33 protein-coding genes and 1 pseudogene are annotated in these 42,009 nt (G+C 71.9%); 24 read left to right on the forward strand and 10 right to left on the reverse strand.

Annotation, left to right across the window (positions count from 1 at the left end; translation table 11 throughout):
* Positions 1-352: 352 nt before the first annotated feature.
* The 3 genes from idi to galE form a co-directional block, all read right to left on the reverse strand.
* Positions 353-946, reverse strand: coding sequence for an isopentenyl-diphosphate Delta-isomerase (gene idi / locus ACZ5NH_RS06430; protein ID WP_468773236.1), 594 nt, complete (start codon positions 944-946; stop codon positions 353-355).
* A 178-nt stretch (positions 947-1,124) separates the two neighbouring features.
* Positions 1,125-2,066: a cation diffusion facilitator family transporter gene (locus ACZ5NH_RS06435; RefSeq protein WP_451551714.1), complete on the reverse strand. Its 942-nt coding sequence runs from the start codon at positions 2,064-2,066 to the stop codon at positions 1,125-1,127.
* A 135-nt stretch (positions 2,067-2,201) separates the two neighbouring features.
* A complete protein-coding gene (gene galE / locus ACZ5NH_RS06440; protein WP_468773237.1) occupies positions 2,202-3,206 on the reverse strand; it encodes a UDP-glucose 4-epimerase GalE in 1,005 nt (334 codons plus the stop codon).
* A 271-nt stretch (positions 3,207-3,477) separates the two neighbouring features.
* Between galE and ACZ5NH_RS06445 the strand changes: the two genes are divergently transcribed.
* From ACZ5NH_RS06445 to ACZ5NH_RS06525, 17 genes are all read left to right on the forward strand, one after another.
* A complete protein-coding gene (locus tag ACZ5NH_RS06445; protein WP_468773238.1) occupies positions 3,478-5,277 on the forward strand; it encodes a DUF5941 domain-containing protein in 1,800 nt (599 codons plus the stop codon).
* A complete protein-coding gene (locus ACZ5NH_RS06450; protein ID WP_468773239.1) occupies positions 5,274-6,026 on the forward strand; it encodes a phosphocholine cytidylyltransferase family protein in 753 nt (250 codons plus the stop codon). The genes ACZ5NH_RS06445 and ACZ5NH_RS06450 overlap by 4 nt, the downstream gene beginning before the upstream one ends.
* The gene (locus ACZ5NH_RS06455; protein WP_468773240.1) at positions 6,014-7,075 is read left to right on the forward strand and encodes an iron-containing alcohol dehydrogenase family protein; all 1,062 of its coding nucleotides are present in this window, start codon (positions 6,014-6,016) and stop codon (positions 7,073-7,075) included. Before ACZ5NH_RS06450 ends, ACZ5NH_RS06455 begins: the two co-directional genes overlap by 13 nt.
* Positions 7,053-7,832 (forward strand): CDP-alcohol phosphatidyltransferase family protein, encoded by a 780-nt coding sequence (locus tag ACZ5NH_RS06460; RefSeq protein WP_388626928.1) that lies wholly within the window; start codon positions 7,053-7,055, stop codon positions 7,830-7,832. Before ACZ5NH_RS06455 ends, ACZ5NH_RS06460 begins: the two co-directional genes overlap by 23 nt.
* 8 nt (positions 7,833-7,840) lie before the next feature.
* Positions 7,841-8,713, forward strand: a complete 873-nt coding sequence (locus ACZ5NH_RS06465) for a glycosyltransferase family 2 protein (protein ID WP_388627206.1) — start codon at positions 7,841-7,843, stop codon at positions 8,711-8,713.
* Positions 8,714-8,773: 60 nt separating this feature from the next.
* Positions 8,774-9,703 (forward strand): ABC transporter permease, encoded by a 930-nt coding sequence (locus tag ACZ5NH_RS06470; RefSeq protein WP_468773241.1) that lies wholly within the window; start codon positions 8,774-8,776, stop codon positions 9,701-9,703.
* A 79-nt stretch (positions 9,704-9,782) separates the two neighbouring features.
* The gene (locus tag ACZ5NH_RS06475; protein ID WP_468773510.1) at positions 9,783-10,523 is read left to right on the forward strand and encodes an ABC transporter ATP-binding protein; all 741 of its coding nucleotides are present in this window, start codon (positions 9,783-9,785) and stop codon (positions 10,521-10,523) included.
* 360 nt (positions 10,524-10,883) lie between these two features.
* The gene (hpnC, locus tag ACZ5NH_RS06480) at positions 10,884-11,780 is read left to right on the forward strand and encodes a squalene synthase HpnC (protein ID WP_468773242.1); all 897 of its coding nucleotides are present in this window, start codon (positions 10,884-10,886) and stop codon (positions 11,778-11,780) included.
* Positions 11,777-12,739, forward strand: a complete 963-nt coding sequence (gene hpnD / locus ACZ5NH_RS06485) for a presqualene diphosphate synthase HpnD (RefSeq protein WP_468773243.1) — start codon at positions 11,777-11,779, stop codon at positions 12,737-12,739. The genes hpnC and hpnD overlap by 4 nt, the downstream gene beginning before the upstream one ends.
* A 205-nt stretch (positions 12,740-12,944) precedes the next feature.
* Positions 12,945-14,378 (forward strand): hydroxysqualene dehydroxylase HpnE, encoded by a 1,434-nt coding sequence (gene hpnE / locus ACZ5NH_RS06490; protein WP_468773244.1) that lies wholly within the window; start codon positions 12,945-12,947, stop codon positions 14,376-14,378.
* Positions 14,378-15,514, forward strand: coding sequence for a polyprenyl synthetase family protein (locus ACZ5NH_RS06495; RefSeq protein WP_468773245.1), 1,137 nt, complete (start codon positions 14,378-14,380; stop codon positions 15,512-15,514). Before hpnE ends, ACZ5NH_RS06495 begins: the two co-directional genes overlap by 1 nt.
* Positions 15,515-15,635: 121 nt before the next feature.
* Positions 15,636-17,663 carry a squalene--hopene cyclase gene (gene shc, locus ACZ5NH_RS06500; RefSeq protein ID WP_468773246.1) on the forward strand — a complete coding sequence of 676 codons (2,028 nt, stop codon included), beginning with the start codon at positions 15,636-15,638 and terminating at the stop codon, positions 17,661-17,663.
* Position 17,664: 1 nt separating this feature from the next.
* A complete protein-coding gene (locus tag ACZ5NH_RS06505; RefSeq protein ID WP_468773247.1) occupies positions 17,665-18,306 on the forward strand; it encodes a phosphorylase family protein in 642 nt (213 codons plus the stop codon).
* A 5-nt stretch (positions 18,307-18,311) separates the two neighbouring features.
* Positions 18,312-19,337, forward strand: a complete 1,026-nt coding sequence (hpnH, locus tag ACZ5NH_RS06510; protein ID WP_388626915.1) for an adenosyl-hopene transferase HpnH — start codon at positions 18,312-18,314, stop codon at positions 19,335-19,337.
* A 4-nt stretch (positions 19,338-19,341) separates the two neighbouring features.
* Positions 19,342-20,469 carry a flavodoxin-dependent (E)-4-hydroxy-3-methylbut-2-enyl-diphosphate synthase gene (ispG, locus tag ACZ5NH_RS06515; RefSeq protein ID WP_388626913.1) on the forward strand — a complete coding sequence of 376 codons (1,128 nt, stop codon included), beginning with the start codon at positions 19,342-19,344 and terminating at the stop codon, positions 20,467-20,469.
* A 39-nt stretch (positions 20,470-20,508) separates the two neighbouring features.
* The gene (gene dxs / locus ACZ5NH_RS06520; RefSeq protein ID WP_468773248.1) at positions 20,509-22,407 is read left to right on the forward strand and encodes a 1-deoxy-D-xylulose-5-phosphate synthase; all 1,899 of its coding nucleotides are present in this window, start codon (positions 20,509-20,511) and stop codon (positions 22,405-22,407) included.
* Entirely contained in the window at positions 22,404-23,789 is a 1,386-nt protein-coding gene (locus ACZ5NH_RS06525; RefSeq protein WP_468773249.1) for an aspartate aminotransferase family protein, read from the forward strand. The genes dxs and ACZ5NH_RS06525 overlap by 4 nt, the downstream gene beginning before the upstream one ends.
* Positions 23,790-23,871: 82 nt before the next feature.
* Here ACZ5NH_RS06525 and ACZ5NH_RS06530 read toward each other — a convergent pair whose 3' ends face one another.
* Positions 23,872-25,470, reverse strand: a complete 1,599-nt coding sequence (locus ACZ5NH_RS06530) for an alpha/beta fold hydrolase (RefSeq protein ID WP_468773250.1) — start codon at positions 25,468-25,470, stop codon at positions 23,872-23,874.
* 221 nt (positions 25,471-25,691) lie between these two features.
* Between ACZ5NH_RS06530 and ACZ5NH_RS06535 the strand changes: the two genes are divergently transcribed.
* Together ACZ5NH_RS06535 and ACZ5NH_RS06540 are read left to right on the forward strand one after the other, a co-directional pair.
* Positions 25,692-26,318, forward strand: a complete 627-nt coding sequence (locus ACZ5NH_RS06535; RefSeq protein ID WP_468773251.1) for a helix-turn-helix domain-containing protein — start codon at positions 25,692-25,694, stop codon at positions 26,316-26,318.
* Entirely contained in the window at positions 26,315-26,437 is a 123-nt protein-coding gene (locus tag ACZ5NH_RS06540) for a DUF6126 family protein (protein WP_388626906.1), read from the forward strand. The genes ACZ5NH_RS06535 and ACZ5NH_RS06540 overlap by 4 nt, the downstream gene beginning before the upstream one ends.
* Positions 26,438-26,449: 12 nt before the next feature.
* Here ACZ5NH_RS06540 and ACZ5NH_RS06545 read toward each other — a convergent pair whose 3' ends face one another.
* Positions 26,450-27,247 carry a tyrosine-protein phosphatase gene (locus ACZ5NH_RS06545; RefSeq protein ID WP_468773252.1) on the reverse strand — a complete coding sequence of 266 codons (798 nt, stop codon included), beginning with the start codon at positions 27,245-27,247 and terminating at the stop codon, positions 26,450-26,452.
* A gap of 173 nt (positions 27,248-27,420) precedes the next feature.
* Here ACZ5NH_RS06545 and ACZ5NH_RS06550 point away from each other — a divergent pair, with 173 nt between their 5' ends.
* Positions 27,421-29,493 carry an alpha-galactosidase gene (locus ACZ5NH_RS06550; RefSeq protein WP_468773512.1) on the forward strand — a complete coding sequence of 691 codons (2,073 nt, stop codon included), beginning with the start codon at positions 27,421-27,423 and terminating at the stop codon, positions 29,491-29,493.
* 157 nt (positions 29,494-29,650) lie between these two features.
* Positions 29,651-30,436 (forward strand): SGNH/GDSL hydrolase family protein, encoded by a 786-nt coding sequence (locus tag ACZ5NH_RS06555; RefSeq protein ID WP_468773253.1) that lies wholly within the window; start codon positions 29,651-29,653, stop codon positions 30,434-30,436.
* A gap of 186 nt (positions 30,437-30,622) precedes the next feature.
* Here the strand turns inward: ACZ5NH_RS06555 and ACZ5NH_RS06560 are convergent, their stop codons facing one another.
* Positions 30,623-31,237: a TetR/AcrR family transcriptional regulator gene (locus ACZ5NH_RS06560; RefSeq protein ID WP_468773254.1), complete on the reverse strand. Its 615-nt coding sequence runs from the start codon at positions 31,235-31,237 to the stop codon at positions 30,623-30,625.
* 190 nt (positions 31,238-31,427) lie between these two features.
* Between ACZ5NH_RS06560 and ACZ5NH_RS06565 the strand changes: the two genes are divergently transcribed.
* The gene (locus tag ACZ5NH_RS06565; RefSeq protein ID WP_468773255.1) at positions 31,428-32,981 is read left to right on the forward strand and encodes an APC family permease; all 1,554 of its coding nucleotides are present in this window, start codon (positions 31,428-31,430) and stop codon (positions 32,979-32,981) included.
* Between the two features lie 196 nt (positions 32,982-33,177).
* On the opposite strand, the gene ACZ5NH_RS06570 is transcribed toward ACZ5NH_RS06565, so the two are convergent.
* Genes ACZ5NH_RS06570 through ACZ5NH_RS06585 form a run of 4 tightly spaced genes read right to left on the reverse strand, consistent with a single transcriptional unit; the run spans position 33,178 to position 39,495 of the window.
* Entirely contained in the window at positions 33,178-35,505 is a 2,328-nt protein-coding gene (locus ACZ5NH_RS06570; protein WP_468773256.1) for an acetate--CoA ligase family protein, read from the reverse strand.
* Complete coding sequence (locus ACZ5NH_RS06575; protein ID WP_468773257.1) at positions 35,502-36,686, reverse strand: glutamate dehydrogenase; 1,185 nt, start codon at positions 36,684-36,686, stop codon at positions 35,502-35,504. The genes ACZ5NH_RS06570 and ACZ5NH_RS06575 overlap by 4 nt, the downstream gene beginning before the upstream one ends.
* Entirely contained in the window at positions 36,683-38,338 is a 1,656-nt protein-coding gene (locus tag ACZ5NH_RS06580) for a thiamine pyrophosphate-binding protein (protein WP_468773258.1), read from the reverse strand. Before ACZ5NH_RS06580 ends, ACZ5NH_RS06575 begins: the two co-directional genes overlap by 4 nt.
* Complete coding sequence (locus tag ACZ5NH_RS06585; protein ID WP_468773259.1) at positions 38,338-39,495, reverse strand: acyl-CoA dehydrogenase family protein; 1,158 nt, start codon at positions 39,493-39,495, stop codon at positions 38,338-38,340. The genes ACZ5NH_RS06580 and ACZ5NH_RS06585 overlap by 1 nt, the downstream gene beginning before the upstream one ends.
* 231 nt (positions 39,496-39,726) lie before the next feature.
* On the opposite strand from ACZ5NH_RS06585, the gene ACZ5NH_RS06590 reads away from it, so the two are divergent.
* A complete protein-coding gene (locus tag ACZ5NH_RS06590) occupies positions 39,727-40,893 on the forward strand; it encodes an MBL fold metallo-hydrolase (protein ID WP_468773260.1) in 1,167 nt (388 codons plus the stop codon).
* A gap of 564 nt (positions 40,894-41,457) precedes the next feature.
* Positions 41,458-42,009, forward strand: a pseudogene (locus tag ACZ5NH_RS06595) (hypothetical protein); the annotation flags it as partial.

Raw genomic sequence — 42,009 nt, forward strand, 5'->3', positions numbered from 1 at the left:
GGCGCTGCAGGCCGGTGAGGCCGTGAGACCGCAGGTCGGTGTGTGTGACGACGTCGCGGGCAGCGGGGCTGCGTGGCCCCGAGGCCGGTGAGGCTGTGTGGCTTCGCCGGTCGGCGGGGCTGTCGTGGCGCTGCAGGCCGGTGAGGCCGTGAGACCGCAGGTCGGTGTGTGTGACGACGTCGCGGGCAGCGGGGCTGCGTGGCCCCGAGGCCGGTGAGGCTGTCGTGCCCCCGAGGCCGGCGGGCTACTGAGTCGCAGGCCGGTAAGGCTGCGTGGCTGGCGGGTCGGCGCGGGTGGTGCATCGCAGGCCCGCCGGCGCTGTCGCCGTGCCGCAGGCGTTGTCGTGGGTGGGTCACCAGCCCGTGGACGGGCCCGTCAGCTCTCTGATCGCCGGGCGAGCTGCGTCCAGGACCGTCATGAACCAGGCCGAGAAGGGATCGCGGGCGTGGCGCTCGGCCAGCTCGGCGGCCGTCACGAAGACGGTCTGGGCGACCTCCTCGGCGTCCGGTGCGGGCGGTGCCTGCACCAGGCCGACGAACAGGTGGTTGTACTCCTGCTCGACCAGGCCCGAGGCGGGGTCGGGGTGGTTGTAGCGGACCGTGCCCGCCTCCGCCAGCAGCGAGGGCGACACGCCGAGCTCCTCGTATGTGCGCCGGGCCGCCGCGGCGAACGGCGCCTCACCCGGGTACGGATGGCCGCAGCAGGTGTTGGACCACACACCGGGGGAGTGGTACTTGCCGAGCGCCCGCTGCTGGAGCAGCAGCCGGCCCTGTTCGTCGAAGAGGAACACCGAGAACGCGCGGTGCAACTGTCCCGGCGGCTGGTGCGCGGCGAGCTTCTCCGCCGTGCCGATCGTCACACCCTTCTCGTCGACCAGTTCCAGCAAAATCGCCTCTGCGGTGCCATTCGACGAGCTGTGCGTCGCGCTGGCAGGTGTGATCGGCATACCCATCCTTCGCCTCGGTCTTCGCACCCCAAGTCTGCCGTACGAATCCGGCACTCCCGGCACTTCCCGGCACGTCGGCGCGCGGCGCGGCACCGGAAGGCGGACCCGGTAGATCATCGTGCCCGGTCCGGAGATCACAGAACCGTCCGGGGCGGGTGCAGAACGCCCGTGCGTCCCGTCAGTGGCACAGCCGCGCCTCGTGCTCGGCGTGCCCGCTCGGCTCCAGCTGGAAGGTGCAGTGCGCCACGTCGAAGTGGTCGCCGAGGCAGCCCTGCAGCTCGTGCAGCAGCTTCTCGTGGCCGACGGCGCTCAGCACGTCCGAGCTGACCACCACATGCGCCGACAGCACCGGCATCCCGGAGGTGATCGTCCATGCGTGCAGGTCGTGTACGTCCTCCACGCCGTCCAGCGCCAGGATGTGCGCCCGCACCTCGGCCATGTCGACGTTCTTCGGTGCCGCCTCCAGCAGCACGTCCAGCGTCTCGCGCAGCAGTTTCAGCGTCCTGGGCACGATCATCACGCCGATGACCAGCGAGGCGACCGGGTCGGCGCCCTGCCACCCGGTGGTCAGGATCACCGCCGCCGACACCAGCACCGCGAACGAGCCCAGCGCGTCCGCGGCGACCTCCAGGAAGGCGCCGCGCACGTTCAGGCTCTCCTTCTGCCCGCGCATCAGCAGGGTCAGCGAGACCGAGTTCGCCAGCAGGCCGATCAGACCGAACACGATCATCAGGCCGCCACGGGTCTCCGCGGGCGTCACGAACCGCTGGATCGCCTCGTACAGGACGTATCCGCCGACCCCGAGCAGCAGCACGCAGTTGGCCAGGGCGGCGAGGATCTCGGCGCGGGCGTAGCCGAAGGTGCGGTTGGTGCTCGGCGGGCGGTTGGCGAAGTGGATCGCGAGCAGGGCCATGCCGAGACCCACCGCGTCGGTCGCCATGTGCGCCGCGTCCGCGATCAGCGCGAGCGAGTCCGCGACCAGACCGCCGACGATCTCCACCACCATGATCGTGAGCGTGATGCCCAGCGCGATCCGCAGCCGGCCCCGGTACGCGGCCGCTGCCGTCGCCGTGGGCGGCGCATGGCTGTGCGCGTGCCCGTGGTCGTGCCCTGCCCCCATGACATCCGCCCTTCCGTATCCGTCCGGCTCGGCCCAGTGAACTACGGGTGGGGGGTATGGGGCAACGCGGCACTGAACACCGTTGTCATGTGCCCTGACCTGCGGAAACGTTCCGCAGGTCAGGACGGGTGCGGCTCAGCCCCGGCGCACCCTCGGTGCATCCCCGGCCCGGCCGCCGTGATGCAGCCGCCAGCCCTGCCAGGCCGAGGCGACCATCTTCTGGACCCCGCGCCGGGCCCGCCAGCCAAGCTGCTCGGCGGCCCGCTCGGCCGACGCGACCGCGCGCGGCGCGTCCCCCGGCCTGCGCGCCTCCACCACCGGCTCCCGGCGGTCCCCGGAGACCTCCCCGATGACCGTGATCAGCTCGCGCACCGAGACGCCCTCGCCCCGCCCGATGTTGAGCGTCAGATCACCGGACAGGCCCCCGTCGGCGAGCCGGCGCGCCGCGGCGAGGTGGGCCTCGGCGAGATCGGACACGTGGATGTAGTCCCGGACGCAGGTGCCGTCCGGCGTCGGGTAGTCGGCACCGAAGATCCGCGGGGCCTCGTCGCGGGTGAGCCGGTCGAAGACCATCGGCACGATGTTGAACACGCCGGTGTCCGCGAGCTCCGGCGCCGCCGCGCCCGCCACGTTGAAATAGCGCAGGCACACCGTGGAGATTCCGTGCGCCTTTCCGGCCGCCCGCACCAGCCACTCACCGGCCAGCTTGGTCTCGCCGTAGGGGTTCACCGGCGCACACGGGGTGTCCTCGGTGATCAGGTCCACGTCCGGGTTGCCGTACACCGCCGCCGACGAGGAGAACACCAGGCGGTCGATCCCCGCCCCGGCGACCGCGTCCAGTAGCGTGGCCAGACCGCCGACGTTCTCCCGGTAGTACCGGATGGGCTGCGCCACCGACTCGGCGACCTGCTTGCGCGCCGCGAGGTGGACGACGCCCGTGACGTCGTACTCGGCGAAGACCCGCTTCAGCCGGGCCCCGTCCAGTGTCGAGCCCTCGACCAGCGGGACGTCCGCGGGCAGCCGGGCGGGCACCGCCGCCGACAGATCGTCCAGGGCCACGACGCTCTCCCCGGCGCCGGCCATGGCCCGTGCCACATGTGCCCCGATGTATCCGGCTCCGCCGGTGATCAGCCACGTCATGGTCGTTCACCCTATGCCGAGGTGCCGACGCGCCGGGTGTCCCGGTTGCCCGGGTCTGTGCCCATGGGTTTGTGGGGCGGGCCCCGGATCCCCGATGATGATCGCGGCAAAGGCCGGGGCAGGCCCCGTGGGCCGGGCCGTGAACGGCCGGTGAACAGGGGCTCCCGCCCATCGGATAGCCTCTGCCGACATGCCGCCCGGGTGCCGCTGACAGGGCGCCCCACCACGCAAGAGACCGGCGCTCGCGCCGGCACCCAGGGAGTGAGTTCGGTTGTCGACCGCCATCGTCACGGGTCAGCCGGTCCCGGGATCGTCCCTCGAGAACGATCTGCGGTCGCTCGGCTTCGACGTCCGGGTGGCAGCGGACGCCGCCGAGGCGGAGACCCTGCTCGCCGCAGCGCCCGCCGGCGACCGCGTGGCCCTGGTCGACGCCCGCTTCGTCGGTCACCGGCATACCCTGCGCCTCGGCCTGACCGACCCGCGCTTCGCGCTCTCCGCCATCCCCGGCGCCGTCACCGCCCAGCCCGCCGCCCGGCAGGAGCTGACCCGGGCCGTGGCCCGCGAGACCTCCGTCGGCGGAGGCACCGCGCTCGCCGTGGACCACCTCACCGACCGCGTCGTCACCGCCCTCGACGCCGACGGCCGCGAGGTGCACCGGCCGGAGCTCGGCAGCCTGGTCGCCGCCGTCCCCGCCGATCCGCAGGCCCGCAACGAGGCACGGCAGGCCGTAGCCGCCGTCGACGACGAGGCCGTACGCCTGAAGTCGGCGGTGAAGTCCCGAGACGGCTTCTTCACCACCTTCTTCATCAGCCCTTACTCGCGCTACATCGCCCGCTGGTGCGCCCGCCACGGTCTGACCCCGAACCAGGTCACCACCGCCTCGCTGCTCACCGCGCTCATCGCGGCGGGCTGCGCGGCCACGGGCACGCGCGTCGGCTTCATAGCGGCCGGCGTACTGCTGATCGCCTCCTTCGTGCTGGACTGCACCGACGGCCAGCTCGCCCGCTACGCCCTGAAGTACTCCACGCTCGGCGCCTGGCTCGACGCCACCTTCGACCGGGCCAAGGAGTACGCCTACTACGCCGGCCTCGCGCTGGGGGCGGCCCGGGGCGGCGACGACGTGTGGGCCCTCGCCCTCGGCGCGATGGTCCTGCAGACCTGCCGGCACGTGGTCGACTTCTCCTTCAACGAGGCCAACCACGACGCCGCCGCCAACACCAGCCCCACGGCCGCGCTCTCCGACAAGCTCGACAGCGTCGGCTGGACGGTGTGGATGCGGCGGATGATAGTGCTGCCGATCGGCGAGCGCTGGGCGATGATCGCGGTCCTCACCGCGGCCACCACCCCGCGGATCACCTTCTACGCGCTGCTCGTCGGCTGCGCCGTCGCCGCGACCTACACCACGGCAGGGCGCTTGCTGCGCTCCCTGACCCGCAAGGCCCGGCGCACCGACCGGGCCGCCCGGGCGCTGGCGGACCTCGCCGACTCCGGACCACTGGCGGACGCCCTCGGGCGGGTCGCACCGCGGGGCCTGCCCGGTCTCGCCGTGCCCGCCGCGGCGTTGCTGGGCGGTGCCGCGGTGGTCGTCTGCTCCGCCCTCTCCGGGTACGGCTCGGTGCTGCCGGTGATCGGCGCCCTGGCCTACGTCCTCACCTCGGCCCTCGCCGTGGCCCGCCCCCTCAAGGGCGCCCTCGACTGGCTGGTCCCGCCCTTCTTCCGGGCCGCCGAGTACGGCACCGTGCTCGCCCTCGCCGGTAAAGCGGGGGTGAACGGTGCTCTCCCTGCGGCTTTCGGCCTGGCGGCGGCCGTCGCCTACCATCACTACGACACGGTGTACCGCATCCGCGGCAACGCCGGAGCGCCCCCAGCCTGGCTGGTGCGCGTCATCGGGGGGCACGAGGGGCGGACGCTGCTCGTCACCGTCCTGGCCGCGGTGCTCACCGCCTCGCAGTTCACGGTCGCGCTCACGGTCCTCGCCGTGGCCGTCGCCCTCGTGGTGCTCGCCGAGAGCATCCGTTTCTGGGTCTCCGCAGGGGCCCCAGCCGTACACGACGAAGGAGAACCCGCATGATCGGCCTCGTGCTGGCGGCCGGCGCCGGCCGGCGTCTGCGCCCCTATACCGACACCCTGCCCAAGGCGTTGGTGCCGGTGGGGCCCGCGGGCATAGAGGGCGAACCCACGGTCCTCGACCTGACCCTCGCCAACTTCGCCGAGGTCGGTCTGACCGAGGTCGCGATCATCGTCGGCTACCGCAAGGAGGCCGTGTACGAGCGCAAGGCGGCCCTGGAGCAGAAGTACGGCCTCAAGCTCACCCTCATCGACAACGACAAGGCCGAGGAGTGGAACAACGCCTACTCCCTGTGGTGCGGCCGTGACGCCCTCAAGGACGGCGTGATCCTCGCCAACGGCGACACCGTGCACCCGGTCTCCGTCGAGAAGACACTGCTCGCGGCTCGCGGCGAGGGCAAGCGGATCATCCTCGCGCTGGACACCGTGAAGTCCCTCGCGGACGAGGAGATGAAGGTCGTCGTCGGCCCCGAGAAGGGCATGACGAAGATCACCAAGCTGATGGACCCGGCCGAGGCCACCGGCGAGTACATCGGCGTCACCCTGATCGAGGGCGACGCCGCCCCCGAGCTGGCCGACGCGCTGAAGACGGTCTGGGAGACGGACCCCCAGCAGTTCTACGAGCACGGGTACCAGGAGCTGGTCAATCGCGGCTTCCGGATCGACGTGGCACCGATCGGCGACGTCGAGTGGGTCGAGATCGACAACCACGACGACCTCGCCAAGGGACGGGAGATCGCGTGCCGCTACTGACCCGGCTGATTCCCTCGCCGGTCGTCGTGGACATCCGCCCGGGTGCCCTGGACGACCTGGCCGGTGTCCTCGCCGACGAGCGCATCGCGCAGTCCGGCCGGCTCGCCGTCGCCGTCAGCGGTGGCTCCGGCACCAAGCTGCGCGAGCGCATCGCCCCCTCGTTGCCCGGCGCCAGCTGGTACGAGGTCGACGGCGGCACCCTCGACGACGCGATCCGGCTGGCCGGCGAGATGAAGTCCGGCCACTACGACGCCGTGGTCGGCCTCGGCGGCGGCAAGATCATCGACTGCGCCAAGTTCGCCGCGGCCCGTGTCGGCCTGCCCTTGGTCGCCGTGCCGACGAACCTCGCGCACGACGGCCTGTGCTCACCGGTCGCCACGCTCGACAACGACGCGGGGCGCGGCTCCTACGGAGTGCCGAACCCCATCGCGGTGGTCATCGACCTGGACGTGATCCGCGAGGCCCCGGCCCGCTTCGTCCGGGCCGGCATCGGTGACGCGATCTCCAACATCAACGCGGTCGCGGACTGGGAGCTGTCGAACCGGGTCAACGGCGAGAAGATCGACGGTCTCGCCGCGGCCATGGCCCGGCAGGCCGGCGAGGCGGTCCTCAGGCACCCCGGCGGTATCGGCGAGAACGAGTTCCTGCAGGTGCTCGCCGAGGCGCTGGTGCTCAGCGGTATCTCGATGTCGATCTCCGGTGACTCCCGCCCGTCCTCCGGCTCCTGCCACGAGATCAACCACGCCTTCGACCTGCTGTTCCCCAAGCGCGCGGCCGCCCACGGCGAACAGTGCGGGCTGGGCGCGGCCTTCGCGATGTACCTGCGCGGCGCCCATGAGGAGTCGGCGTACATGGTCGACGTGCTGCGCCGGCACGGGCTTCCGGTGCTGCCGGAGGAGATCGGCTTCAGCGTGGACGAGTTCGTCCGCGTCGTGGAATTCGCCCCGGAGACCCGTCCCGGCCGTTACACGATCCTCGAACACCTCGACCTCAAGACGAACCAGATCAAGGACACCTACGCCGACTATGTCAAGGCCATCGGTAGCTGAACTCCGTCCGGTCGTCCACCCCGCGGGGGTGAAGGACCGCCGCAGCGGTGAGCACTGGATGGGACGCCTCTACATGCGAGAGGTCTCCCTGCGCGTCGACCGCTACCTGGTGAACACCAGGGTCACGCCCAACCAGCTCACGTACCTGATGACCGTCTTCGGCGTGCTCGCGGCCCCGGCACTTCTGCTGCCGGGGATCCCGGGCGCCGTGCTCGGCGTGGTGTGCGTCCAGATGTATCTGCTGCTGGACTGCGTCGACGGCGAGATCGCCCGCTGGAAGAAGCAGTACTCGCTGAACGGCGTCTACCTGGACCGGGTCGGCGCCTATCTGACCGACGCCGCGGTGCTCACCGGCTTCGGCCTGCGCGCCGCCGACCTGTGGGGCGGCGGCCGTATCGACTGGCTGTGGGCCTTCCTCGGCACCCTGGCCGCGCTCGGTGCCATTCTCATCAAGGCCGAGACCGACCTCGTCGGCGTCGCCCGCCACCAGGCGGGCAAGCCCCCGGTCAAGGAGGCCGCGTCCGAGATGCGGTCCTCCGGCATGGCACTGGCCCGCCGTGCCGCCGCCGCGTTCAAGTTCCACCGGCTGATCCTCGGCATCGAGGCGTCCCTGCTGATCCTGGTCCTGGCGATCGTCGACCAGGTGCGCGGCGACCTGTTCTTCTCCCGGCTGGGTGTGGCGGTCCTGGCCGGCATCGCCCTGCTGCAGACCCTGCTGCACCTGGTGTCCATCCTCGCCTCCAGCAGGCTGAAGTGAGCACGGCCATGCGGGTCGGGGCCGTCATCATCACCATGGGCAACCGGCCCGATGAGCTGCGGGCCCTGCTCGACTCGGTCGCCAAGCAGGACGGCGGGCCCGTCGAGGTGGTCGTCGTCGGCAACGGCTCGCCGGTCCCGGACGTGCCCGAAGGCGTACGCACGATCGAGCTGCCCGAGAACCTGGGTATCCCCGGCGGCCGCAATGTCGGCATAGCGGCCTTCGGCCCCGGCGGCCGAGATGTCGACATATTGCTGTTCCTCGACGACGACGGCTTGCTCGCCCGCCACGACACCGCCGAGCTGTGCCGCGAGGCCTTCGCCGCGGACCCGGAGCTCGGCATCATCAGCTTCCGCATCGCCGACCCCGAGACCGGCGAGACCCAGCGTCGCCATGTGCCCCGGCTGCGCGCCTCCGACCCGATGCGCTCCTCCCGGGTCACCACCTTCCTGGGCGGCGCCAACGCCGTCCGTACCCGGGTGTTCGCCGAGGTCGGCGGGCTGCCGGACGAGTTCTTCTACGCCCATGAGGAGACCGACCTGGCCTGGCGGGCGCTCGACGCCGGCTGGATGATCGACTACCGGTCGGACATGGTGCTGTACCACCCGACGACCGCGCCCTCGCGGCACGCGGTCTACCACCGCATGGTCGCCCGCAACCGCGTGTGGCTGGCCCGCCGCAACCTCCCCGCCCTGCTGATCCCCGTCTACCTCGGGGTCTGGATGCTGCTCACGCTGGTCCGCCGCCCCTCGCGTCCGGCCCTGCGGGCCTGGTTCGGCGGGTTCAGGGAGGGCTGGACCACTGCGTGCGGTCCTCGCCGCCCGATGAGCTGGCGCACGGTGTGGCGGCTGACCCGGCTGGGCCGGCCTCCGGTGATCTGAGAAGCTTCTCTTACCAGAAGAGAGCAAGCTTCTTACTCAAGAGAGTCCGGATTTCCACTCGTGAGTCACACAACCCATGACGGCGGTGTCGCGGTGAGCGCGGTACCGCCGCCCGACGGCGGGCTGACGGCGGCGCAGCTCGCCGCCAAGTACGGGCTCGCCGTGAGCGGCGCTCGGCCCTCGCTGCCCGAGTACGTCCGCCAGCTGTGGGGGCGGCGCCACTTCATCCTCGCCTTCTCCCAGGCGAAGCTGACGGCGCAGTACAGCCAGGCCAAGCTCGGCCAGCTGTGGCAGGTGGCGACGCCTCTGCTGAACGCGGGCGTGTACTACTTCATCTTCGGCGTGATCCTGCACGCGAGCCGCGGCCTGTCCCAGGACGTGTACATCCCGTTCCTGGTCACGGGCGTGTTCGTGTTCACCTTCACGCAGAGCTCGGTCATGTCGGGTGTCCGGGCGATCTCCGGCAACCTGGGCCTGGTGCGCGCCCTGCACTTCCCGCGCGCCTCGTTGCCCATCTCCTTCTCGCTGCAGCAGCTCCAGCAGCTGCTGTTCTCGATGATCGTGATGGTCGTCGTGGCGATCGGCTTCGGCAGCTACCCGAGCCCCGCCTGGCTGCTGATCGTGCCGGTCCTGCTGCTGCAGTTCCTCTTCAACACCGGGCTCGCGCTGATCGTGGCCCGCATGGGCGCCAAGACGCCGGACCTCGCCCAGCTGATGCCGTTCATCCTGCGCACCTGGATGTACACGTCCGGCGTGATGTTCTCCATCAACAAGATGATGGAGGGCCGCTCCGAGATCGCGGTCCGGCTGCTCCAGGTCAACCCGGCCGCGGTCTACATGGACCTGATGCGCTACGCACTGATCGATGGCTACGGCGCCTCGAACCTGCCCCCGCACGTGTGGGCCATCGCGCTGTTCTGGGCCGTGGTCGTGTTCGCCGGCGGTTTCGTGTACTTCTGGAAGGCGGAGGAGAGGTACGGCCGTGGCTGAGCAGAACGCCGGGCGGAGCACCGAGCGGAACGCCGACCAGCACACCGGCGAGCACACCGGGGAGCGTCGTCCCACTGTCATCGCGGACGACCTGCACATCGTCTACCGCGTCAACGGCGTTAGGACCGGCAAGGGCAGCGCGACGGCCGCCCTGAGCCGCATCGTCAAGCGCGGTGAGGGGCGCGGGGTGCGCAAGGTGCACGCCGTGCGCGGCGTGTCCTTCGTGGCCTACCGCGGCGAGGCCATCGGCCTGATCGGCTCCAACGGCTCCGGCAAGTCCACCCTGCTGCGTGCCATCGCCGGCCTGCTGCCCGCCGAGAAGGGCAAGGTCTACACCGACGGCCAGCCCTCGCTGCTCGGCGTCAACGCGGCCCTGATGAACGACCTGACCGGTGAGCGCAACGTCATCCTCGGCGGTCTCGCCATGGGGATGTCCCGGGAGCAGATCAAGGAGCGCTACCAGGAGATCGTCGACTTCTCGGGGATCAACGAGAAGGGCGACTTCATCACACTTCCGATGCGCACATACTCCTCCGGTATGGCAGCCCGGCTGCGGTTCTCCATCGCCGCCGCCAAGGACCACGACGTCCTCATGATCGACGAGGCGCTCGCCACCGGTGACCGCAAGTTCCAGAAGCGCTCCGAGGAACGCATCCGGGAACTGCGCAAGGAGGCCGGCACGGTGTTTCTGGTCAGTCACAACAACAAGTCCATCCGTGACACCTGCGACCGCGTCCTGTGGCTGGAGCGCGGCGAGCTGCGCATGGACGGACCGACCGAAGAGGTCTTGAAGGAGTACGAGAAGTTCACGGGCAAGTAGCCCGTTTCGGCCAGGGCCCCGCCGGAAACCGTCCGGTGGGGCCCGGCCTGTGCAAAGGAACCGTCAACTCCGTTTTCCGGCAGGAATCTTGGAGCCAATCGGTGTGTTGTTGTGATGTGCAGGACACCCCGACGGACCTTGCTGCGTTGTACAACGTAAGCTGTACCGGTGCCGGAAAGCGGCAAGTGGGGCGATAATGCGCGACACCCTGCGCCAGGGCGACCCCGCCGATTGCCGGGCGGCGTGTCCGAAATAGTGTCTATTGGGTCGGCAGTGTAGAACGGGAGATGTGACGGCAATGGCTACGGAAACTCCCCAGCTCAACGCAGCATGTGCCGTCCCCGCGCCGGGCAGCGCCCGATGACGGCCACCGAAACGGCGCCGGATCCGGAACGCGCCACCCTGGACAAAGCCACGAGCGAGAACTTTCCCGTGGCCCCCTTCTTCCTGCCCAGGGCCTGGCGCGACGACCTCATGGCCGTCTACGGCTTCGCCCGCCTCGTCGACGACATCGGCGACGGCGACCTCGCCCCCGGCGGCGCCGACGCCCGGCTGCTCGGCGTGTCGCCCGCCGAGGCCGAGGACCGGCTGGTCCTCCTCGACGCCTTCGAGGCCGACCTGCGCCGCGTCTTCGGCGGCACCCCGCACCACCCGCTGCTGCGCCGCCTCCAGCCCACCGTCCGCCGCCGCTCCCTCACCCCCGAGCCGTTCCTCGGTCTGATCGCCGCCAACCGCCAGGACCAGCTCGTCACCCGCTACGAGACCTACGACGACCTGCTCGCCTACTGCGAACTGTCCGCCAACCCCGTCGGCCGCCTCGTCCTCGCCGTCACCGGCACCTCGACCCCCGAGCGGATCCGGCTGTCCGACGCGATCTGCACCGCGTTGCAGATCGTGGAACACCTCCAGGACGTCGGGGAGGACCTCGGCCGCGACCGGATCTACCTCCCGGCCGAGGACATGAAGCGCTTTCATGTCCAGGAAACGGATCTCTCCGCGAAAACCGCGAGCGCATCGATGCGCGCCCTGGTTGCATACGAGGCAGAACGCGCCCGCGTTCTGCTGAATGAAGGCGCCCCCCTGGTGGGTAGCGTCCACGGCAGGTTGAAGCTGCTGCTCGCAGGGTTCGTGGCGGGGGGAAGGGCGGCGATCAGGGCGATCGCCGCCGCCGAATACGACGTACTTCCCGGCCCGCCCCGACCCGGCAAGGTCCAGTTGCTGCGTGAGGCGGGCGTGATCCTGCGAGGAGAGGGGTGATCCGGACCGTGGATTCTCCGTCGCACGTGTCCGCACCGGTACTCGCCGCCTACAGCTACTGCGAGACCGTCACCGGCCAGCAGGCACGCAACTTCGCCTACGGCATCCGCCTGCTGCCCACGCCCAAGCGCCGCGCCATGTCGGCGCTGTACGCGTTCTCCCGGCGCGTGGACGACATCGGCGACGGCGACCTGGCCGACGAGGTGAAGCTGAAGCGGCTGGAGGACACCAGGGCGCTGCTCGCCCGGGTCCGCCAGGACGAGGTCGAGGAGGACGACACCGACCCGGTCGTGGTCGCTCTCGCCCATGCCGCACGCGCTTTCCCGATCCCGCTCGGCGGCCTCGACGAGCTGATCGACGGCGTCCAGATGGACGTACGCGGTGAGACCTACGAGACCTGGGACGACCTGAAGGTCTACTGCCGCTGTGTCGCCGGTGCCATCGGCCGGCTCTCGCTCGGCGTGTTCGGCACCGAACCGGGCGCGCGCGGCGCCGAGCGCGCACCCGAGTACGCGGACACGCTCGGCCTCGCCCTGCAGCTGACCAACATCCTCAGGGACGTGCGCGAGGACGCGGCCGGCGGCCGTACCTATCTGCCCGCCGACGACCTCGCCAAGTTCGGCTGTTCGGCCGGGTTCGACGGGCCGACGCCGCCGGAGGGTTCCGACTTCGCGGGCCTCGTGCACTTCGAAGTACGGCGGGCCCGCGCCCTCTTCGCCGAGGGCTACCGGCTGCTGCCCATGCTCGACCGGCGCAGCGGCGCCTGCGTCGCCGCCATGGCCGGCATCTACCGCCGGCTGCTGGACCGCATCGAGCGCGACCCGGAGGCCGTGCTGCGCGGCCGGGTCTCGCTGCCCGGACACGAGAAGGCCTATGTCGCCGTACGCGGTCTGTCCGGTCTGGACACCCGGCATGTGAGCCGCCATGTCTCCCCGCGTTCCGTCAGGAGGCGTGCCTGATGGACCTCACCGAACCAGGAGCCATGCGGCAGGCAACCCTCGCCGGCGCCGCGGCGTCCCTGACTGCAGCGCCCCAAAGGGGCGCGGGGCCGTATCCGACATGCGGCTACCGCAGCGTGGGCGCGACCAGCCACGACGGGCCCGCAGACGGCCGACGGCCCATCACGGCCCAGCCCGCTCAGCGCACCGCACGGAAGGACGCACCATGAGCGACGGCTCCCGTCCCGCACCGGCGCACGGCATCGCGGAACCGGAAAGCGCCGCAGGCCGCCGCGCCGTCGTGGTCGGCGGCGGGCTCGCCGGGATCACCGCGGCGCTCGCGCTCGCCGACGCGGGCGTCCGCGTCACCCTGCTCGAAGGCAGGCCCAGGCTGGGCGGCCTCGCCTTCTCCTTCCAGCGCGGCGACCTGACCGTCGACAACGGCCAGCACGTGTACCTGCGCTGCTGCACCGCCTACCGCTGGTTCCTCGACCGGATCGAGGGCGCGGCGCTGGCACCGCTGCAGGACCGCCTGGACGTGCCCGTCGTCGACGTCGCCAAGCCCGAGGGCAGGCGGCTCGGCCGGCTGCGGCGCGACCCGCTGCCCGTCCCCCTCCACCTGGGGCGCAGCCTGGCCGCCTATCCGCACCTCTCGCTCGCCGAGCGCGCCGCGGTCGGGCGGGCCGCGCTCGCGCTGAAGGGGCTCGACCTCGCCGATCCGACCCTGGACACCCAGGACTTCGGCAGCTGGCTGGCCGCGCACGGCCAGTCGGCGCGCGCCGTCGAGGCCCTGTGGGACCTGGTCGGGGTCGCCACCCTCAACGCGGTCGCGGGCGACGCCTCGCTGGGGCTCGCCGCGATGGTGTTCAAGACCGGTCTGCTGTCCGACCCGGGCGCGGCCGACATCGGCTGGGCCCGCGTCCCGCTGGGCGAACTGCACGACCGGCTGGCCCGCAAGGCGCTCGACTCCGCGGGCGTCCGTACCGAGGTCCGTACACGCGTCACCTCCGTCTCTACCAACGAAAACGGCACGTGGAGCGTTCAGGTTCCCGGCGAGAACCTGGAAACCGACGCGCTAGTCCTCGCCGTACCCCAGCGCGAGGCCCACGACCTGCTGCCGCCGGGTGCCCTCGACGCGCCCGGGCAACTGCTGGAAATCGGCACCGCGCCGATCCTCAACGTCCATGTCGTCTACGACCGCAAAGTGCTCGCGCGCCCCTTCTTCGCGGCCCTCGGCACGCCCGTGCAGTGGGTCTTCGACCGCACCGACGCCTCCGGGCTGACCGAGGGTCAGTACCTGGCGCTGTCCCAGTCGGCCGCGCACGGAGAGATCGATCTGCCGGTCGCCGAACTCCGCGAGCGCTATCTGCCGGAGCTGGAGCGGCTGATTCCGGGTACCCGGGGCGCCGTGGTGAAGGACTTCTTCGTGACCCGGGAGCGCACCGCCACGTTCGCCCCCACCCCCGGCGTCGGGCGGCTGCGGCCCGGCGCCCGCACCAAGGCCCCCGGCCTGTACCTGGCCGGAGCGTGGACCGCCACCGGGTGGCCCGCGACCATGGAGAGTGCGGTCCGCAGTGGAGTGAGCGCGGCCGACGCGGCGCTCAGCGCCCTGGGCCGGCCCCGCCCCCGCCATCTCTTCGAGTTCGAGGAGGCGGCCTGATGCTCGATCAAGAGCCCGCGGCAGGCCCCCGCACCCCCGGTACCGCAACAAGAGGAGAGACTGTGCCCACTGTGCCCCCGGCCTCGACGCCCGTCCCACGGGCCGCGGTGGACGTGACCGCGCTGCTGGAGCGCGGCCGGAACCTGGCCACTCCGGTCCTGCGTGCGGCCGTCGACCGGCTGGCGTCTCCCATGGACACCGTCGCCGCCTACCACTTCGGCTGGATCGACGCCCAGGGCAATCCGGCCGACGGCGACGGCGGCAAGGCCGTGCGTCCCGCGCTCGCCGTGCTCTCCGCCGAGGTCACCGGCGCCGCGCCCGAGGCGGGCATCCCCGGCGCCGTCGCCGTCGAACTCGTCCACAACTTCTCGCTGCTGCACGACGACCTGATGGACGGCGACGAGCAGCGCCGGCACCGCGACACCGTCTGGAAGGTGCACGGCCCCGCCCAGGCGATCCTGGTCGGCGACGCCCTGTTCGCCCTCGCCAACGAGATCCTGCTGGAGCTCGGCACCGTCGAGGCCGGCCGCGCCACCCGCCGGCTCACCACCGCCACCCGCGCCCTCATCGACGGTCAGGCGCAGGACATCTCCTATGAGCACCGCGACCGGGTCAGCGTCGAGGAGTGCCTGGAGATGGAAGGCAACAAGACCGGCGCGCTGCTCGCCGCCTCCAGCTCCATCGGCGCGGTCCTCGGCGGCGCGGACGACGCCACCGCCGACGCCCTGGAGCGGTACGGCTACCACCTCGGCCTCGCCTTCCAGGCGATCGACGACCTGCTCGGCATCTGGGGCGACCCGGAGGCCACCGGCAAGCAGACCTGGAGCGACCTGCGCCAGCGCAAGAAGTCCCTGCCGGTCGTCGCCGCCCTCGCGGCCGGCGGCTCCGCCTCCGAGCAGCTCGGCGAGATCCTCGCCGCGGACGCCAAGAGCAGCGACTTCGAGAACTTCTCCGAGGAGGAGTTCGCGGCCCGCGCGGCTCTCATCGAGCAGGCCGGCGGCCGCGACTGGACGGCCGAGGAAGCACGCCGACAGCACACCATCGCCATCGAAGCCCTCGACGCCGTCGACATGCCCGGCCGGGTACGCGAGTCCTTCACGGCGCTCGCCGACTTCGTCGTCGTACGAAAGAGATGATCACTATCGGCCCAACAGGCCTCGCGTAGTCGCCGGCCGGTGTCCGAGGATCGACATCAGGACACCGGCCGACGGCGGACCCACAGCAGCACGACTCGCACGACTGCACGAAGGGGAAGCCATGACAGCGACGACCGACGGAAGCACCGGGGCGACTGTGCCGTCCCGCGCTGCCGCGGCCAGCGAAACCACTGCCATCACCACACCCGAGGCGGCCGGGGTACAAGAAGCCGCCGCACGCGCCACCCGGCGCGCCACCGACTTCCTGCTCGCGCGGCAGGACGCCCAGGGCTGGTGGAAGGGCGACCTGGAGACCAACGTCACCATGGACGCCGAGGACCTGCTGCTGCGCCAGTTCCTGGGAATCCGCGACGAGCGGACCACGCAGGCCGCCGCGAAGTTCATCCGCGGCGAGCAGCGCGAGGACGGCACCTGGGCCACCTTTTACGGCGGGCCCGGCGAACTGTCCACCACTGTAGAGGCCTATGTCGCCCTGCGCCTGGCCGGCGACACACCCGACGACCCGCACATGGCTAAGGCCTCCGCCTGGATCCGTGAGCGCGGCGGTATCGCCGCCTCCCGGGTGTTCACCCGTATCTGGCTCGCCCTGTTCGGCTGGTGGAAGTGGGAGGACCTGCCCGAGCTGCCGCCGGAGCTGATCTACTTCCCCACCTGGTTCCCGCTCAACATCTACGACTTCGGCTGCTGGGCGCGGCAGACGATCGTGCCGCTCACCGTCGTCTCCGCCAAGCGCCCGGTGCGCCCGGCGCCGTTCCCGCTGGACGAGCTGCACACCGACCCGGCGAACCCCAACCCGCCGCAGCCGCTCGCCCCCGTGGCGAGCTGGGACGGGCTGTTCCAGCGGCTCGACAAGGTGGTCCGCGGCTACCGCAAGGTCGCCGTGCGCAGACTCCGCAGGGCCGCGCTGAACTCGGCGGCCCGCTGGATCATCGAGCGGCAGGAGAACGACGGCTGCTGGGGCGGCATCCAGCCCCCGGCCGTGTACTCGGTCATCGCCCTGCACCTGCTGGGCTACGACCTCGAACATCCCGTGATGCGCGAGGGCCTCGCCTCGCTGGACCGGTTTGCCGTCTGGCGCGAGGACGGCGCCCGGATGATCGAGGCCTGCCAGTCCCCGGTGTGGGACACCTGCCTGGCCACCATCGCCCTCGTTGACGCGGGCCTGCCCGTCGACCATCCGCAACTGGTCAAGGCGGCCGACTGGATGCTCGGCGAGGAGATCGTCCGGCCCGGTGACTGGGCCGTACGGCGGCCCGAACTCCCGCCGGGCGGCTGGGCGTTCGAGTTCCACAACGACAACTACCCCGACATCGACGACACCGCCGAGGTCTCCCTCGCGCTGCGCCGGGTCAGGCACCACGACCCCGAACGCGTGGACCACGCGATCGGCCGCGCCGTGCGCTGGAACCTCGGGATGCAGTCGAAGAACGGCGCGTGGGGCGCCTTCGACGTCGACAACACCAGCCCGTTCCCGAACCGGCTGCCGTTCTGCGACTTCGGCGAGGTCATCGACCCGCCGTCGGCCGATGTCACCGCGCACGTCGTGGAGATGCTCGCCGCAGAGGGCCTCGCCCACGACCCGCGCACCCGGCGCGGCATCGACTGGCTGCTCGCCGAACAGGAGCCGGACGGCTCGTGGTTCGGCCGCTGGGGCGTCAACTACATCTACGGCACGGGTTCGGTGGTGCCCGCGCTGACCGCGGCCGGGCTGCCCGGCTCGCACCCGGCGATCCGGCGGGCCGTGACCTGGCTGGAGAGGGTGCAGAACGACGACGGCGGCTGGGGCGAGGACCTGCGCTCCTACAAGTACGTCAAGGAGTGGAGCGGCCGCGGCGCCTCCACGGCCTCGCAGACCGCGTGGGCGCTGATGGCACTGCTCGCGGCGGGGGAGCAGGACTCCAAGGCCGTCGAGCGCGGCATCCGGTGGCTCGCGGAAACCCAGCGGGAGGACGGCACCTGGGACGAGCCGTACTTCACCGGCACCGGCTTCCCCTGGGACTTCTCCATCAACTACCACCTCTACCGGCAGGTCTTCCCGCTCACCGCGCTCGGCCGGTATCTGCACGGTGACCCCTTCGAGCGCGGCCTCCTCACCCGGAAGCCGCTGTCCGAGGCGAAGGGGAGCTGACTTGACCACCCGGCCCGCACCCGTCCCGCTGCTGATCGCCTGTGCGCTCGGCATCGAGCACCTCGCCCTGCGCACCGGGGACAGGAGCGGGGCGGACGGGCCGGTCAGCTTCCTCCGTACGGGCATGGGCCCCCGTGCGGCGGAACGCTCCCTGACCCGGCAGCTCGCGGTCCCGGCGCTGGCCGGCGCGGCCGTACTGGCCACCGGCTTCTGCGCCGGGCTCGCCCCCGGCATGCACCCCGGCGACCTGGTGGTCGCGGAGGAGACCCGGGACCCGCGCGGCGCCGTCCCCTGCGTCGGCACCGAGCTGCTCGTCAAGGAACTCGTGCGCATCCTGCCCGGACGCACGGTCCACACCGGCCCGCTCACCGGCTCCGACCATGTCGTCCGGGGCCATGAGCGGTCCGACCTGCTCGCGACCGGCGCGATCGCGGTCGACATGGAGTCGGCGGCCACGCTCCTCACGGCCGTCCGCGGCGCTGAGCGCCCGGTCGCGGCCGTACGGGTGGTCGTGGACGCTCCTGAACATGAACTCGTCCGGATCGGCACCGTACGCGGTGGAATATCGGCTTTCCGTGTTCTTCGTTCTGTTCTTCCCGCATTCTTCGAATGGCACCGTTCTTTGCTGCTCCCCCGGAGGTGAGCCAGATGGCCATGCCGTTGCGTCAGACCGTCAAGGTCGCTACATACCTGCTCGAACAGAAGCTCAAGAAGAGGGACAAGTTCGCCCTGCTGGTCGAGCTGGAGCCGCTGTTCGCGTGCAACCTCAAGTGCGAGGGCTGCGGCAAGATCCAGCACCCGGCGGGCGTCCTCAAGCAGCGCATGCCCGTCGCCCAGGCCGTGGGCGCGGTGCTGGAATCCGGTGCGCCGATGGTGTCCATCGCCGGTGGTGAACCGTTGATGCACCCTCAGATCGACGAGATCGTACGGCAGTTGGTCGCCAAGAAGAAGTTCGTGTTCCTGTGCACGAACGCGCTTCTCATGCGCAAGAAGATGGACAAGTTCAAGCCCTCGCCGTACTTCGCGTGGGCCGTGCACATCGACGGGCTGCGCGAGCGGCACGACGCCTCCGTGGCGAAGGAGGGCACCTTCGACGAGGCGGTCGAGGCCATCAAGGAGGCCAAGCGGCGCGGCTTCCGGGTGACCACCAACTCCACCTTCTTCAACACCGACACCCCGCAGACCGTCATCGAGGTGCTGAACTACCTCAACGACGACCTGAAGGTGGACGAGATGATGCTCTCGCCCGCCTACGCCTACGAGAAGGCCCCCGACCAGGAGCACTTCCTCGGTGTGCAGCAGACCCGCGAGCTGTTCAAGAAGGCCTTCGCGGGCGGCAACCGCAGGAAGTGGCGGCTCAACCAGAGCCCGCTCTTCCTGGACTTCCTGGAGGGAAAGGTCGACTTCCCCTGCACGGCGTGGGCGATCCCGAGCTACTCGCTCTTCGGCTGGCAGCGCCCCTGCTATCTGATGAGCGACGGATACGTGTCCACGTACCGCGAACTCGTCGAGGAGACCGACTGGGACAAGTACGGCCGCGGCAAGGACCCGCGCTGTGCCAACTGCATGGCGCACTGCGGCTACGAGCCGACCGCCGTACTCGCCACGATGGGCTCCCTGAAGGAGTCGCTGCGGGCCGCGCGCGAGACGATGACGAGCGGAAAGCAGGGCTGACGCGATGACCGCCGTGCCCTTGGGCGTTCCCGAGGTACCGGCCCGGCCCGTCGCGCCGCGGCGGCAGTCGCGGCAGATCCACGTCGGTCCGGTGGCGGTCGGGGGCGGGGCCCCGGTGTCGGTGCAGTCGATGACGACGACCCGTACGTCGGACATCGGCGCCACCCTGCAGCAGATCGCTGAACTCACCGCGTCCGGCTGCCAGATCGTCCGCGTCGCCTGCCCCACCCAGGACGACGCGGACGCCCTCGCGACCATCGCGCGCAAGTCGCAGATCCCGGTGATCGCGGACATCCACTTCCAGCCGAAATACGTCTTCGCGGCCATCGAGGCCGGCTGCGCGGCGGTCCGGGTGAACCCGGGCAACATCAAGAAGTTCGACGACCAGGTGAAGGAGATCGCGCGCGCCGCCAAGGACCACGGCACACCGATCCGGATCGGCGTCAACGCCGGCTCCCTGGACCGACGGCTGCTGCAGAAGTACGGCAGGGCCACCCCGGAGGCGCTGGTCGAGAGCGCTCTCTGGGAGGCATCCCTCTTCGAGGAGCACGACTTCCGGGACATCAAGATCTCCGTCAAACACAACGACCCGGTCGTGATGATCGAGGCCTACCGGCAGCTCGCCGAGAGCTGCGACTACCCGCTGCACCTGGGGGTCACCGAGGCCGGCCCGGCGTTCCAGGGCACGATCAAGTCGGCCGTCGCCTTCGGGGCGCTGCTGTCCCGGGGCATCGGGGACACGATCCGGGTGTCGCTCAGCGCTCCGCCCGCCGAGGAGGTCAAGGTCGGCATCCAGATCCTGGAGTCGCTCGGCCTGCGGCAGCGGCGCCTGGAGATCGTCTCCTGTCCGTCCTGCGGGCGGGCCCAGGTGGACGTCTACAAGCTCGCGGAGGAGGTCACGGCGGGCCTGGACGGCATGGAAGTGCCGCTCAGGGTCGCGGTCATGGGGTGCGTGGTGAACGGTCCCGGCGAGGCCCGTGAGGCCGACCTCGGAGTTGCCTCGGGCAACGGAAAGGGGCAGATCTTCGTCAAGGGCGAGGTCATCAAGACCGTCCCCGAGTCGAAGATCGTGGAGACCCTGATCGAGGAGGCCATGAAGCTCGCCGAGCGGACGATCCCCGCAGACGAATGAGTTGAGCACAGCACGGCACGGACCGAGAGGGGGCCCAGCGTGAGCATTCTGGAGACCATCCGGACACCACGCGACCTGAAAGCGCTGTCCGAGGCGAAACTCGGCGAACTGTCACACGAAATACGTGAGTTCCTGGTGCAAGCGGTATCGAGGACCGGCGGTCACCTCGGACCCAATCTGGGGGTGGTGGAACTCTCCATCGCACTCCACCGGGTCTTCGAGTCACCGGTCGACCGCATCCTGTGGGACACCGGCCACCAGTCCTACGTCCACAAGTTGCTGACGGGGCGTCAGGACTTCTCCAAGCTGCGCGGCAAGGGCGGACTGTCCGGCTACCCCTCGCGCGAGGAGTCCGAGCACGACGTCATCGAGAACAGCCATGCCTCCACGGCGCTCGGCTGGGCCGACGGCCTCGCCAAGGCCAACCAGGTGCAGGGGGAGAAGGGCCATGTGGTCGCGGTCATCGGCGACGGCGCGCTGACCGGCGGCATGGCCTGGGAGGCGCTGAACAACATCGCGGCCGCCAGGGACCGCCCGCTGATCATCGTCGTCAACGACAACGAGCGCTCCTACGCCCCGACCATCGGCGGCCTCGCCAACCACCTGGCCACCCTGCGCACCACCGACAGCTACGAGAAGGTCCTCGCCTGGGGCAAGGACGTACTGCTGCGCACCCCGATCGTCGGGAACACCATCTACGAGTCCCTGCACGGCGCGAAGAAGGGCTTCAAGGACGCCTTCGCCCCGCAGGGCATGTTCGAGGACCTGGGCCTGAAGTACGTCGGCCCGATCGACGGCCACGACATCAAGGCCGTCGAGTCGGCGCTGCGCCGCGCGAAACGCTTCCACGGCCCGGTCCTGGTCCACTGCCTCACCGAGAAGGGACGTGGCTACGAGCCCGCCCTCGCCCACGAGGAGGACCACTTCCACACCGTCGGCGTGATGGACCCGCTGACCTGCGAGCCCCTCGCACCGGCGGGCGGCCCTTCCTGGACCTCGGTGTTCGGCGACGAGATCGTGCGGATCGGCGAGGAACGGGACGACGTCGTCGCCATCACGGCGGCCATGCTGCACCCGGTCGGTCTCGGCCGGTTCGCCGAGCGCTTCCCCGACCGCGTGTGGGACGTGGGCATCGCCGAGCAGCACGCGGCCGTCTCCGCGGCCGGCCTAGCCACCGGCGGGCTGCACCCGGTCGTCGCCGTGTACGCCACCTTCCTCAACCGCGCCTTCGACCAACTGCTGATGGACGTCGCGCTGCACCGCTGCGGGGTCACCTTCGTCCTGGACCGGGCCGGCGTCACCGGCGTGGACGGGGCCTCCCACAACGGCATGTGGGACATGTCCATCCTCCAGGTCGTCCCCGGTCTCAGGATCGCCGCCCCGCGCGACGCGGGCCAGCTGCGGGCCCAGCTGCGCGAGGCCGTCGCCGTGGACGACGCGCCCACCCTGGTGCGCTTCCCGAAGGAGTCGGTCGGCCCCGACATCCCGGCACTCGACCGGGTCGGCGGCATGGACGTCCTGCACCGCGCCGAACGCCCCGAGGTGCTGCTCGTCGCCGTCGGCGTGATGGCCCCGGTGTGCCTGCAGGCCGCCGATCTGCTCCAGGCGCGCGGCATCAACTGCACGGTGGTGGATCCCCGGTGGGTCAAGCCCGTCGACTCCTCGCTGCCGGGCCTCGCCGCCGAACACCGGCTGGTGGCCGTGGTGGAGGACAACAGCCGCTCCGCGGGCGTCGGTTCGGCCGTGGCGCTGGCGCTCGGCGACGCCGACGTGGACGTGCCGGTACGGCGGTTCGGCATTCCGGAGCAGTTCCTCGCGCACGCCAAGCGCGGCGAGGTGCTGGCCGACATCGGTCTCACGCCCGTCGAGATTGCCGGGCGGATCAGTGGGAGTCTGGCCGTCAAGGACGCGGGCGGCCCGGCCAAGGAGAGTGAATGAGCACGGAGTTCGACCTCGGCGCGCTGCTCGCCGAGCGCGGAGCCGAACGCTACGAGCTGCACACCAAGTACCTCAATCCGCAGCTCCCCCGCATGCTGCACACCATCGGCTTCGACAAGGTCTACGAGCGGGCCGAGGGCGCCCACTTCTTCGACGCGGACGGCAACGACCACCTGGACATGCTCGCCGGGTTCGGGGTGATGGGCCTCGGCCGCCACCACCCGGTCGTCCGCAAGGCGCTGCACGACGTGCTCGACCTGGACCTCGCCGACCTCACCCGGTTCGACTGCCAGCCGCTGCCCGGACTGCTCGCCGAACGGCTCCTCGCCCACAGCCCGCACCTGGACCGGGTGTTCTTCGGCAACAGCGGCACGGAGGCCGTGGAGACGGCGCTGAAGTTCGCCCGGTACGCCACCGGCAAGCGCCGCATCCTCTACTGCGACCACGCCTTCCACGGCCTGACCACCGGCTCCCTGTCGGTCAACGGCGAGAGCGGCTTCCGGGACGGCTTCGCCCCGCTGCTGCCCGACACCGCCGTACCGCTCGGGGACCTCGACGCCCTGGCGCGGGAGCTGAAGAAGGGCGACGTGGCCGCCCTGATCGTGGAGCCGATCCAGGGCAAGGGGGTGCACGAGGCGCCGCCCGGCTATCTGCGCGCCGCCCAGGAACTGCTGCACAGGCACAAGGCACTGCTCATCGCCGACGAGGTGCAGACCGGTCTCGGCCGCACCGGCGACTTCTACGCCTACCAGCACGAGGACGGCGTCGAACCCGACCTGGTGTGTGTGGCCAAGGCGCTGTCCGGCGGATACGTACCGGTCGGCGCCACCCTCGGCAAGGACTGGATCTTCAAGAGGGTCTACTCGTCCATGGACCGGGTCCTGGTTCACTCGGCGAGCTTCGGCTCCAACGCGCAGGCGATGGCGTGCGGGCTCGCCGTGCTGTCGGTCATGGAGAACGAGCAGATCGTCGCGGGCGTGCGCAAGACGGGCGAGCTGCTGAAGTCCCGGCTGACCGCACTGATCGACACCTACGAGCTGCTCGCCGACGTCCGGGGCCGGGGCCTGATGATCGGCATCGAGTTCGGCAGGCCCTCCTCGCTGAAGCTGCGCAGCCGCTGGACCATGCTCCAGGCCGCCCGCAAGGGCCTGTTCGCGCAGATGGTCGTCGTACCGCTGCTGCAAAGGCACCGGATCCTCACCCAGGTCTCCGGGGACCATCTGGAGGTGATCAAGCTGATCCCGCCGCTGATCATCGACGAGGCGGACGTCGAGCGGTTCGTGGACGCGTTCTCGGCCGTGATGGACGACGCCCACAGCGGTGGCGGCCTGATGTGGGACTTCGGCAAGACCCTGATCAAGCAGGCGGTGGCCAACCGCTGACCGCGCGGTCCGTGCCCGCGCCCGGCACCGGCACCGGCCCGGTGCGGAGCGCGGGCACGGACCCGCCGCGCGAGTCGTACCGCTAGGGTCCGATCTCGAACTGCGGCGGCTTGACGTCCTTGAGGCATCCGGTGTCCGGCGCGGCCGGGGTGTCGAGGAACGAGCGGGTGATCGCCTGCGCGCACGGCGACGCGGCGAACGTCACATGGGCGGTGTAGGGGACCGTGACGACGGTGGCCCGGTTCAGCGTCCGGGCGACGTACGGCCCGTTGTCCGCCCCCGTCTGGGAGTCGAACCCGCCGGACAGGGCGAGGGTGGGGATGTCGCTGCGCGTGACGTCGCGGACCGAGCGCGGCGCCGCGGGGACGTTCCAGACGGCGCAGTCCGGGCGGAGGAAGGTGAGCTGCGGAGCCTGGGCCAGCACCGAGCGGGGGAACGACGGGAACGCCTCCCGCCCTCCTCGGATCGCCTCGGCCCGGCTCTCGTACGGCACCCATTCACTGCAGAAGACGCCGTAGGCGAGCCCGTGGGACACCCTTCCGGCGGCCTGGGGGCTGAGCTTGCCGCCCGCCCACTGCACGGCGATCCGCTGTGGCCTGCCGTGGGCCAGCTCGTCGAGCGAGCGCGGCACCGCCGACGCCACGTGGGTGGCGGAGGTCAGCCAGTTCACCAGGGCCCCGCCGTCCAGTACGACCTTCACCGGCGCCCTGCGGCCGGGGACCGTGACCGTCGTGGTGACCGGACGCGCCTCGAGCTCGCGGACGAGGCGGTCGAAGGTGGCCGACAGGTGGGGATAGCGGCGGGCGCACGCGGGCTGTGCGGCGCAGGCCTTGAACAGACCGTCGAAGCCCTGCCGGGCGCTGCTCCAGGTCAGGGCCGAACCGGCCCTGGACGGCGGCAGGATGCCGTCGATGCCGACCGAACGGATGCCCTCCGGGTGCAGCCGCATGTAGAGGAGCGCCAGGTCGGTGCCGTAGGAGATGCCGAAGACGTTCCACTGCTCGAGGCCCAGGGCGAGACGCAGGTCCGCGTAGTCGGCGGCGCTCTCGGTGCCGTTGTAGGAGCTGAGGCCGATCCCGCGGCGTGCCAGCCGGCCACGGCAGGTCCGGGTCGCCTCGACGTGCAGGCGCTCGGTGGACGGGGCGTCATGGACCAGGCCGACCGCGCGTGCGTTGAACGCGTCGACGCCGGGACAGGTGAGCGCCGGGTCGGCGGAGTACGTCCCTCGCTGGGACATGAGGATCAGGTCCCGGTCGCGGTTCAGGCCGCCGTCGACCGCCATCCGCGCCTCCCCGACCGCGTCGTCGCCGGGTCCGCCGGCGAACCACACGACGGGGTCGGCCTTCGGCTTGGCCGCGGTCGCCGGGACGATCGCCACGCCGAGGGTGATCGTCCGGCCGCCCCGCCGGGTGCGGTTCTCGGGCACCCTGAGCGTGCCGCAGCGGGCTCCCTTCAGCGCGGGGACCGGCTCCGCGGTCTTCGGGCAGGCACCCGGCACGAAGCGGGCATCGCCCACCGTCCGGGCGACGGTGCCGATCGCCGTCCCGCTGCCGGTGCCCTGCTGTGCGTGCGCGGGCGCCGCGAGCAGGCCGATGACGAGGATCCCGGTCGCGACCCGGGCCGACCCGGCCCGGAGCGGAGGCAGCGTGCGGCGACGGCGGCCCGTGGAGGTGAGTGCCATCTGCCCTCCGGTCGCTTCGGGACGATGGTGAACGATTGGGAGGGCGCCCGGGTGATCTGGGCGGGGCGCACCTTTGGACCATAACGGGACCCGCGATGGCGCGCATACGGAGCGCGGATCGTCCGGCGGCCGGATCACGAAGGGACAGAGGCGCGCCGAGACTCCTTTGCCTCAGAGGCAATAAAATTGCCCAACAGGCAAGAATGGGGCTGAATGGAGGCATGAACGCCTCAGACGCCGGGCCGCCGCTGGCAGGCCCGGGCGGCGAGTTGCCCGCCGTCGCACCGCAATTGCGGGCACTGCGGCGGCGCGCCGGCCTCACTCTGGAGGTCGCGGCCCGCGCCGCCGGGCTCTCACCGGCCCATTTGTCCCGGCTGGAGACAGGACAGCGGCAGCCGTCGTTGCCGATGCTGCTGGCCCTCGCCCGTATCTACAGTACGACCGTCTCCGAACTGCTCGGCGAGACGGCCGCCGACCGGGACGCGATCGTGCGGGCCGGGGACATGGAGCCGACCCGGGCGGGCGGCTGGACGTACTTCCAGGCCGGGGCGCCGGGCCGCGCCATGCAGGCCCTGCGCGTGCGCGTGCCGTACGGCTCACAGGGCGACGTCGTGCGGGTCCACCCCGGCGAGGAGTGGCTCTACGTCCTGCGGGGCCGGCTGCGGCTGCGCCTCGGCGACACGGTGCACCTGCTCGCGCCCGGCGACAGCGCGCACTTCGACTCGCTCACCCCGCACCGCCTCGCCGCCGAGGACCACGACGGCGTCGAGCTGCTGTTCGTCCACACCCTGCTACAGAGCCCCACGGCCACGCTGTGCCTGGGGCCGCTGACCGGAGAGCTGCCATGAGCGACCTGGAGACGAAGTTCCCCCGTTCCCTGTGGATCCGCCTGATCATCTACATCGCCCTCGGCCATGTCCTGGCCGGGTTCCTCTTCCTGCTGTTCGCGCTGGGCGCGAAGAACTGACGCGCCGGCCGGTCAGTCCAGCAGGCGCTCGCGCAGCGCGTCGCGGGACACCGGGGTGAGACCGAGACCCCGTTCCAGGTAGGTGTCCACACCGCCCCAGGTCTCCTCGATGGTCTCGAACGCCGCGTGGAGGTACTCGGCGCGGGCGTCGAAGAGCGGGCTGAGCAGCTCCATGATCTCCGGGGTGTACGCGGTGTCCGCGCTCCCGTTGCGGCGGACCTTGTAGCGCCGGTGCTTGGCGTTGGACTCCAGGTAGTCGGCGACGATCGCCTCGCGCTCCACGCCGAGCGCGAGGAGTGTCACGGCTATGGAGATGCCGGCGCGGTCCTTGCCCGCCGCGCAGTGCATCAGCGCGGGCACGCTCTCCTCGACGAGCGCGCGCAGCACCTGGGAGTGCTCGGCGGTGCGCTCCATGACGATCGACCGGTACGAGGCGATCATCCGGGCCGCCCCCTTGCCGTCGGACAGGATGCCGCGCAGCTGGTCGAGATCGCCGTCGCGGACCATCTTCCAGAACTCGGCGCCGTCCGCCGGGTCGCTCAGCGGCAGGTTCACGTTCCGTACGCCGGGCAGCTCGACGTCCGGGCCCTCCAGCTTCTGGTCGGCCGCGTTGCGGAAGTCGAAGATCGTGTGCAGGCCCAGGGAGGCGAGGAAGGCCGCGTCGTCCTCCGTCGCGTGCGCCAGGTGCCCGCTGCGGAACAGCACGCCGTGACGAACCCGTCGTCCGTCCGTGGTGGGCAGTCCGCCCACGTCACGGAAATTGCGCACACCGGCCAGCTCCGGCTCGGTCGACGGGACCTGCTGCGTCACGGGGGCTCCTCGCGGTCGGGCCCCGCCGTCGCGACTCGCCGGCGGGCACTCCGTCGACCATACGACATCGGTTTCCTCGGGCAAGGAGTTGTCCACAGGCATTGTCACCAGGGGCTGCGTCACCTGATGATGTTGGCACTTGAGCGGATCTGTTGGCACCTGTGAGGTCTTACGTGGTGGACATCGCCGAAGACGGTCGTACCTGGCTCCTCTCGGGGCCCACCAGTAGCTATGCCCTGCATCTCACCGACGCGGACGAGTTGCTCCACCTGCACTGGGGGCCACGCATCGCCCTCGCGGACGCGGACGTCCTCGCCGAGGCCCCACTGCCCGGTTACTGGCCCTTCGAGTCCCCGCTGGACGGCCGCGAGGAGTACCCCGTGGAGGGCGGTCCCCGCTTCGTCCGCCCCGCCCTGTCCGTGCGCACCGAGGAGCGCCGCGGCACCGAGTGGCGTTTCGTGTCGTACGAGACGGAGGGCGACGAGCTGCGGCTGCGCTTCGACGACGACGGCCTCGCCGTCACCCTGCACTACCGGATGCGCGGTGACGTCGTCGAGCGCTGGGTCACGGTGGCGAACGGCACGCACACGCGCGTGGAGCTGCTGCGGGCCGACGCGGCCACCTGGACGCTGCCCGACCGCGACGGCTGGCGGCTGTCCCAGCTGCACGGCCGCTGGGCCGCCGAGTCCCGCCTCACCACCGCCCCGCTCACCTACGGCGAGAAGGTCATCGGCAGCCGCCGCGGCCACACCGGCCACCAGCACCTGCCCTGGGTGGCGCTCGACACCGACGCCACCGAGGAGCTGGGCGAGGTCTACGGCTGCGCGCTCGGCTGGTCCGGCTCCTGGCGTATCGCGGTCGCGCAACTCCCGGACGCGCGCGTGCAGATCACGGGCGGCGCCGGCTACGACGACTCGGGGCTGCTGCTCCTCGAGCCGGGGGAGTCGTACACCACCCCCGTCTTCGCCGGGCTGTGGAGCGACGGCGGTTTCGGCGGCGCGAGCCGCACCTGGCACGCCTACCAGCGCGCGTACGTCATCCCGGACGCCGAGCGGGACCGGCCGGTGCTCTTCAACTCCTGGGAGGCGACGACCTTCGACATCTCCGAGCAGCAGCAGCTCGCGCTCGCCCGCCGGGCGGCGGGGATCGGCGTGGAGCTGTTCGTCGTGGACGACGGCTGGTTCGGCGCCCGCACCAGCGACCGCGCAGGCCTCGGCGACTGGACCCCCAACCCCGACCGCTTCCCGCACGGCCTGAAGCCCCTCGCCGACCAGGTGCACGGCCTCGGCATGCAGTTCGGCATCTGGGTCGAGCCCGAGATGGTCAACCCGGACAGCGACCTGTACCGCGCCCACCCCGACTGGGTGCAGTACCAGCCGGGACGGAAGCGGACGGAGCTGCGCAACCAGCTCGTCCTCAACCTCGCCCGCGAGGACGTCCGGGAGTACCTCTGGGAGCAGCTGGACACCCTGCTCTCCAGCGCGCCGATCGACTATGTGAAGTGGGACTTCAACCGCTGCTTCACCGACGCCGGCTGGCCCGGGGAGCCGTATCCGCAGCGCCTGTGGGTGGACCATGTCCGCGCCTTCTACGCCTTGCTGGACCGGCTGCGCGCCGCCCACCCGCAGGTCGCCTTCGAGTCCTGCTCGGGCGGCGGCGGCCGGATCGACCTCGGTGTGATGAGCCGCACCGACCAGGTGTGGACCTCCGACAACACCGACCCGCTCGACCGGCTCGCCATCCAGTACGGCTTCAGCCAGATCCACCCCGCCCGGGTCATGGCCGCCTGGGTCACCGACAGCCCGAACACCCAGCTCAACGGCCGGGTCAGCTCCCTGCGGTTCCGGTTCGTCAGCGCCATGGCGGGCGTCCTCGGGGTCGGCGGCGACCTCAACGAGTGGACCGACGAGGACCTGGCCGAGGCCGGGCGCTGGGTCGAGCTCTACAAGGAGATCCGCCCGGTCGTCCAGCAGGGCGAGCTGTACCGGCTGCGGCCCCCGGCCGGCGGTCTGAGCGCCGTCCAGTACCTCCTGGGTGAGGAGACGGTGGTCCTCGCCTGGCTCCAGGCGCAGAGCCACGGCGAGTCGGCGCCGGCGCTGCGTCTGCGCGGACTCGATCCCACGGCATCGTACGAATGCCGCGAAACGGGTGACGTTCACCGTGGTGCCGTCCTGCTGCACCACGGCCTGCGCACCGGACTCAAGGGCGACCTGGATGCGACGGTTCTCCGACTGCGCCGCATCTGAGATTCCGGCGCGGGACCAGCGCTATTCCCGAATGGCAAATTATTTGAGGGTGTCACATCTCACCGTTCGTCAACCCCTCCTTACGGTCGCGTAGGTCACATCCGAAGGGGAATCATGGTCCGACGTGGCAGACGATTCGAAGAATGACAACAGATCAGTGATCGGGTCGTACGTGGCGGTGGGGGACAGCTTCACCGAGGGCGTCGGCGACCCGGGGCCCGACGGGGCGTTCGTCGGCTGGGCCGACCGGTTCGCGGTACTGCTCGCCGACCGGCGGCCCGAGGGCGACTTCAACTACACCAATCTCGCGGTCCGCGGGAAGCTGCTCGACCAGATCGTGCAGGACCAGCTCCCGAAGGCCGTCGAACTGGCCCCGGACCTGGTCTCCTTCTGTGCGGGCGGCAATGACATCATCCGGCCCGGCACGGACCCGGACGAGGTGGCCGAGCGCTTCGAACGGGCCGTGGTCCGGCTGACCGAGACGGCCGGCACGGTCATGGTGACGACCGGCTTCGACACCCGTGGCGTCCCCGTGCTCAAGCATCTGCGTGGCAAGATCGCCACGTACAACGGGCACGTCCGCGCCATCGCGGACCGGTACGGATGTCCCGTGCTCGACCTGTGGTCCCTGAGGTCCGTGCAGGACCGCAGGGCGTGGGACAGCGACCGGCTGCACCTCTCGCCCGAAGGGCACACGCGCGTGGCGCTGCGCGCCGGTCAGGTCCTCGGTCTGGAGGTCCCGGCCGACCCGGAGCAGCCGTGGCCGCCGCAACCGCCCCGCGGCACCCTGGAGATCCGCCGCGACGACGTCCACTGGGCCCGCGAGTACCTCGTCCCGTGGATCGGCCGCCGACTGCGCGGCGAGTCCTCCGGCGACCATGTGACGGCGAAGGGCGCCGTGTCGCCCGACGACATCAAGATGCGCATCGCCTCGGTGGCCTGACCGCATCGCCGTGCCCCGCACCGTGTGACCTGCGGTGCGGGGCACGGGTGATCGTGGGTGGTGTGCCCGGCTCAGCCGTCGGCAAGTGTGCTCAGCCGTCGGCAAGTGTGCTCAGCCGTCGGCAAGTGTGCCTGCCCGGAGACGGCCCCGAAGCGCGCGTGGCCCCGGCCTCACAGGGCAATGCGCCTAGCGCTCCGTCAACGCCTCCCGGTCCAGGCCCAGTTCCCGTGCCAGCGCGTCGTCGACCCATTCCTGCGCGCGCGTCCGCGGCACCGCTCCCGGGTACGACGTCAGCTGCACGGCGAGCCCGTCCAGCAGCGCGGTCAGCCGCAGCGCGGTGCCGGCCGGATCGGCACAGGCGAACTCGCCCGCCGCCACGCCCTCGGCGATGACCTCGGTGATCGCGGCCTTCCACTGCTTGTCCAGGTCCCGGGTGACCTCCCGCAGGGCCGGCTCCCGCAGGGCCACGGCCCAGCCCTCGATCCACAGCCGCCAGCCCTTGGCCTGCCCGGTCGGCGCGTACCAGCGCACCGCGGCCCGCAGCCGGCGCAGCGCGGACGTCCGCCGGCCCAGCAGCTTGCGCAGGTGCGCGAGATCGTCCTCGGCCGCGTAGGTGAACGCGGCGGCGACCAGCTTCTCCTTCGTCGAGAAGTGGTACAGCACCAGCGCGTTGCTCACCCCGAGCGTCGCCGCGACGTCGGCGATCCTGACCGCCGCCACGCCCCGCGCCTCGATCTGCCCGATGGCAGCCCGCAGCAGTTCCTCCCGCCGCTCGGCCACGCTCAACCGCACTCTCGCCACGCGGTCACCCTACACAGCCGCCCGGACATGCGCCGACGACCTCTTGACACCCCCGTGCGGCCGGGGTCACAGTACCCGCACTACTGACTGCTCGTTCAGTCAGTAAGCGGTCCGCCGCCACCGTCGGCCACCGTGCCAACGCCACCCCCCGCCGTCATAGGAGTCAGCCCGCGCCCGTAGGAGTCCGCCCGTGACCCACGCCCCGACCACCTCCGCGCACCCACAAGGCCCCGACACACCCGATCTCTCCGCCGGCTGGGGCGAGCAGCGCACCCGGCTCCGCAGGGAGCTGCGCCGGCTCGACGTGCTGTTCTTCCTCATCTGCACGCTCGTCGGCCTGGACACCATCGGCTCGGTGGCCGCCCAGGGCCCCCAGGGCCTGACCTGGATGGCGATCCTCGCGCTCGCGTTCTTCCTGCCGTACGGCCTGCTCGTCGCCGAACTCGGCGCCGCCTTCCCGGTGCAGGGCGGCCCGTACGTGTGGACCCGGCTGGCCTTCGGTCGGCTCACGGCGGGCGTCAACCAGCTGCTGTACTGGATCTCCAACCCGGTCTGGGTGGGCGGCAGCCTGTGCATCATCGCCCTGACGACCTGGGAGGAGTTCTTCACCCCGCTGCCCGGCGCCTGGAAGTACCTCGCCGGGTTCGTGTTCATCTGGGGCGGCGCGCTGGCCGTCGTCCAGTCGGTGCGGATCGGGAAGTGGGTGCCGATCGCCGGTGCCGCCGCCCGGGTCGTTCTGCTGGGCTTCTTCCTCGTCTCGGTCGTCGTCTACGCCGTCCGCAACGGCGTGCACGCCCTGCCCGCCGGCGGCTTCACGCCGACGTACACCGGCTTCGTCGCCCTGGTCCCCGTGCTGATCTTCAACTACGTCGGCTTCGAACTCCCCAGCTCGGCGGCCGAGGAGATGCGCAACCCGCGCCGGGACATCCCGCTGTCCATCCTCCGCTCCGGCCTCGCCGCACTCGTGCTCTACGGCGGCCCGATCCTCGGCATCCTGTTCGTCCTGCCGAGCGAACGCATCGGCAGCCTCGGCGGGTTCATCGACGCCTGCAAGGCCGTCTTCACGGTCTACGGCGGCTCGATCGCGGCGGACGGCACGGTCACCCTCACCGGCTTCGGCGCGGTGTGCGGCGGGATCGCGGCTGCCGGACTCATCGTCGGGCTGCTCACCTCGGGCGTCACCTGGGCCATGGGAGCCCACCGCGCCCAGGCCGTGGCCTGCGCGGACGGCGCCGGTCCCGCCTGGCTCGGCCACATCTCCGCCAAGCACGGCACTCCGGTACGGGTGAATCTGCTCTCCGCCGTCCTCGCCTCCGCGCTGTTCGTGACCGCCCTCAACCTCACCGGCGGCGACGGCGAGAAGTACTTCGCGGCGGGCCTGGGCCTGACCATCTCCACCACCTTCATCTCCTACGTCATCACCTTCCCGAGCCTCGCCGTCCTGCGCCGCAAGCACCCGGACGTGCCCCGCCCCTACGCCGTCCCCGGCGGGCTGCTCGGCGCCCGCCTCATCAGCGGCCTCGCCACCGCCTTCGTGGCCTTCACGGTCGTCGTCCTGATCTGGCCGGGCTTCGGCGTCGGCTGGTTCGGCACCGGCGGCAGCCCCGCGGACTCACTCCCGCACTCCTTCGCCGGGCAACGGGCGGCCTACACCCTCAGCCAGGTCGTACCGCTGGTGCTGTTCGTGGCCATCGGGCTGGGCTTCTATGCGGCGGGGGCGCGAACGCGCAAAGAGAAGGGGTAACGGGCGCTCCGCGCTTCCTGACATCGGGGGCGGGCGATCGCGGAGGGCTTCGCGGCCGAGGGGCGCCGGGAGGCCCTCCGTGATCGCATGTCGTCGTTTCGGGCCGCAGCGCAGGCGTGGCACTTCCGCCGGTACTCGTCCGCGCCATGACATCGTCGTACAGGGTCGCCGAGGCGCCCCCCGCTCTCAGCTTCCGTCATGCGCCCCGGACGACCGCGTGCGCGTCCAGGGCGAGCGCGCCGTCCGCATGCACCAGCAGCGGGTTGACCTCCAGCTCGGTGAACTCCGGGTGTGCGGCGGCCACTTGAGTGATCACGCACAGGGCGGTCGCGGCGGACTCCAGGTCGACGGGCGGGGCGCCGCGCCAGCCGGTCAGCAGAGGTGCGTGGCGCAGCCCGACCAGCAGCGCACGCGCGCGTGCCGGGGTGAGCGGGGCCAGGGCGAGCGCGGTGTCGGCGTGCAGTTCCGCGGTGACGCCGCCGATGCCGGCCAGGGCGACCGGGCCGAACGCCGGGTCGTGCCGGACGCCGACGATCAGTTCGTGGGCGTGTGCCGGTGCCGCCATGGCCTCGACGGCGTACCGTGCGGCGCCGGTGGACGCGCGCATCCGGGCCAGGGCCGCGCGTACGGCATCCGGGCCGCCGAGGCCCAGCGCGACCCCACCGGCCTCCGTCTTGTGCGCGAGGCCCATCGCCTTGAGCACGACCGGGAAGCCCACGCGCCGGGCCGCCGCGACCGCCTCCTCCTCGGAGTCGGGCACGAACTCGGCCTGGGGAAAGCGCAGTCCGCGGGCGGCGAGCAGGGCGCGGACGGTCTCGTAACCGCCGTCGGGCGCGGGTGGCGCGGAGCGGGGGAGAGGTGGCGGGTCGGTCGCCGCCGCGGCGGCGAGCCGTACGGCCCCGGCGAGGGCTGTGGCCGCCTGCTCGATGCGCTCGTACACGGGTGTCCCGCGCTCGCGCAGGACGGCGAGGGCAGGGGTGTCGCGGGCCATGGTGTGCACGAGCAGCGGGCGTCCGGTACGGGCGGCGGCGTCGGCGAGCGCGCCGGCCACCTCGCACTCGTGGGCGGTGCGTTGGGGGTCCGCGCTGGCGTAGTCGCCGAAGTAGCCGGTCAGGACGACGGCGTCGGCTTCCCCGCTGCCCAGCAGTGTCTCCGCCACGCGCGCGTAGCTGCCGAGATCGGCCTCGCCCGCGCCCGCCAGGTCGACGGGGTTGCGGCAGCCGGCGGCGGGTGGCAGCGCCTCGGCCACGCGGCGCACCGTGGCGGCCGACAGTTCCGGCACCCGGGCGCCGCGCATCGCGAACGCGTCGGCGGCGAGGGCGCCCTGACCGCCGCTGTCTCCTACGATCGCGATGCGGAGGGCGGCGGGACAGCGGGTGTCGGTCAACGGCGGTTGGCCAACGGGCGTTGGCGGGAATGGGGTCGGCTTTGGCGGGAATGGGGTCGGCTGGGGAACGCCGACCCCGGCCGGGGGGTGTCGACGGTCGCCGGCCGACGCGGCCAACGCCTGTTCGCCAACGTCTGCTTGCCCACAAGCGTTGTCCCCCGCCGCGGTCTGCCCACGCCTGTTCGCCAACAGACGTTGGCCATCGAGCGTTCGCCCACCGGCGTTGTCCGACCCCCGCCCGCTCCTCCCTGCCCCCGGCAACCACCCGCGCACGGCCGGCAGACACACCGCCGTGTCCACCAGCTCGCCCGCCGAATCCAGCAGCAGCGCGCCGCTGTCCCGGCAGACGGCCGCCACCGTGTCGTACGAACTGACCATGGCGCCCGTGTGGGAGGCGGCGGCGCCCGCGGCGGCGGGGCTGCGGCCGACCGTGAGCAGCAGGACCGGTTTGCCCGCCGCGTGCGCGGCCCGCAGCACCCGGGCGAGACGGCGGCCGTCGCGGAAGTCCTCCACGTAGGCGGCGAGCACCCGGGTGGGCGCGTGCGTGACGAGCGTCTCCAGGGCCTCCGCCGCGTCGATGTCGCGCTGGTTGCCGAGCGAGACGAACCGGGAGAAGCCCTGTCCCGCGCGGGCGAGCAGTCGCCCGATCTCCAGCGCGAGGTTCCCGCTCTGCGACACCAGGCCAACCGCGCCCGCCGGGAACTCGCCCCAGCTGAGCCGCAGTTCGCTGCCCGTGTCGACCAGACCCATGCAGTTGGGGCCGAGCAGCCGGGCGCCCCGGGCGGTCACCTCGCGGGCCAGCGCGCGCTCCCCGGCCGGGTCCCCGCCGGAGGTGATGACGGTGAAGTGGCGGGCGCCGGCCGCCAGGCCCTCGGTCACCACGGGCCGTACGTGCGCGGGCGGCACGGCCACCACGACGTGCTCGCAGGCGAGCCCGGTGAGTCCGGCGCGGAACGGCACGCCGTCCAGGCTGCCGCCCCGCCGGTTCACCAGGTGCACCTCCCGCCGCGCCCGCCCGGCCAGTGCCCCCTTGGCCAGCCAGTAGCCCCACTTCCCGGGCTGCGCGGAGGCGCCGACGACGGCGACCGAGGCAGGGTCGAACAGCGCGTCCGGGGAAGGCGCACCGGAGCCCCTCACCGGTACCACCCGAAGCGGTCCGCGATCACCGGCAGCCGGTCGGTCACCAGGGCGTGGGCGGCCGCGCGCGGAGTCGCGCCGTCGGCGTCCGCACGGTCGAGGATCAGGCCGATCAGGGCGCGCATGGAGCGCCGGATGTGCGCGAAGGCCTCGTCGGCGTCCGCGCCGATGTCGCCGAACAGGGTCCACCACCACCAGGCGTTCGTACCGGAGTTGACCACCACGTCCGGCAGCACGGTGACCCCCCGCGCGGCCAGCAGCTCCTCCGCCTCCGGAAGTACGGGCATGTTGGCGGCCTCCACGATCCAGCGGGCGCGGATCCGGTCCTGGTCGGCGGTGTCGATCGCGTACGACACGGCCGCCGGCACGAGCACCTCCGCGTCGGCGGACAGCCAGGCGTCGCCGGGCAGTTCGCGGTCGCCGGGGCGCAGCACACGGCGGTCCACGGCGCCGTAACCGTCCCGCGCGGCCAGCAGGGCCTCGACGTCCAGCCCGGCGGGATTGGCGATGGTCCCCTTGATGTCGGCGACCGCCACCACCGTCAGCCCCGCGCGTGCGAGGAACCGCGCGGTGGCCCCGCCCATCGTGCCGAGCCCCTGTACGGCCACCCGGGTGCCCGGGTACGGGACGCCCGCGCGGTCCAGCACCGCGAGCACCGACTCGGCGACCCCGCAGCCGCCGGCCAGTTCGTCCAGACCGATGCCGTCCACCTCCACCGCGAAGGCGGCCGCGAGCCGCTCGCGGGCCGCCGCCTCGTCGTCCAGCAGCGGGTACACGGCCTGGATGGAGGAGACCAGACCCGCCTCGGCCGCCGCGCGGTCGACCAGGTCCTGGGTGAGGCCGAGGTCCTCGCCGGTGGTCCAGAAACTCTCGATGTACGGGCGCATGGCGCGCAGATAGCGCACCAGAAGTCCGTACGCCTGCGGGTCCTGGGGGTCGCAGTCGATGCCGCCCTTGGCGCCGCCGAGGGGCACATAGCGCGCCTCGGGGTCGTAGTGCAGCGCCTCCTTCATCGTCATGCCGCGGGCGAGCCCCGCCACCTCCTCCAGCGTGCAGCCGGGGCGCATCCGCAGTCCGCCGCTGGCCACGCCGCGCACCAGCCGGTCCACGACCAGGAAGCCCCGGCGGCCGGTGACGTGGTCGGTCCAGACGAGCGACATCAGGGGAGCGGTGGCGGTCATGGGGTCTCCTCGGGGACGGTGATCAGGGTGGGGCCGGGCCGGTCGAGGGCCTCGGTCACGGCACCCGCCAGCGCGGCCGGGTCGCACGCGCGCGTGCCGTGTCCTCCATAGGCGCGGGCGAGGGCGGGCAGGTCGACCGGCGCGAGGTCCACCGCGGCCGGCGCGTCGCCGCGCGCCCGCATCTCGTCGCGGATCTCGCCGTAGCCGCCGTTGTCGAACACCACTATGGGCAACGGGAGTCGGAGCTGTGCGGCGGTCGCCAGTTCCTGCACCGTGAACTGCAGTCCGCCGTCCCCGCTGAGTGCGAGCACCTGCCGGTGCGGCTCGGCGACCTTGGCGCCCAGCGCTGCGGGCAGCGCGTAGCCGAGGGTGCCGAAGCCGGTGGGGTGCAGATACCGGCCCTCGGGGCCGACGGGCAGGTGGGGGAGAGCGCCGTAGTAGCAGCACTGGGCGCTGTCGGAGGTGATGACGGCATCGGCTGCCAGCACCGCGCGCAACGCCCGCAGATACGGGATCCAGCGGGCGTCCCGCGCGGCCGTCTCGGTATCGCGCGCGGCGCGCAGGGCGGCCACCTCGCCGGCCACGCGCGTGTGCGGCCTCTTTCGGGGTACGCGCGCGTGCCGGTCGTCCGGCAGTTCCGTCAGCAGGGCCTCCAGGGCGAGCCGCGCGTCCGCCACGAGCGGTACGTCCACCGCGGCGCCCGCGTACATCTGGTCCGGGTCGAGATCGACGCGTACGAGCGCGCCGTCCAGGGGCGGTGGGGCGGTCCAGAAATCGGACTCGGACAGCTCCGTGCCGACGGCGAGGACGGCGTCCCGCGTGGCGAGCCACTTCTGCACGGCCAGGCTGTGCAGGGAGACGCCGAGGGACAGCGGATGGGTCTCCGCGACCGTGCCCTTGCCGGCCGCCGTGGTCACGACGGGCGCGCCCAGGCGCTCGGCGAGGGCGAGGCACTGCGCCCGCGCGCCGACGGCTCCGCCGCCGAGCACGAGCGCGGGGCGGCGGGCGCCGGAGAGGGCCGTGACGGCCCGTCGTACGGCCTCCGGGGCGGGCGCGGGCAGTGGGGCGCACGGGGCCCGCCGGACGGGCCCCAGCACCTGGGTCGCCGTCAGCAGGTCCAGCGGCACCTCGATGTGGGCGGGGCGCGGGCGCCGGATGCGGAACAGGGTGAAGGCCCGGGCCACGGCCGCGTCGATCTCCGCGACCGACGAGACCCGGTGACTGAACGCGGCGACCCCGCGCAGGGCGTCGGTCTGGCTGCGCATCTCGTGCAGCGCGCCGGTGGCCAGCCGGGGATGGCCGAGCGGCATGCCCGGCGAGACGACCAGCAGCGGCACGCTGTCCGCGTAGGCCTCGCCGACGGCGGCCGCCGCGTTCAGCAGGGCGGGCCCGGTCGTGGTGAGCACGACCCCCGGACGGCCCGTCACGCGCGCGTACCCGTCGGCCGCGTACCCGGCACCCTGCTCGTGGCGGGGCGTCACATGGTCGATGCCGTAGGCGGGCAGATGCCGGTGGATCTCCAGATTGTGGGTGCCCGGGATGCCGAAGACGCGGGTCACGCCGTGCGCCCGCAGGGCCCGTACGAGCGCCTGGCCGCCCGTCAGCAGGCCGTCGGCGGCGGCCTGGGACACCGGCTCGGCGAGAGCGCCCATCACAGACTCCGCGCGATGACGAGCCGCATGATGTCGGAGGTGCCCTCCTCGATCTCCTCCAGTTTGGCGTCCCGCATCCACTGCTCCACCGGGAACTCCCGCGAGTAGCCCCAGCCGCCGAGCGTCTGCACGGCCGCCCAGGTGCAGTACGCGGCTGTCTCCGACGCCGTCAGCTTGGCCATCGCGGCCTCCGCGGTCGCCTCCAGACCCGCGTCCAGCCGGCGGGCCGCCCGCCAGGTCATCAGCCGGGCCTGCTCCACGCGCGTGCGCATGTCGGCGAGCCGGAAGGCGACCGCCTGGTGCTCGATGACCGGCTTGCCGAACTGCCGCCGCTCACGGGCGTAGTCGCGCGCGTACTCGTACGCCGCCCGGGCCACGCCCGTCGCCGCCGCGCCCAGCACCGTACGGGAGATGTCGAAGGTCCGCATCAGCCCGACGAAGCCCTCGCCCTCCGCGCCGAGCCGGTGCTCCTCGGGTACGAACGCGTCGTCGAAGAAGATCTCCCGGCAGACGATCGCCCGCTGCCCCATCTTGCGCATGGGCTCGCCGAAGGTCATCCCCTCGGTGCCCTTGCGCAGCAGGAAGGCGCTGACCCCGCGCGAGCGCCGGGTGGGGTCGGTCTTGGCGAAGACCACGTAGCTCTCGGCCTCGCCCGCGTTCGAGATCCACGCCTTCTGGCCGTGCAACCGGTAGCCGCCGGCCGTGCGGTGTGCGGCGGTGACGATCGACGCGGCGTCGGAGCCGGCGCCGGGCTCGGTCGTCGCCAGCGCCGTCATCGGGGTGTCCGGTCCGGCGAGGGGCGTCAGCCACTCCTGCTTCTGCTCCTTGGTGCCGAGTTCGAGGACGGGGTCGGCGAAGAAGCCGTTGGAGCACAGCAGGTTGCCGATGCCCAGGTCGCCCACGCACAGCTCCTCCTGGACCAGGCACTGGGTGAAGACGTCGGTGAAGCCGCCCCCGCCGTACTCCTCCGGCAGCATGAACCCGGTGATGCCGACCTCGGCGGCCCTGCGCCACAGGTCCCAGGGTGTCTCCACATCGGCCTCGTCCACGGCACGCGCGCGTGGCCGTATCTCCTCGCGGGCGAAGGCACGGGCGAGATCGACGGCGTCGCGCTGTTCGGGGCGGAGCGGGACCAGCTCGGTGGGGAGGTCGGACATGGTGCCTCCAATGCGGCCGCGGACGGTGGTCGGCGAAGGGCGCCGGGCAGAGCTCCACTGAACGCTCTACTGAATCGTGAGTCAGTATCCGGAGCCGGTCCGTGACCTGTCAACGTGCTGAACCGAGGTTCAGTAGCGTGCCGCCGGGCCCGCTGAGGCGCCCCGCCGGGGCCGGACTGTCGGAGGGGCCGACCATAATGGGGAGCCTCACCCACTCCACCGGGAGGTACCGTGACCGGACTGCGTTCCTCGAGCTCCGGGCTCCGCGCCCTGCGGCCCGCGGCCTTCGGCGCGGAACCGGGCGGAGAGCGCCTGGCACGCATCCGCCGCTCCCCCCACTTCAAGGACGGTGTCTTCCAGAACCCGGGCGGCCCCGCGCGCACCCGGCCCTCCGGCTCCACGCTGGACCTGGCGAAGGTGTTCCTCGACAAGGAAACCCGGCCCCTGCGGGCCCCGAAGGGCACCGTCCCGGTGCATCCCACCACCTTCGCCGACCTGGCCAAGCCGCCCGCCACCGGACTGCGGCTGACCTGGATGGGCCATTCCAGCGTCCTCGCGGAGATCGACGGTCACCGGGTGCTGTTCGACCCCGTATGGGGCGAGCGCTGCTCCCCGTTCCCCTTCGTCGGCCCCAGGCGGCTGCACCCCGTGCCGCTGCCGCTGGCCGCGCTCGGCGAGGTCGACGTGGTCGTCATCTCGCACGACCACTACGACCACCTGGACCTGCCCTCGATCAAGGCGCTGGCCGGCACCGACACCGTCTTCGCCGTGCCGCTCGGCGTCGGCGCCCACCTCGAACACTGGGGCGTCTCCCCGGACCGCCTGCGCGAGCTGGACTGGCACGAGTCGACGCGGGTCCGCGGCCTCACCCTCACCGCGACGCCCGCCCGGCACTTCTGCGGCCGCGGCCTGCGCAACACCCAGCACACGCTCTGGGCCTCCTGGGCCGTCGCCGGCGAGGAGCACCGGATCTACCACAGCGGTGACACGGGCTATTTCGAGGGCTTCAAGGACATCGGTGCCGAGCACGGCCCGTTCGACGCCACGATGATCCAGATCGGCGCCTACAGCGAGTTCTGGCCCGACATCCACATGACCCCCGAGGAGGGCCTGCGCGCCCACCTCGACCTGCAGGGCGGAGCACCGCACGGCGCGCTGCTGCCGATCCACTGGGGCACCTTCAACCTGGCCCCGCACCCCTGGGCCGAGCCGGGTGAGTGGACGAAGGAGGTCGCCGAGGAGGCCGGCCAGGCGGTGGCCCTGCCCCGCCCGGGCGAGCCCTTCGAGCCGGCGGGCAAGCTCCCGGCGGAGGCGTGGTGGCGCGGCGTCTCCGGGGAGCTGCGGCGCACCTGGCGCTCGGTCGGCGCGTTCGTGGCGGAGCCGCCCGCTCGCAGGTGACGCCGCTGAGCCGTCAACTCCGAGGGGCGGGGACGCCTCGGTCGCCCGCCGGGCCTCAGCGTGGCTGTCGCCCTCGGCGACCGTGACGGGCTCGCTGCCCTGACCATGCGCCGCCAGGCGGCCGACCTGGGCGGCCCCGCGCCGGCGCCGGCGCCGTACCGGCCGAACCGCCCCCGCGGGCCGGACTGCGCCGGGTGGCCCGGCGCCCGAGGACCTGGCTCCAGCTGACCGAGCCCATGCTCGCCGTCCTCGCTCGCGCCGGATTCGACGACGCCGTACGCAAGTCTTCAGTCCCCACGCCCCAGCCAAGGCCAAAGCGGATACTCTCCGTAATAATCCGCCGCGACGGCGATCGCGTCGTCGTGATGGATTCTGCACGAGTCGTATCGATGTGTTTCGGGTTCAACTCCCGTGCCTGACCGGGTAATCGGTCTGTCGTACGAGGCCTCATACCAGAGCGGGACCAATCCTGCGGGACTTTGTCAACTGCCCCCCGCACATGAGGGGGAGGCGACTACTGTCAGTGGCCGCATGGCAGCCCGACGGACTAGTACGAGGACGCAGATGTCTCACCTCCGAGCACCGGCCGCCCGTGCCGACCGCCGCGAGGGCGGCCGGCACGGGCGACCGGTTGCCCGACCCGCTCCCGCACTGCCCGAGACGCACATACGGCCCCAGCTCATGCGGCTCGCCGTGCTGCCGCCCCTCGCGGTCGCGCTGAGCGCCACCGCCGCCGTGCTGTTCAGCATCCGCTCCTCCGGCGCGCGCACCGGGCCCGTGCTGTGGGCCGTACTGGCCGGAGCGGTCACCGTGGCCGTCGCCGGCATCCTCATCGCCGCCGTGGCCGCCGACCGGGCCGCCCGTTCGGTCTCCGACCGCGTCGACGCGCTGCGCCGCACCGCCGCGCGCGGCGAGGCCGACCTGCACGCCCTCGTCGACGCGCTGCGCCAGGGGGAGGCCCCGCCGCAGCGCACATCGCGCCGCCGCCCGCCCGAGGACGCCGACGACTTCGAACTGCTCGCCGCCGACCTGGCCCGGGGGGGGGGGGGGGGGGGGGAAGGGGGGGGGGGGGGGGGGGCACCACCCCGCCCAAGCAGAAGCAAAGAGAAGAGGGAA

The sequence above is a fragment of the Streptomyces sp. NPDC031426 genome, assembly GCF_055581585.1.

Coding starts and splice junctions, on each gene's coding strand:
- idi (WP_468773236.1), bottom strand. CDS start 946: ATGCCGATCACACCTGCCAGCGCGACGCACAGCTCGTCGAATGGCACC.
- ACZ5NH_RS06435 (WP_451551714.1), bottom strand. CDS start 2,066: ATGGGGGCAGGGCACGACCACGGGCACGCGCACAGCCATGCGCCGCCC.
- galE (WP_468773237.1), bottom strand. CDS start 3,206: ATGACGTGGCTGATCACCGGCGGAGCCGGATACATCGGGGCACATGTG.
- ACZ5NH_RS06450 (WP_468773239.1), top strand. CDS start 5,274: ATGATCGGCCTCGTGCTGGCGGCCGGCGCCGGCCGGCGTCTGCGCCCC.
- ACZ5NH_RS06460 (WP_388626928.1), top strand. CDS start 7,053: ATGTCAAGGCCATCGGTAGCTGAACTCCGTCCGGTCGTCCACCCCGCG.
- ACZ5NH_RS06465 (WP_388627206.1), top strand. CDS start 7,841: ATGCGGGTCGGGGCCGTCATCATCACCATGGGCAACCGGCCCGATGAG.
- hpnC (WP_468773242.1), top strand. CDS start 10,884: ATGACGGCCACCGAAACGGCGCCGGATCCGGAACGCGCCACCCTGGAC.
- hpnE (WP_468773244.1), top strand. CDS start 12,945: ATGAGCGACGGCTCCCGTCCCGCACCGGCGCACGGCATCGCGGAACCG.
- ACZ5NH_RS06495 (WP_468773245.1), top strand. CDS start 14,378: ATGCTCGATCAAGAGCCCGCGGCAGGCCCCCGCACCCCCGGTACCGCA.
- shc (WP_468773246.1), top strand. CDS start 15,636: ATGACAGCGACGACCGACGGAAGCACCGGGGCGACTGTGCCGTCCCGC.
- hpnH (WP_388626915.1), top strand. CDS start 18,312: ATGGCCATGCCGTTGCGTCAGACCGTCAAGGTCGCTACATACCTGCTC.
- ispG (WP_388626913.1), top strand. CDS start 19,342: ATGACCGCCGTGCCCTTGGGCGTTCCCGAGGTACCGGCCCGGCCCGTC.
- ACZ5NH_RS06525 (WP_468773249.1), top strand. CDS start 22,404: ATGAGCACGGAGTTCGACCTCGGCGCGCTGCTCGCCGAGCGCGGAGCC.
- ACZ5NH_RS06530 (WP_468773250.1), bottom strand. CDS start 25,470: ATGGCACTCACCTCCACGGGCCGCCGTCGCCGCACGCTGCCTCCGCTC.
- ACZ5NH_RS06535 (WP_468773251.1), top strand. CDS start 25,692: ATGAACGCCTCAGACGCCGGGCCGCCGCTGGCAGGCCCGGGCGGCGAG.
- ACZ5NH_RS06540 (WP_388626906.1), top strand. CDS start 26,315: ATGAGCGACCTGGAGACGAAGTTCCCCCGTTCCCTGTGGATCCGCCTG.
- ACZ5NH_RS06575 (WP_468773257.1), bottom strand. CDS start 36,686: ATGACCGCCACCGCTCCCCTGATGTCGCTCGTCTGGACCGACCACGTC.
- ACZ5NH_RS06580 (WP_468773258.1), bottom strand. CDS start 38,338: ATGGGCGCTCTCGCCGAGCCGGTGTCCCAGGCCGCCGCCGACGGCCTG.
- ACZ5NH_RS06585 (WP_468773259.1), bottom strand. CDS start 39,495: ATGTCCGACCTCCCCACCGAGCTGGTCCCGCTCCGCCCCGAACAGCGC.